A 42733-nucleotide genomic window follows, 5' to 3' on the forward strand; every position below is an offset into this window, starting at 1 on the left:
TTTTTTTTTTTTTTTTTTTTTTCGCCGATGGCTAGGGCGATTTCCCGCTGGGCCTGAGCGAAACGGGTCAGCGAATCCATCAGCAACAGGACGTTCTTGCCCTTGTCGCGGAAATACTCGGCGATGCGCGTGCAGTACATCGCGGCGCGCAAACGCATCAGTGGCGCATCGTCCGCTGGCGAGGCGACGACCACGGAGCGCTTGAGGCCTTCTTCACCGAGGATGTGCTCGATGAATTCTTTAACTTCCCGACCCCGCTCACCGATCAGGCCAACGACGATGATGTCGGCCTCGGTAAAGCGGGTCATCATGCCCAGCAGCACGGATTTACCGACGCCGGTACCGGCGAACAGACCGAGACGCTGGCCGCGACCGACCGTCAACAAACCGTTGATGCAACGGATGCCGACGTCCAGCGGCACGCTGATCGGGTCACGGTTGAGCGGGTTGATCGTCGGGCCGTCCATCGGCACCCAGTCTTCGGCTTTCATGCCGCCCTTGCCGTCCAGCGCACGACCGGCGCCATCGAGCACACGACCGAGCATGCTCATGCCCATCGGCAACCGACCGGCATCAGCCAGCGGCACCACGCGGGCGCCGGGGGCGATACCGGCAACGCTGCCGACGGGCATCAAGAAGACTTTATTGCCGGAGAAACCCATGACTTCCGCTTCCACCTGGGAGGGGTGGTAGCTGTCGTCATTGATCACCATGCAGCGGGTGCCCATGGCAGCGCGCAGGCCTTCGGCTTCGAGCGTCAGGCCGACCATGCGCAGCAGGCGGCCTTCAAGGATCGGCGCACCGGCAATCTCGGTGGCCTCGGCATAGGTGCTCAGGCGCTTGGCGAAGCTGGTGCGTTCAAGGCGCATCGGGGGTGTCCGCGAGCGGCTCGTCAGCGTCGACGACCGGCTTGGCGTCTTCGGGAATATCCAGGCTCAGGTCCGCTGCGGCCGGGTGCAAGGCCTGCTCGTGCAACTGATCGAACAGCTTGGCCATGACCTGACTGACGCGCGACTCGATGCTGGCATCGATGCGACTGTGCTCGGTTTCTACTCGGCAACCGCCGGGCAACAGTGTGTCGTCCTCGACGATGCGCCAGGTTTCTTCATGGCGCTCACGCAGGGCTTTGACCTGAGCGAAATCCTGCGGATTGACGTACAGGCGCACGTTTTCCACGCCCAGCGGCAACAGCTTGAGCGCATCGCGCATGACCTGCTCGATCTGCGTCGAATCGATCGCCAGTTCGCGCTTGATCACCTGTTTGGCGATGTGTTGCACGAGGTCGACCAGCGACTTTTCGATCTGCGTGTCTTGCTCGGCAATCGGTTCGAACAGGTGCCCCATCAGTTGCTCAAGGCTGGCGACTTTCGCTGCCAGGGCCACTTCGGCTTCCTGACGGACCTTCAGCGTGGTGCTGTGAAAACCTTCTTTTTCACCAATGGCGAAGCCCTCGTTGTAAGCCTCCTGACGGATGCTTTCGAGTTCTTCCAGGGTCAGTGGCTGGACTTCGTCCAGCGGCACTTCTTCCATTTCCGGCGGCTCGGGTTCCGGCTCAGGCTCAGGCTCAGGTTTCGGCGGATCGAAGCTGGGCATCGCCCAGGATTCAAATCCGCGAACATCGCGGGCACGGATCAGATCCGTCACATCGTCGTCGTGCTTGTCCATGGGCTTAGATCATTTCCTCGCCACCCTTGCCGCCGAGTACGATTTCGCCGGCTTCGGCCATACGACGGGCAATGGTGAGGATTTCTTTCTGCGCGGTTTCGACGTCGCTGACGCGCACCGGGCCTTTGGCCTCGAGGTCGTCGCGCAGCAGTTCGGCGGCACGCTTGGACATGTTCTTGAAGATCTTCTCTTTGACGCCTTCGTCCGAACCCTTGAGGGCCAGCACCAGCACGTCGGAAGACACTTCGCGCAACAGCGCCTGAATGCCACGGTCGTCGACATCGGCGAGGTTGTTGAACACGAACATGAGGTCTTCGATCTGACCGGACAGGTCTTCGTCGACTTCGCGGATCGAGTCCATGAGCTGGCCTTCGATCGAGCTGTCGAGGAAGTTCATGATGTCCGCCGCACGCTTGATGCCACCCAGGGTGGTGCGCGAGGCATTCGAGTTGCCGGAGAACTGCTTCTCGAGAATCTGGTTGAGTTCTTTCAGTGCTGCCGGTTGCACGGTGTTCAACGACGAGACGCGCAGGATGATGTCCAGACGCACTTTGTGGTCGAAGTTGCCGAGCACTTCACCGGCCTGATCCGGATCAAGGTACGCCACCACGATCGCCTGGATCTGCGGGTGTTCGTAACGGATCACGTCGGCAACGGCGCGCGGCTCCATCCATTTCAGGCTGTCGAGGCCACTGGTGTTGCCACCGAGCAGGATGCGGTCGATCAGGCCGTTGGCCTTGTCTTCACCCAGGGCCTGGGTGAGCATTTTGCGCACGTAGTCGTCGGAACCGACGCCCAGGCTGGTCTGGTCGCCGACGATGTCGACGAACTCGCTCATGACCTGTTCGACTTGCTCGCGATGGACGTTGCCCATCTGCGCCATCGCCACACCCACACGCTGAACCTCTTTCGGGCCCATGTGGCGCAACACTTGCGCAGCATCGGTCGAGCCCAGGGACAGCAGCAGAATCGCCGCTTTATCGACCCGGGACAGTTTAGCGACAGCGGCTCGGTTATCACTCATCTGCGTTAATCCACTCTTTCACGACCTGGGCCACGCGACCCGGGTCTTCTGCCACCAGACTCTTGATTGCATTCAGCTGCGCGTCGTAACCCTCGCTCGGGCTCGGCAACAGAATGCTCTGAGGACCACCGAGGCTTACGCGGTCGTTGGAAAGTTCGCCGTCCAGGCCGCCCATGCCACCGAGTTCCACGTCGCCGCCAAGACCGGCCAGCTCCTTGCCTTTGCCACCGCCGGTGATGTTGTTGAGCACCGGACGCAGCACACCAAACACCAGCACGAGGATGAACAACACACCCAGCACTTGTTTGACGATGTCCCAGAACCATGGCTGGGAGTAGAACGGAATATCGGCGATCACTTCACCGCGCTCGGCGGAGAACGGCATGTTGATCACGCTCACGCTGTCACCACGGCTGGCGTCGAAACCGACGGCGTCCTGCACCAGGCGCGTGAAGCGCGCCAATTCGTCGGCGCTCCACGGCGCACGGGTGGTTTCGCCGTTGGCCGCGTTGACCTTGACCTGATCGTCGACAACAACCGACACCGACAGACGATTCAGGCGACCCTGCTGCTGTTTGGTGTGGCTGATCGAACGGTCGAGTTCGAAGTTCTTGGTCGATTGTGAACGCTTGTCTGCTGGGTACGGCGCGAGCATTGGCTGGCCGGTGGCTGGGTCCATGATCTGCTGGCCGTTGGCGTCAACCAATGGCTGACCTGGCTGCACCATGCTCGCCGGCGCAGCTGCGCCACCGGTGGTTTGCGGCGCCGAGGCTGGCGATGGCGGCTGGTTGCTCAGGGCACCCGGCACACCTTGCGGGCCATTGCTGGCGGTGCGTTGTTCGTTGACCGACTGCTCGCTGCGCAACGCCGGTTGATCCGGGTTGAACTGCTCGGCGGTCGACTCGACGGCACTGAAATCGACATCGGCCGACACTTCAGCCTTGTAGCGATCGTTGCCCAGTACCGGCTGCAGAATGTTGTGCACGCGCTGGGTGAGCATGCTTTCCATGCGACGGCTGTAATCGAACTGCTTGCCGGCCATGGTCATTTCGGAGTTTTCCGCCTGATCAGAGAGCAGGTTGCCCTTCTGGTCGACGACGGTGATCTGCGATTTGCTCAACTCGGGAACGGAGGTTGCCACCAGGTTGATAATGGCAACGACCTGACCCGGCTCCAGCGAACGACCGCTGTACAGTTCGACCAGCACCGAAGCGCTTGGCTTGCGTTCGTCACGCACAAACACCGAACTCTTCGGAATCGCCAGATGCACGCGGGCACCCTTGACGTTGTTCAAGCTGGAGATGGTCCGCGCCAATTCGCCTTCGAGGCCGCGACGGTAACGGGTCGCTTCCATGAACTGGCTGGTGCCCAGCCCCTGTTCCTTGTCGAGGATTTCAAAACCGATGTTGCCATCGCTGGGAGTGACACCAGCGGCCGCGAGCTTGAGGCGCGCGCGAGACAGATCATCGGCCTTGACCAGCAAGGCGCCGGAGTTCGGTTCAACGGTGTACGGGATGTCGGCCGAGGCCAGGGTGTCCATGACCTGTTTGGCGTCCATGCCGGCAAGGCTGCCGTACAACGGACGGTAATCCGGCTGCTGCGACCACAGCACCACGGCAAAGCCAATCGCCACGCTCGCAGCCAGGCCGACCAACAGGCCCACCTGACGCAGCATGGTCATCTCGGAGAGGTTTTCCAGGAAGGACAGGCCGAACAGCGGCGGTTTGCCGTCTATCGGGGTGGCCTTGGCCGGAACGTTATCGGCGACTGCTTCTGCCATGACTCAATCTCGTCCTTATACCGGCATCTGCATGATGTCTTGATAAGCCTGAACCAGTTTGTTGCGCACCTGGGTCAGAGCCTGGAACGACACGCTGGCTTTCTGCGAAGAAATCATCACGTCCGTCAGATCGACGCCGCTCTTGCCGATTTCAAAGGCGTTGGCCAATTGGGTCGACGCCTGCTGGGTATCGCTGACTTTGTTGATGGCCTGACCGAGCATGTCGGAAAAGCTGCTGCCCGCCAGTTCAGGGACAGCTGCAGTCGATTTCGGCGCAGACATGGCATCCATTTGCATGGATTTCATGTCCATCATCAACCGATTAAATTCAATACCTTGGCTCATGGTCTACTCTCTTGGGCGGCCCGCAATTTTTTGACACTCACTCGGCGGGTACACAGGTATTAGCAACAAGGGTGCCAGCTCAGGCCCGACCCTTTCAGAAAAGCGTTTTGAAATACTTGCAGCGTGGATCAGGTGGCGAACAGATAGCCTTCGACGTCCATCCCGGCATCGCGCATTTGCGCCAGTTTGTAACGCAAGGTGCGTGGGCTGATGCCAAGCTTTTCCGCCGCTTCCTTGCGACGCCCGCGCTCAGTGCGCAGGGTGTCGATGATCATCTGAAACTCCCGACGACGCAGGTCATCGCCCAGTGCGCCGGCGGAATCCGCCTCGATGTCGACTTCACGAATCAGCGCGGGCGCCGGCGCTGCCACTGGCAAAGCGGCAAACGTCACCGGCCCGGCGAGACAGAAATCCTGCGGCTGAATCAACCCGCCCTGCTGCAGGATCAGCGCCCGCTGAATGGCGTTATCCAGCTCGCGCACATTGCCTGGCCACGCGTATCCGGTCAGACAGGCTTGCGCCGCTGGCGACAGTTTTGCCGCCGCATGCTTCATTTTATTGACGTGTTTGGCGAGCAAGCGCTCAGCCAGCGGCAAGATATCGGCAGTGCGCTCGCGAAGTGGACGCCAAGCGAGGGGGAAAACCGACAGACGGTAAAAAAGATCTTCACGGAAGCGCCCCGCCGCCACTTCGCCCGCCAGATCGCGGTTGGTGGTGGCGACCACACGAATATCCAGATTGATCGGTTTGCGCGCGCCGACCCGCTCGACCTCACGCTCCTGCAACACGCGCAACAGCTTGGCTTGCAGGCCCAAAGGCATCTCGGAAATTTCGTCGAGCAAAATGGTGCCGCCGTCGGCCTGTTCGAACTTGCCGGCCTGCGCCGCGATGGCACCGGTGAACGAGCCCTTCTCGTGACCAAATAATGTCGCTTCGAGCATGTTGTCGGGGATCGCCGCACAGTTGATCGCAATGAACGGCTGATTGGCCCGATGGGATTGCTGATGGATGTAGCGCGCCAGCACTTCTTTACCGGTGCCGGACTCACCGGAGATCAACACCGTGGAATCACTGCGCGCCACGCGGGCGGCCAAATCGAGCAATTGCGCACTGGCCGGCTCGACGGCGATCGGCCCCTCGGATTCGCCGACGCTGATGCAACCCAACGCATGCCGCGCAACCAGATCGAGCAATGCCTTGGGCTCGAACGGCTTGACCAGATAGTCCGCGGCCCCCTGGCGCATGGCATCGACCGCACGCTCGACGGCGCCATGCGCGGTCATCAGCAGCACCGGCAATTGCGGCTGACGGGCGCGCAGCAAGGCGAGCAATTGATGACCGTCCATACCGGGCATGTTGACGTCGCTGACCACCAGACTGAACGCCTCGCGCGCCACGGCCGTCAACGCGTCTTCAGCGCTGCCGACTGCATGGTAATCATGGCCGGCCAACAGCAGCGTATCGGCCAGCGCCTCGCGCAACGAGCGGTCATCCTCGACCAGCAAAACCTTGATGCCCATGTCTTTCACTCAGCTCCCTGTACAGCGGAAAACAGCGGCAGGATCACCTGCGCGCACGTACCGCGCCCAACACGTGAGCGCAGTTGCAATTCTCCCTGATGCGCACGGGCCACAGCCTTGACCACGGTCAGGCCGAGGCCGGTACCGGTGACCTTGGTGGTAAAAAACGGCTCACCCAGACGGGCGAGCACCACGGGATCGATACCGCTGCCACTGTCACTGACGCACAGGCGCAGGGTGTTATCGCGGGCATAGCAATGCACTTTCAGGCGCACCTCGGCGGTGCTGGCCTGGATGGCGTTTTCGATCAGATTCAACAACGCCCCGACCAAGGTGTCGCGATTGCACAGCAACTCGCCGACATGACTGTCGCACTGCCAGCGAATCGGCAGATCCTGCACATGAGTCAGTGCGGCCGCTTGCAACGACTGCATCAAGGCATGCGGGGTGAGGCGATCGGTCAGCGGCAATTCACCACGGGCGAATACCAGCATGTCGCGCACTTGATGTTCCAGTTCATGCAGGCGCTCTTTGAGGCGACCGGCAAAACGCTGCTGGGTGGCGACCGGCAATTCCTGCTCAGTCAAATGACTGGCGTAGAGCAAGGCCGCAGACAATGGCGTGCGGATCTGATGCGCCAGCGAGGCAACCATCCGCCCCAGCGACGACAGACGCTCGTGGCGTGCCAGCTGATCTTGCAGGTGACGGGTTTCCGTCAAATCGTTGAGCAGCACCAATTGCCCCGGCTCGGCATCCAGCGAGCGGGTGGCGATCGACAGGCGTCGACCATTTTTCAGAGAGATTTCGTGACCGTCGTCTTCACGCGGGGCGAAGCAGCGGGCAATCACCTGGCGCCACAATTCGCCTTCCAGCGGCAGGCCGAGCAACTCGATAGCCGCCGGATTGGCCTCGACCACAATGCCGTGGCTATCGATAACGATAACGCCACCGGGCAACAGGTCCAGAAGGTTTTGCAGGCGGTTGGCCAGGCGTTCTTTTTCCGCCAGCTCCTGCATGCGCTGGGCACTGACCACGGCCAACTCGCCCTTGAGCTCGGTGACCCGCGCTTCAAGCATGCTGTAGGAGTCGGTCAACTGGCTGGACATCTGATTGAACAGCGCGAACGCCTGCTCAAGGCCCTGTCGGCTTGCCTGTTCTACGGAGGACGATTGCCCCTCGGTACTGGAGGCAGATGACATCTGGGCGGCTTGGGGCATTGTGCTCTCTCGCTTGGCTGACCGTCAGTTAAACGGAACGTTGCGAGGGATGTAGCAATACCCGTGCCTAAAAAAAACTGCTTATAAATGAAGAAGTTGAAAAACAGGCGTCAATCATCCGCCTGTTCATCACCATCACGCCGACTCATGCCGTACTTGCGCATCTTCTCGACCAGGGTGGTACGACGGATACGCAGACGCTCGGCCGCACGCGCCACAATGCCATTGGCATCATCCAGCGCCTGCTGAATCAGGCCCTGCTCCAGCCCACCGAGGTAGTCTTTCAAGTCCAGGCCTTCCGGCGGCAACAGGGCGTTGGCGCTGAAGTCCGGCGTATGGCCATTGATCGCCACGCGCTCTTCGAGATCGCTGCGCAGGCTGTCGACCATCTGCTCGTCTTCGTCATCGACGTAGCGGAATTTCTTCGGCAACTCGACCACGCCGATCACCCCGTACGGGTGCATGATCGCCATGCGCTCGACCAGGTTGGCCAGTTCGCGGACGTTGCCCGGCCAGCCGTGACGGCACAGCGACATGATCGCCGCCGAGTTGAAACGGATCGAGCCGCGCTTTTCGTGTTCCATGCGCGAGATCAGTTCGTTCATCAGCAGCGGGATGTCTTCGACGCGCTCACGCAGCGGCGCCATCTCGATCGGGAACACGTTCAGGCGATAGTAGAGGTCTTCGCGGAAGGTGCCGATCTCGATCATGCTTTCGAGATTCTTGTGGGTCGCGGCAATGATGCGCACGTCGACGCTCTGGGTCTTGTTGCTGCCCACGCGCTCGAAGGTGCGCTCCTGCAGCACGCGCAGTAGCTTGACCTGCATCGGCAGCGGCATGTCGCCGATTTCGTCGAGGAACAGCGTACCGCCGTTGGCCAGTTCGAAACGGCCGGCACGGCTGGTGATGGCGCCGGTGAAAGCGCCCTTCTCGTGACCAAACAGTTCGCTTTCCAGCAACTCGGCCGGGATCGCCCCGCAGTTGACCGGCACGAATGGCGCGTCGCGACGCTTGGAATGGTAATGCAGGTTACGCGCAACCACTTCCTTGCCGGTACCGGACTCGCCGAGAATCAGCACGCTGGCGTCGGTGTCGGCCACTTGCTGCATCATCTGGCGCACGTGTTGGATCGCCCGGCTGGTGCCGACGAGGCTACGGAACAGATTGGGTTCGCGATGGCGGCCGCGCTCGCGGGCCTGGTCGTACATCTCGCGGTAGACCTGGGCACGGTGCAGCGAGTCGAGCAGTTTGCTGTAGCTGGGCGGCATTTCGAGGGTCGACAGCACGCGGCGACGCTGGTCATCCGGCAGATCGACGGAAGAATTATCGCCCATCAACAACACTGGAAGGAACTCATCCCAGGTTGAGAGTGTCTTTAACAAGCCCAAAAGCGCACCAGGAGCATTGACCGTCCCGATCAGTACGCAAATGACCTCACGACTAGACGACAAAGAGCCGACTGCCTGCTGCCAGTCATGGCTTCCGCAGGGTAAATTTTCTTCGCCGAGAAAATTTAGAATCACCGCCAGGTCGCGGCGGCGGACGCTATCGTCATCGATCAGCAGAATTTTGGTTTCACGCCACATGCAATAGCAACTTCCCTAGTCAACTCAATGCCCGAAAAATGGGGCAAGCGAGACGCTTGCAGGACACCATGTGCCTGTAGACGCCTGAAATCTGAAATCAGCCACTAGTTAAGTCAAAAAACCGTGCACAGTCAAATTTATGGCGCACATGTCTGGATTAACTGGGGGTTAATTAACCAAACAGATGGTAAACCTTTGCCGCATTCTGCGCTTGGGTGATCTGCGACATCTCATCGGCTATTGCCTGCCGCTCCCCGGTCGCTGCATCCAGCAACTGTTTGTAAACCCCGAGCAATTCCTCAAGGTTGTCGCGCAATGCGGCCTCGTCCACCGAAGCTTCACTCAAGACGTCTTCCATGCAGGATCGGCAAGCCATATCCAGCTCGCTGATGGCTTCCCAGTTGCGCTCGGCCAGAGCACCGGCCAGAGCCTCGCGGGTTTCTTCGATTCGCTGCAATACAAGACTCATGGTGATCTCCTTAAAACTGTGGAGCCGGCGTGCCAATGGCATCCCAGCCGTCCTTGACCGTGCGCAGCAGGTCAGCGACTTCGTCGAGGATCTTCGGGTCGGTCTTGGCGTTGGCTTCGGTCAGACGCTTCATCATGTATTCGTAAAGATTGGCCAACTCGCCAACCGATTCCGACTGATTGTCCAGATCGAGCCCTTCGAGCAAGCCGCCGATGATGCCGATGGCTTTGCCGATCAGGACGCCTTTGTTGGGGATGTCCTTGCGCTCCATGGCGCCTTTGGCCTGAGCGATACGATCAAGACCACCCTCCATCAGCATCTGTACCAGACGGTGCGGGCTGGCTTCGGAAGTCTGCGCCTGGGCGCCAATCTTCTGGTATTGGCGAAGGGCTAACATCGGATTCATGTTCTACCTCATCAAATTTCTGTGGGTCGCATATCGAGTGTATCGACGACGCGTCAAAAAACTTTAGATCCAAATGCAAAAAGCCCGGAGCGCTCACTTACGCTGCCGGGCTTTTGGCGTTTACAGCCTTAACCTTTCTGCTGAGCGGTCAACGCCTCGAACATCGACGTGATGTTGCTGGCGGTGGCTTTCAGCTTGCCGACCAAGGTGTCCATGTCGTTGTACTTTTTGGTCAGTACATCGGTCAGGGTAGCGATCCGGCGGTCCAGTGCATCCTGGTCATTGCTCAGACGCTTTTTGGTGGCATCCAGCGCTTTACTGCGCGCATCGAGGATCGAATCCTGAACCTTGCCATTGATCGTCTTGGACTCAGTGAACGGCTTGACCGCATTATTCATGCGCTCCAGCAGTCCGTTGGTACCGGTGAACAGGGTCTGCACTTCACCACCGAGTTTCTTGTCGTTCATCGCGGCGGTGAACTTGGTGCTGTCGAAGTTCAGCGCACCGGTCTTCTGATCAGTGGTGATGCCCAACTGCGACAACACGGTCAATTTATCGCCAGAACCGGTTTGCGACAGAGGTTCACGCAGCGCATTGAGAATCGAACGCGGCAATGGGTCACCGGTCAGCGGGCCAGCTACGGTGAGCTTGCCGTCGTCATCGAGCGACGATTTGGTCAGCGACGTTACAGCGTTGGCGACCGCGTTGTAGGCATCGACAAACTTCTGGATCGAGGCTTTCAGCCCGTCATTGTTCGACGCAACAGTGACCGTGGATTTGCCGACGGCCGCCAGGCTCAGGGTCAAACCGGAAATGGCCGTGTCGTTGGTGTTGGAACTGCTGGTGATCTTCAGGCCATCAACGGTGAATTCGGCGTCCTGCGCCAATTCGCCGATCGCGCCCGACGAGGCGGCGGTCGCCGGCGACGACATTTTATTGTTGCCGTTGATTTCCAGGCCAGCAATACCGCTCGCGGAAATGTCGGAGCCGGCACCGGTGGTGGTCGAGCCCAATACCAGACGCGAGCCGAAGCTGTCGGTCACGATGTTGGCACTCAAGCCCTTGGACTGATACTGGGTGTTGATCGAGTCACGCACCGACTGTAGGGTTGCGCCCGCCGCGACGGTCACCGGATAGCTTTTGCCACCCTGGGTGATGGTCAGCGTACCTGGCGGAATCGAACTGGTATTGCCGCCGGAGAATGCCGCAGAAGCGACCTTCGAAGACGTGGCGAGTTTTGTGACGTCGACAACATAGTTACCGGAAACGGCATAGTTGCTCGAAGTGGCACCCAACACTTTGGGGTCGGAGGACGTTGCCGCGAAACCGGTGAACTGCGGGTCGGTGGTGCTACCCAGATCAGTCAGGGTCTTCTGGAACGTCGCCAGCAGCGACTTCAAAGTACCAATACCGGAAATGCTCGACGTGTTGGTGGCGGTACCACGGTCGATCTGACCTTGCTTGGCCGCTTTATCAGCGTTTACCAAGGCTTTGACGATAGCACCGGTATCAAGGCCGGAGCCTAAACCCGTGCCCGGTAGAATTGGACTTGCCATGTGGAACTCCCTTCAGTGTGTCGCCGGTCTTTTGACCACTACAACGCCCAAAAGAACATAGCAACAAAATTCGTGCCAGCTGTCAGACTTTAGCGCTGAACAACAGGCTGCTTGCATCATTCAAACTGTTTGCCAGTTTCAGCACTTCTTCGTTGGGGATCTGACGGATCACCTCACCGGATTCGCTGGCAATCACTTTGACTACTACTTTGCCTGAAGGCTCATCAATCGAGAACTCCAGATTGCGTTTGACCGACTGCACAAACTTTTCGATTTCCTGAACGGCCATCTTCAGTTTTTCCTGCTCGGTCTGCTCGCTTTTACTTTCTTCCTTGACAGCAGTCACCGGGGCAACCACCGGGCGAGGCTTTTCCGCAGGCTTTTCGGCAACAGTCGTCGCCTGCTTGGCCGCAGGATAAGACAAGTTCAGCTTGGCGCTCATATCCATGTCCATCACCTCTTAGAAAAGTAAAAAGCGAGAGAGCGCGACATGCGCACTCCCCCGCCAAAACTCACCAGCTATTACTGAAGCAGTTTCAGTACAGCGGATGGCAGTTGGTTGGCTTGAGCCAGAACTGCGGTGGAAGCTTGTTGCAGAGTTTGTTGCTTGGTCAGCTGTGCAGTTTCAGCAGCGAAGTCGGTATCTTGTACGCGACCCAGTGCAGCACTGGCGTTTTCGTTGATGTTCTGCAGGTTGGAGATGGTGCTGGTCAGACGGTTCTGGGCAGCACCCAGGTCTGCACGGCTGGAGTTGATCTTGGCCAGAGCGGCGTCGATTTTGGTCAGCGCGTTGTTCATCGAAGCTTCAGCGGTAGCGGAGTCGTTACCGGTGATTTGTACGGTAGCCGAATCAACCGACAGGGTAGCTGCGTCGAAGCCGCTGTCCAGGGTCAGGGTGATCTGGTTAGTAGCGCCAGTGTTGGAACCAACCTGGAAGGTCATGGTGCCAGCAGTGCCGTCGATCAGGTTTTTGCCGTTCAGGTTGGTCGACTTGGCGATACGAGTCAGCTCGTCCGACATCGAAGCGAATTCTTTGTTCAGAGCAGCGCGGTCAGCAGTGCCGTTCGAATCGTTTCGGGATTGAACAGCCAGTTCACGCATACGCTGCAGAATGTTGGTCGATTCTTGCATCGCGCCTTCAGCGGTCTGAGCGATCGAGATACCGTCGTTGGCGTTTTTGATAGCCATGGTCTGACCGCGGATCTGCGAAGTCATACGGGTAGCGATTTGCAGGCCGGCGGCGTCGTCTTTAGCGCTGTTGATTTTCAGGCCGGAGGACAGACGGGTCATCGAAGTCGACAGAGCGTCGGAAGCACGGTTCAGGTTTTTCTGAACGTTCAACGATGTGACGTTAGTGTTTACTGTTAAAGCCATGACGAATTCCTCGTTGGTTGGGTACTGCGGCTTCCGGCCCTGGCAACCGCCGGGTATGGCCTAGAGAACCTTCGTAATAGTTATCGTCGGAATTGGAACTTGCTTTAGGGGATTTTCAAAAAAAATTGCCATCAGGTAGCCATCCCTCGTAAATCAAGGACTTGGCGGCAGTTGCGCAGCGTAAAAATGGCGCCAGGAAAACGCCGGAAAGCAGACGAGCAGAGCGTTGTGGCAACGCGCAGGAGAAAATTGCTTAAAAGGACAGACTGTCAGTGATCACCTGGACCAGTTCGTATTCGAGGTAGTCAGCCAGCGCCAACCAGTTCTGCGACGCCTGACAATGGAACATCAGCCCGAGAATCTGTAACCACTGCTGCTGGTTGTCCGGCGGCGCCTGATCAAACGCCGATTGCAATGCGCCCGCCAGCTCACTCATGGCCAGGCTCGCCTCCACATCACGCCCCAGACGAAACAACGCCGCACATTGCTGCGCCTGAACCACAAATACATCAGTCATACCGCGATCTCCGGATGAAACGTCGTCCCGGCGATCATCGCCCCGGCCCGGCTGGTGTTATAGAAACGCACCTGTGGATGCCCGGCGATGTAACGCTCCAGCTCACAGAGATAACTGCGGAAATTGAGCTGCGTCTTGATGCGCTGGCCGTGGCCATCGAGCACCCAGTGTTTGGCGGCGATCAATTGCGGCCCCAGGTCACCGTCGCCCCAACCGGCATGGGTCTTGTCGCCGGGGAAGGCAAAGTCGGCACCAAACAGGGTGATCTGCGCAGCGCCCATCTTCACCGCCAGATCCACCGCCGGGTGAATCACGCTGCCACCGACGTACAGTTCGCCGCGCGGCAGTTGCTGACGAATCGTTTGATAGATCGGACTGGCCGAGTACGCCGCATGGCGCGGGCCTTGCCAGTCCTTGAGCATCTGCGGGTCGACCATCGGCATATAGACGAGGGTTATTGCAGCGGTATTCGCTGCGGGTAGATGCCGGGCCGAAATGCGCTGATCGATGGTGACCACAATGTCCGGACGAATGCCATGGTCCAGCAAGGGCCGATAGGCCGTATCGACACAGATGAACAACGGCCGCTCGGCCTGTGCGCGAATGGCTTGCAGGCGCTCGAAGTGCAGTTCCAGACTCGGCCCCGTGGCGATTACGAACACGCCGCGCCCCGGCTGCGAACCGAACAGCGCAGCCACATCACCATCGCCTTGCAGCAATGCGTGACTGGCCTGCAAACGCTCGACGATGTCCGCCGCTTGCGGATCGAACTCGCGATTATTGAAGGTCAGGTGAGTTTCACTGATCAGCCGATCGCGGATCTTGGCGTTGTAGTCATCGGCCAACACCAGCTCTGCGGGCAACGCGAAGAACGGCAGGCAGATTTCTGCAAGGTCACCGGCGTAATGCAATTCGATGCGCGGATCATTGAGCCACGGCTGTTGATCGAGCAACTGCAACACCAGCGCAAACACCGCGCCGTTGAGCAGATGCACGTGCAATTGCTTGAGCTGCGGACGTTGCAACAGCTGCAACTGCAAATCGCCCAACCCGGTGCCATAGACATGCAACACCAGACTATCGTCGGGCAGGCTCGCGGCCTGGACTTGCGCCTCGCGAGTGCGGTCATGACGGCTGGTCAATTGAATGCCGTTGATGCTCAGCGTCGAACCCAGCCCTTCGACCAGATCAGCCTGCAACGGGGACGGATCTTCCGCCAGCAGACGGGCCGCTACCAACGGCCAGCGGCGCTGGATGATGTCGGTATTCGATTGAAAAAAATCGCTCATGGCGCCTCGTGAACGTTCAGGCAAAAAAATAGCGCTCAAGGTTACACCTTGAGCGCTTTTTTGTGCCGCGATTTACCGATGAAGAGCGGGCTCAGGGGCGATAAATGATCGCCGAGCCCCACGACAGACCCACACCGAAGCCGCTCAGGGCAACGCGCTGCCATTGCGAGTCGAGGGCGTGCTTTTCCAGCAGCAGCGGAATGCTCGACGACACCGTGTTGCCGGTCTCGACCATGTCCTTGATGAACTTCTCCGGCTCGCCTTCGAAGCGCCGCGCCACGGCATCGACAATCGCCGCGCTGCCCTGGTGAATGCAGAACGCATCGATGTCATCGGCCTTGAGGCCGGAGTCGTCGAGCAACTCGTGCAAGTGTGCCGGGACTTTCAGCAGGGCAAAATTGAACACCTGGCGACCGTTCATGAAGAACACACCATCGGTGACTTTCAGGTGCGGCGCGCCGGAACCGTCGGTGCCGAACTTGGCCTTGCCCAGCGCCCAGGCCGGGTCTTCGCCCATCCACGTTGCGGTGGCGGCATCACCGAAGAGCATGGTGGTGTTGCGGTCTTCCGGGTCAACGATCTTCGAGTACGGGTCGGCGGTGATCAGCAGGCCATTTTTCAGGCCGGCGGCTTCCATGAAACCCTTGATCGCGTAGATACCGTAGACGTAACCGGAGCAGCCCAGGGAAATGTCGAACGCCGCGACGTTGGTCGGCAGACCGAGTTTGTCCTGGACGATCGCTGCGGTGTGCGGCAGGCCCTCTTCGTCACCGTTCTGGGTGACCACGATCAGTGCGTCGATCGATTCACGTTTCAGCTCAGGGTTGTTGGCAAACAGCGCATTGGCCGCTTCCACGCACAGATCGGAGGTTTCCTGGTCAGCGTCTTTACGCGGCAGGAAGGCCGAACCGATCTTGCCAAGGATGAATTCTTCATCCTTCTCGAATTTTGCACCTTGTGCGTAATTGTCCACGCCGGCTACAGGTACGTAGCTCGCAATGCTTTTTATGCCAATCATTACGGCTTCCCAATAAAAAACAGCCCAAGACCACCGCTCGCAAGGATTTCGAGGGGCGCCGACAAACAGAAAACGGCCGCCACAACGGGCAGCCACGGGGAGCGCAAAGGGCTATCACTGGAATCGAAAACGAGCCAGGCGCCATCTCCCCGATCAATACAATACAGTGAAGATGCGCGTTATGACTCGCAGGTCACGCTATTTTGCCGAATCGGTGCAGATCGGCTTATTCGACCAACGACCAGTCCAGCGGCGTGCCGCGCTTGATCGGAGTGCGCGCGCGACGACCGATGACGGCCTCGGCATGCTTGGGCGGCAGGCCGAGACCCGGACGAATGGCGCGCAGGTTGTCCCCGCTAAAGGGTTCACCGGCGGCCATGTCGGCGGTGACGTACAACGAACGGCGATACACCAGCGACTTGCGCTCGGCTTCGGTAGGGCCGTATTGCACTTGGCCCATGGCCTGCCAGGCACGTTCGGTTTCGAGCACCAGGCTGGCCATTTCCGCCGGCTCCAGCGAGAAACTGGCATCCACGCCGCCGGCCGCACGGTCGAGGGTGAAGTGTTTTTCCACCACGGTCGCACCGAGCGCCACGGCCGCGACGGACACGCCCACACCCATGGAATGGTCAGACAGCCCCACCTCACAACCGAACAGCTCGCGCAGATGCGGGATCGTGCGCACGTTGCTGTTCAGCGGTGTTGCCGGATAAGTGCTGGTGCATTTGAGCAGGACCAGATCCTTGCAACCGGCCTCGCGGGCGGCACGCACGGTCTCATCGAGTTCGGCGATGCTGGCCATGCCCGTGGAGATGATCAGCGGTTTGCCGGTCGCCGCCACACGACGGATCAGCGGCAAATCAGTGTTTTCGAAACTGGCGATTTTGTAGGCCGGCACATCGAGGCTTTCCAGAAAATCCACTGCGCTGTCATCGAATGGCGTCGAGAAGGCGAGCATGCCCAGCGCTTTGGCCCGGGCGAAAATCGGTGCATGCCATTCCCACGGTGTATGGGCTTTTTCGTACAAGTCGTACAGCGAGGTGCCCGCCCACAGACTGCCGGGGTCCTTGATGAAGAACTCGCCTTCAGTGATGTCCAGCGTCATGGTTTCGGCGGTGTAGGTTTGCAGCTTCAAGGCGTGCGCGCCGGCCTTGGCCGCCGCCTCGACGATTTGCAGCGCCACCTCCAGCGACTGGTTATGGTTGCCGCTCATCTCGGCAATGATGAAGGGCGGCGCGTCGGCACCGATCAGGCGGTCGCCAATCTTGAAACTAGGCATGCGGGTGATCCTTCAAAACACGGGTGAACGCGCAGGCACTCTGGGTGAACCCGGCGTCACGAAAAACATTCAATGAGGGGCGATTGGCGGGCAACACCTGGGCCGTGATGGCGGTGAGCTGCGGCCAATATTCGCGGACGAACGATTCGCCGCGAGCCAGCAACGCCCTGCCCCAGCCAAGACCGAAACGCCGTTCGAGCAGATAAATCGACACTTCGGCCTCAAGCCCGCGCAGGTCATAACGCAACACGCCCACCGGGCCGTCATCAGCCTCGGCGATCAGCAGCAGACGCTGCGGGTTGCGCAAACTGGCATTCAACCAGTTGAGATGATGCGCCCAGTCGATCACGCCTTGATCATTCGACCAACGCCGCACGGCCTCGGCGTTGCGCCCGTCGAACAACAAGCGCGCGTCGTCCGCAGTCGCCAGGCGAACCTTTAATACCGCGCCGGCCAAGGCCGCCGCCACGCGCAGCGCACCTCGACCGTCGACCAGTTGCCGCGAACGCTCGGCGAGGCTTTGCCGCAGGTGAAAATTCTCGCTGACGAAACCGATGGCCTGCCGCAGTTGCTCGACGCTGACCTGCTCGCGAGCGCCCATGAACACATGCGCCCCGGCGGCCGCCATGACTTCGCCGTTGGCCTGCTGGTTGTTCGACACAGCGATACAGATCGTTGGCAGGCCCATGGCCGCGCGCTCCCAACTGGTACCGCCGCCGGCGCCGATGAACAGATCGGCCGCGGTCATGCGCTGATAAAAATCGCTGACAAAACTGTGCAGGCGCCAGTGCGGCCGCGTCTCGGCCAAAGCCTGCATCGGCGCCCACGCCGGGTTATCGGCGCCGGCGACAAAGTCGACTTCAAGCTGCGCAAAATCGGCCAGCGCGAGCATCGCATGATGGGTCTGCATCGCCGCATCAAAACCGCCGAAGTTCACCAGCACCCGACGCACCCTGGCTCCGATTTCGATCGCCGGGCAACGGAACTCCTCACGCAACATGGCGTAGCGCGGGCCGAGCAACGTGCGACAGCCGTCTGGCAGCAGTGGCGCGTAGTTTTCGCTCAAGCCCGACAGATTCTGATTGAGCAACAGATCGACGCTGTAGCGTCGGCTCGCCAGATCATCCACCGCGGCAATCCGTGGCGCCCAGCGGCGGGCGGCGGTTTGCCAGTGATGATCGAGGCCATAGTGGTCGGCAATGATCCAGTCGAAGCCGGCATGCCCCTCAAGCAAATCGTCCAGTGCATCGATGTCGGCCTGCCACGGCAGCATGGCTTCGATGGCCTGCTGCGGGTCTTCATCGACGTAACGCTCGGGCAGCGCGAACGTCTCGAAACCTTCGCCCTGCAAGGCGTCAAGCCGATGCCCGGACAAGCGTCGACAGGCAAACGCGACATGACTGCCCTGCTCGCGCAACGCCCGCGCCAGCGTCAGGCAGCGGGCAATGTGGCCGCTGCCGATGGTCGGCGAGGCGTCGGCACGGATCAGCACTCTCATGAAATTTCTCCGCCGGCCTTCAGCGCGGCGTAGAGGTATTCGGCGCGCTTCCAGTCTTCCGGCGTATCGATGTCCTGCACCAGATGCCGCGGCACAATCACCGGCAGGCTGGCCGGCGAGAAAATCACTTCACCGCGCAACCAGGCCTCACTGCGACCCCAGTAAAACTGGCCGGCATCCTGGAAGGCTTCGGGCAAATCCTGCGAACGGGTGCTGCGAAACTCCGGGTACATCGCCGTCAGTGCGCCCTGCCCGTCGAGGGTCAGCGCACGCTGCACCGGGAAACCGAAACTGCTGACAGAGAAGGCAAAAGATTTGTCCGCGTGCTGTTCCAGCAAATCCAGGCCCTGACGCAGATAACGCGCCTGCAACAGCGGCGCGGTGGCGTACACGCAGCAGGCGTAGTCAAACCCCGGCAACTGCTGCAAGGCATGGACGATCACGGCAGCAGTACCGGCGAAATCGTCGGCCAGTTCGGCCGGGCGCAGGAACGGCACGTCGGCGCCGTGTGCCTGCGCAACCTCGGCAATTTCTGCGTCGTCAGTGCTGACCACCACGCGCTCGAACAACCCCGAATCCAGCGCCAGGTGGATCGAGCGCACGATCATCGGCACGCCATCGAACGGCATCAGGTTCTTGCGCGGGATGCGCTTGCTGCCACCACGGGCGGGGATGATCGCAACGCAGCTCACGGTGTTTTATTCCTCAAGAAGCAGCCGGCGCAATTGCTCGACCACGTAGTCCTGTTGCTCATCGGTCAGCAGCGGGAACAGCGGCAGGCTGATCGCCTCGGCGTAATAACGTTCGGCCTCGGGGAAGTCTCCCTCGGCAAAACCCAGGTCGCGATAATAAGGCTGCAAGTGCAGCGGAATATAGTGCAGATTGACCCCGACGCCGGCCGCGCGCAACGCTTCGAAGACCTGGCGGTGGCTGAGGTTGAGGCGCTCGGTCTGCAAGCGCACCACGTATAAATGCCACGCCGATTCGGCTTCAGGCTGAGCACTCGGCAAGGTCAGCGGAAGGTAAGCCAGCAGACGCTCGTAACGCGCCGCCAACTCACGTCGACGGGCGATGAAACCGTCAAGTTTGCCGAGCTGCGACAAGCCCAAAGCGGCCTGCAGATCGGTGATGCGGTAATTGAAACCCAACTCGACCTGCTGGTAATACCACGGGCCGTGGCTCGGCTCGGTCATCTGCTGCGGATCGCGGGTCATGCCGTGGCTGCGCAGGCGCTGCAAGCGTTCGGCCAGTTCCCTGCGGTTGGTCAGCACCATGCCGCCCTCGGCGCTGGTGATGATTTTCACCGGGTGGAAACTGAACACGGTCATTGCCGCGAATTCGCCACAACCGACAGGGCGCCCTGCATAGGAGGCGCCGACCGCGTGGGAGGCATCTTCGATGACAGTGAAGTTGTAGCGCTCGGCCAGTTCGGCGATCCGGCGCATATCACAGCTCTGCCCGGAGAACGCTACCGCCACCAGCACTTTGGGCAACGTGCCGTCGCGCTCGGCCTGTTCCAGCTTTGCCGCCAGCGTGACAGCGTCGAGGTTCCAGGTCAGCGGATCGATATCGACAAAATCAACCTCGGCACCGCAATAACGCCCGCAGTTGGCCGAGGCCAGAAACGTGTTCGGCGTCGTCCACAAGCGATCGCCCGGGCCCAGCCCGGCCGCCAGACAGGCAATGTGCAGCGCCGCCGTGGCGTTGCACACCGCCACCGCGTAATCCGCCTGGCAGCGCTCCGCCATGGCCTGCTCGAAACGCTCGATGGTCGGCCCCTGGGTCAGCCAGTCGGAGTTGAGCACCTCGACCACGGCGTCAATATCGGCCTGATCGAGACTCTGCCGACCGTACGGGATCATTTCGCCAGCTTCGCGTGCAGGTCGGCAATCTGCCCGACCGAGAGGAAATGCGGGTTGGTGTCGGATCGGTATTCGAACTCTTCACCCACCGGCTGACCGCGCTCGCCAAGCTTGTCGACGGCGAAATCGACATCGACGCTGGTGAAACGGATCGACGGCTGGATGGTGTAGTGATCGGCAAACTCCAGGGTCATCCGCGCATCGTCCAGCGGCACCATCAGCTCGTGCAGCTTCTCGCCCGGACGAATGCCGACGTGTTTGTGCGGCAGATGTTCGGCCATGCCACGGGCCAGATCGACGATGCGGATCGACGGGATCTTCGGCACGAACACTTCACCACCGTGCATGCGCGCAAAGCTGTCGAGGACAAACTGCACACCGTGATCGAGGGTGATCCAGAAACGCGTCATGCGCTCATCGGTGATCGGCAGTTCCTCGGCACCCTCGGCAATCAGCTTGCTGAAAAACGGCACCACCGAACCTCGCGAACCGGCGACGTTGCCGTAGCGCACCACGGCAAAACGCGTCTGCTGTTCGCCGGCAATGTTGTTGGCAGCGACGAACAGTTTGTCCGACAGCAACTTGGTGGCGCCGTACAGGTTGATCGGGCTGGCGGCCTTGTCGGTCGACAGCGCCACGACTTTCTGCACGCCGTTATCGATGGCTGCGGCAATGATGTTTTCCGCACCATTGACGTTGGTGCGAATGCACTCGGTCGGGTTGTACTCCGCCGCCGGCACTTGCTTCAGGGCGGCCGCGTGCACCACGTAATCGATGCCACGCATGGCCTGACGCAAGCGGTCGGCGTCGCGCACGTCACCGAGGAAATAACGCATGCACGGCGCGTTGAACGTCTGCTGCATTTCGTATTGCTTGAGTTCATCACGCGAGAACACCACCACGCGCTTGGGCTGATATTGCTCAAGCAGGCGGCGGATGAAGTTGCGACCGAACGAGCCGGTGCCGCCGGAGATGAAAATCGATTTACCGTTGAACATGTCTTGAGTCCTGTTTCCTGATCGTCAGGCCTAGGCGAGCAATTGCGCCCAGTCGATGCCGGAGGCCTGGCCGAGGGTGAAGCCCTTGCCGGTCAGGGAAAGGTTCTGGTTATACGTTGCGTCCTGCGCGAAGCGCGTCTGCCACTTGTCACGCAGAGCCGCACGGACCTGGGTGGCTTGCGGCAACAGCCCCGAATGCAGCAGTTGCGCCTGAGGCGTCCAGACGCCCAGATAACCGGCATCGGTGATCTTCAGGCACAGGTCGACGTCGGCGAACGCATCGGCAAAATGCTCCTCATCGAGGCCGCCGACCGCATCGAACAGCGCTTTGCGAATCATCAGGCACGCACCGGACAGGGCCGAGTAGTTTTGCTCTACCTGATGGCCGAACAGATAACCCTTGGCATCTTTGCGTTCACCGACAAATACCGAGCCCAGGTGGTCATTCAGGCCGAGCACCAGACCCGCCTGGGTGGTAACGCCCCGGTTGTCCATGAACTTCGCGCCGACAAAACCGACCTCCGGACGCTGCGCCTGATTGACCAGCGCTTCGAGCCAGTTGGCGTTGACCACTTCGGCATCTGCCGCCAACAGCACCAGGTACTCACCGTTGGCCTGGGCACTAGCGAAGTTGGTCAGCGCCGATGCGCTCAGGCGCACGTCACTGCGCAATACCCGGATGCGCTTGCCCTTGCCGTCCAGACTGGCCAGCCAGGCGGCCAATTCCGTGGATTGGCTGTGATTGTCGGCGATGATAATTTCGTGCTGCTGATAACGCGTGCGCTGCAACACGCTGACCAGAACCTGCTGCAGTTGCTCGAGGTTGTCCTCGCTGCGCAGCACGATCGACACCAGCGGTCGTGACGGATGCTGATAGTCGATCTGCCAGGTTTGCGGGAGCGACGAACTGACCTGGGCGCGATAGCCGCGCGCGGCCAGATGCCGGGTCAGCACCTGGCGCTCCTGGACGTTCTCCTCCTCGGCTGCTGCGTTGCAGATCAGCAGCGGTTCGGCCAGGTGCGCCAGACCACCGAGGCCACCGTCTTCAATCAGACGCAACAGCAGATCCAATTCCAGTGCCTGCGGGTAATCCGCCGTGAAGCCACGCGCCTGCACCAGCGCCTGACGATTGATCAGCCAGTGGCGGGCCATCAGCGACGGCACACTTTGCAGCAGATCCAGGTTGACCCCGGGACGGAACACATCGACCAGCGCGCCGTTGGCCTTGCGCTGCAATTCGTCCATGGCCACCGCACGCACACCGTCGACACCCTGCAATTCAAGACTGGCGCGCAACAGCCCGCTGGCGGTGAATTGATCGCCCGCCTCGGCCAACAGCATCCAGTCGGCGCTGGACTGCTCGATGAGCTGATTGATCTGCGCAACGTAGTTACTGCTGCTGACTTTGACGAAGTGCACGGTGTCGCGCACGGTGGTGGTGGCTGGCAAATCACCCGTGGTGAACACCACCAGATTGAATGCCTTGCAATAGCCACCGACCAGGCTGTCGAAGGTGCTTTGCAGCTTGACCATGTCGGCATCCAGGTCCAGCAACAGAATGCCGAAACGTGGACCGCCACCGTGTTGGCCAAGGTGTTGCGCGATCGCCGTCAGTTGTGCCGGTTGCGGGTCCCGAGCATCGAGCCATTGCAACAGTTGACCGGATGGCATGTTTTCGAACAGTTGACGATTATCCTGCCCCGGCACGCTGTCCAGACGCTGGACCCAGCCCTGCAGTTTCGCCAACTCTTCGGGCTCATCAGCGTTTTTCAGCGACTCGACCAGGCGTTTGACTACGGTGCGGTTGAACACGTTGAGGCTCAATGCTTCCCACAGCCGGGCCCGTACGGTGCGCTCGTTGTCATTGGGGTGAACACGCAACAACTCATGCTGCTTGAGCAAAATCCCCTCGAGCAATTGCAACTGCAACTTGCCCGCCGGCATCGCGTGCAGGAGAAATTCGAACTCGGTCAACAGATCGAACACCGGTTTGTTGTAGAACGGCATTTCGACGAACTGCTCCGGACCGAACATGCGCACGGGCGGCTCTGCGGCTTCACGCCAGAATGAGCGGATGATCAACGTGCCCTTGAGCGTGCGTCCCGCGAGCAGACATTCGGCCACGGTGGCGAAACTGTTCAGCGCGATCTGCTTGATCTCGGCGACGGGCTTGTCGCTGAGCGGGGTCGGAATCGAGGCAAGGAACTCGGCAAACTGTTCACGATCGGCGACGGTTTTCGCATCCGTGAACGTCAGCACCGTCAACACATTGGTGTTGTGTTCGGAGGCGGCATAATTCAGTTCGCGTACGGCAAACGGGATCGGCAGGATGCGCGCCTTGGCACAGGACAACAGATAGAACGTGTGACCGATTTCCTGCCATTCGAAACCGGTACCTGGCGGTAACAGGCTGTACCATTTTTGCAGCAGGTCGGTGCGTGTCACGGCATAGAACGGTGGCAGGAAGTTGTCCATGAACTGCAACACGCGATCTTCGGCACTCTCGCTGTTGTAGTCCTCATGCACCTTTCTTTCCCGGCGGAAATAACTCACTTCCGTGTCGCGGGTCAGGTACATGATCCCGTAACCGTGGCACAGGCCGTAATCGGGGTTGGCGTGCAGGAACCGCACCGACTCGGTCAGTGCATCGTGCAGGAGAAAATCGTCATCAGCGGCAAATACCATGAACGGCGTAGTCACTTGCGCAACGCCCCAGGTCAACTTGTCTTGCAGGCCTTTGTAGGAGTACTGAGGCAAGTGGCGATAGTCGGCATACGGGAAATCCTCCTCGATACCCTCATCGCGCTGCGTGGACGAGTCAAGCACCAGCACCTTCGCCGGGTAGCTGCTGTAGTAGTGCAAAGTGCGGCGCAGGAACGCACTGCGGTTGTGGGTGATGATCACCACCGTGAACAGCTCGTTCAGCGGAGTCACGTTGGTTTGATTACTGCTTTGAACCTGCATTTTCTATCCCCACAACCGGCCTGTTGCCAGACGCCTGAAACTGTTTTTGATTAACGAACGCGACGCAGATAGCCGTCCGGCGCCACGGTGATCAGCAGCTTGTTCTGCAACTGCTGGTCGATCTCGAAATCCTGGTTTTCTTCCAGGTATTTCCACACCGCGGTTTTCGGGTTGTCGCCCGGCCCCCATGGACGATCCGGGAAGAAGTCAGCCGGCATGTCTTCGACCACGGTGTCCATGACCACGCAGTAGCTGTCGACTGACACCAGCGGTGCGTACAGACGCAGCTCTTCGAGGACGTGATCGTGAGTGTGGTTGGAGTCGAGCACCAGGATGACTTTCTTGCCTTTGGCCGCCGCTTGCACTTGCGCCGCGATGCCGGCGTCGATGCTCGAGCCTTCGATCATTTTGATGCGTTTGGCCATCGGGTGGCTTTCGATCGCTTCGCGGTTGTGCGGGCGAATGTCGAGGTCGATGCCCAGCACTTCGCCGTGGCCTTGCAGCTCCAGCAACGAGGCGTAGTAGATGATCGAACCGCCATGGGCGATACCGCACTCGATGACCAGGTCCGGCTTGACCTGCCAGATGATCTCCTGCATCGCCATCATGTCTTGTGGCAACTGGATGATCGGGCGGCCCATCCACGAGAAGTGATAGCTGTATTTGTGCCTGGCCGATTCGTTGAAGAACTCACGGGCAAGTGCCACAACTTTCTGGTCGTCACCCTGCCGGGCGATCTCTTCCTGGCATTCGGCTTCGAAAGCTTTCTGGATGCTGTTGTCGGTCATTTGAAAATTCTCAAGGGTCATTGAAACGAAGCGCTGTCGACGGCGTGATAGACATAACGTCCACCGGTCATCCGCTTGATCTCTTCGAGGTAATTGGAGTTCATCACAAACAGATTGGCGCCTTCCGGCAAGGCGTCCATGGCTTCCTGTGGCGAGGACACCCGCGCGCCACTGAGCGGCAGATAACGGCCTTGTTTGGCCGGGTTGATATCGACCACATGGTCGACCGCGACGCCGGCACGCTGCAGGGCCAGCGAATAGATCACGCCCTTGGACGACGCGCCCCAGATCGCCGAACCCTGTGCAGGGGCGTCCTGAATGATCTGCACGGCACGCTCCAGGCTGGCGGTAAACGTATTGGCCAGCGTCAGCCACTGCGGCGCCTCGACCGGTTCGCGGCGCAACGTCGCCAGGTCGGCGACGATGTACAGGTACTGTCCACCGAACAGATGGCCGGCTTCATGCACCGTCCCGAACATTGCGCGCAAGTCGGCAAGACGGAAGTAATTGACGTGCTCGTAGAACACATCGAACCAGGCATTGTGTTCGACGATCCAGTCAAAGCACGGCACTTCGATGTAGATCTGCCCGCCTTGGTTGGCCGCCGCCATTTGCGCCAGAAACGCTACCGGGTCCTGGATATGCTCAAGCACGTGGCGCAGCACGATTGCATCAGCCGAAAGGCCCAGCTCGCGGGTGAACGGTGCCTTGATCACATCGTTGTTGTCACCTTCGTAGGAAGGATCAATGCCGGTGATGGCGTAACCGAGGCCGCGCAGCATTTCGAGGAAGTAACCTTTGCCACAGCCGACTTCGATCAGGTTCTGATGCTTGAAATGGCGTGCCAGAATCGCTTCGACAGCACTCAGATGCTGCTGGAACTGCACCGAATGCGCCTGCTCGTTTTGATAGTCAGCGTCGTAGCTGAGCTTGCTGGCATCAAAGGCCTGATTGAAGATCAGCCCGCTCGAACTGTCCTGCACCAGGACGATGTCTGCAGCACCCGAGGCCCGCGCCTGTTCAGCGGTGGCAAAGGTGCGGTTCTGCAGCACCGGCAGTCCACTGGCCCGATAAAGCTCATGCTGCATGTTCTTCACCCTTTAATTGCGAGATCCGTTGGGCATCACCCCAAAACGCCATGGGCTCATGGGCGGAATAACCGTAGTGCCCCAGATTCAGGGCGATCGAGGATTGCCGTTGCTGAACCCGCTGCTCGACCAGCGCCCGCACGGAAACCGGTTTGCCACTGCAGCAATTGATGATCCCGGCGACGTCGCCACGGACGATCAGCGTGGCCAGCATGGACGCGGCCTGGGTGATTTCCAGGTAGTCACGCAACTGGTCACCGGCCGACATGTTGAACTGCGCGTCGCCGGCATCAATGGCCCGGTCGAGGCTGGCCAACAGACTATTGGGGTTTTGCCCTTCACCATGCAGATAAAACAATCGGGCCCACTGCAACGTGAACGCGTGCTCACGCTGCAAGGCCTGAAGAAACTGACGCAGGGTGTCCTTGGCCAAGCCATAAGGCGTGCAGGGCCTGGCGTCGGCCGTTTCGCGCAATGGACCACTTTGCAGGCCGTACTCAAAACAGGTTCCCGTCACCAGCACCTGACCGATACCCGCCGCGATCACGCGCTTGAGAAAGGCGTAGTCGCACGGCAGGTTTTGCTCGAAATGAAACAGCGCCTGATAGTTCGGCAACCCGCTCCAGGCCAGGTGAGCAATGGCGTCCATCCCTCGGGCCAGGGTTTCGACATCGAAATCCGCCGCATGAATATCTGCCGCGACGAATTCAACATCGGCAAACCACGGTAAAGCACGCGCTGCTTCAACATTACGAGAGACTGCGCGCACCTTGAGGCCTTTGGCGAGCAACGCGCTGACCAGGTGCCGGCCGACAAAACCGGTGGCGCCGGTCACCAGCACACTCATTGGTGGATTTGTCACAACGACACTCCCGCAAAGTCCTTGTCGAGCAATGGATGACTCGAATCCTTCAGTGACAAGTTTTTGACAGGTAACGGCCACGGGATCGACAACGTCGGGTCGTTGACCGACAGGCCGGCCTCGTGATCCGGCGCGTAGTCGGCGTCCGTCAGGTACAGCACCTCGGAATCGTCGGTCAACGACTGGAAACCGTGGGCGAACCCCGCCGGGATCAACAGGCTGCGCCCGTCGTCAGCCCGCAACTCTTCGGCGTGCCATTGCAAATAGGTGGGCGACTGCGGCCGCAGATCGACGACAACATCCCATACCGCACCGCGTACACAGGTGATCAGCTTGGATTCCGCATACCCGGCTTTCTGATAATGCAGCCCGCGCACACTGCCTTTTTCGACCGTACGCGAGTGATTGATCTGGCGGATAGCAAACGGGTGGCCCTGGGCGGTCAGGCGCGTCTGGCAGAACAGTCGGGCAAAGCGCCCGCGATCATCGCAAAAGACCTTTTGCTCAATCAGGTACAAGCCTTCCAGTTCCGTGGCCTGCAGTGTGAAATCGGTCATGAGCGCTCCTGGTACAGATGCAATTGCTTCAAGGTGACGCCGCGCATGTCATCGCCGTTCTGCCACGCCAGGTGCCAGTCGAGGGTCTGGGTCAGACAGTCCTGCAATGACCAGCGCGGCTGCCAACCCAGCAGCTGACGCGCGCGACTGCTGTCCAGGCGCAGCAGACCGGCCTCGTGCAATTCACTCGGTTCGATGCGCAGGCCGCGCGCTTGCGGCCAGCGGCTGGCAAGTAATTCAACCACCTCACCGACGCTGCACATGTCCGCCTCGCCCGGGCCGAAGTTCCACGCACCGGCGTACTCCGGGCCTTGTTCGTAGAGGCCGGCGGCCAACTGCAGATAACCCGCCAACGGCTCCAGTGCGTGCTGCCAGGGGCGCACTGCTTGCGGATAACGCAGGGTCACCGGTTCATCGGCCGACCAGGCCTTGAGCACATCCGGAATCAAGCGCTCGGGGGCAAAATCACCTCCGCCCAGGACGTTGCCCGCACGCGCGGTGGCCAGCGCCAGACCGTGTTCGGCGTACTTTTCGATCGGGAAAAACGAGGCGCCATACGACTGGGCCAACAGCTCGCAGCACGCCTTGCTGCTGCTGTATGGATCGTGGCCGCCGAGGGCTTCGTCTTCGCGATACGGCCACAGCCATTCCCGATTGGCGTAGACCTTGTCGGTGGTTACCAGCACGCAGGCACGCACGCAACCGACCTGACGAATCGCTTCAAGCAGATTGAGCGTGCCCATGACGTTGCTGGAGTAGGTGCCCAGCGGATCGCGATAACCCTCACGCACCAGCGGTTGTGCCGCCAGGTGCAAAACGATTTCCGGTTCGGTGTCGGCAATGATTTCCAGCAAGGCGCCGAGATCACGCAGATCGCCGCGCTGATCGTTGATGCCTTCATGGACCCGGGCCAGTTCGAACAGGCTCGGCTCGGTCGACGGATCAAGGGCGAAACCGGTGACGTCGGCCCCCAGGCTTTGCAGCCAGAGCGTCAGCCAACTGCCTTTGAAGCCAGTGTGGCCCGTCACCAGTACACGTTTGCCCTGCCAGAATTGCGGGCTCAGTCCCATTGCTTCCATGGGGCCTCCCCGCTCTGCCACAGTGCTTCGAGATGGTTCTTGTCGCGCAAGGTGTCCATCGGCTGCCAGAAGCCCGAATGCTCATACGCGCGCAGTTGCTCAAGCTCGGCCAACTGCATCAACGGTTCGGCTTCCCAGCTGGTCGAATCACCCGCAATGTAGGGCAGAACCTGCGGCGACAGAACGAAGAAACCACCATTGATCCAGCCACCGTCGCCACGGGGTTTTTCAGTGAACCCCATGACCTGATCACCGGTACGTTGCAGGGCGCCATAGCGTCCTGGTGGCTGAACAGCCGTCACCGTGGCCATTTTTCCATGAGCTTCGTGAAATTTGAGCAGTGCACCGATATCGACATCCGAGACGCCATCACCGTAGGTAAAACAAAAGGCTTTTTCGTCTTTCAGGTACGGCGCCGTGCGCAATAGACGGCCACCTGTCATGGTTTCCTCACCGGTGTCGACCAGCGTGACGCTCCACGGCTCGCTGTAGTTCTGGTGCACGTCCATGCGGTTTTCGCGCATGTTGAAGGTGACGTCGGAGGTGTGCAGGAAGTAGTTGGCGAAGAAGTCCTTGATCGCATAACCCTTGTAGCCAAGGCAGATCACGAAGTCGTGGATTCCATGGGCGGAATACTGCTTCATGATGTGCCAGAGAATTGGCTTGCCGCCGATCTCGATCATCGGTTTGGGCTTGAGGTGCGACTCTTCACTGATGCGCGTGCCGAGGCCACCCGCCAAAATAACTGCCTTCATCGTCTCCCCTCTTGTTCTTCACCGGGCTGCGCGCAGCTTTCTTGAGCTTCGCGGGCCTGCTGGCTAAACCTTTTGCCGATTCGGGCACCGCTGGAATGGCCGCGAGCGCTCGTTTTATGGCGATTTGAGGAGGACTTGCAGGAAACGCGCCAGCTGCGCAGGCTCTACGTCGGTGGCGTGCCCGGGCATAAAAAAGGGACGAATCCGACAGTGGATTCGTCCCTTGATCAATGCAGCGTTTACATTATCGAATTGAAGCTATCCAGCCGATCAGCCGATCAGCCGATCAGCCGATCAGCCGATCAGCCGAACATGGCAAACGCATCGCCGGTGGCTGGCAAGTCGTAGACCTGCCCGTCAGCCGTCTGAATGTGTTCGATGGTGTTGCCATTCGCGTACCAGTTCTGCAGCTTGACGCCACTGACAGGGATGCCGGTACTGCCATCATTGGCACTGTGCAAATAAGCGTCATCGCCGATCCGGCTGACACTCAACTGGCTGGCATTGGCGATCACGTTGAGGATGAGGGTATCGTTCAGGCTGTTTCCGCTGTCCTGGATAGTCACCAACCCTGTCGTGTTGACCACGTAAGTGTCGTCATCTTGCCCGCCATCGGCGAAACCACCGGAAGCGTTTTGCCCCGGCAGGTTGAGCACCAGTCGATCCTGATTGTCGCCGCCAAACAATTGGTAGGCATTACCGCTGCCCGTCAGCACGTCGCGGCCGACACCGCCATCAGCCATGCCGTTGACCACGCTGATGCTGTCGTCGCCAGCCTCACCGAACGCCTGGGTACCGAGGTCGTTTTCCGCGCTCTGGATAACATCGTCGCCGGCGCCACCGTAAAGCATGTCGGCCTGCGCGTCGTCGGCCACGCCTGCAAGGCTGATCGGGCCGATATTGGAGACCAGACCGCCATAGAGATGATCGGCACCCTCGCCACCATAAATCAGGTCGCTGCCGCGCCCGCCCTCCAGGTAGTTGCCCGCATCGTTGCCGGTCAGGACATCATTGAAATGACTGCCCATCACCCATTCAATGCTAGTCAGTTGATCATCCTGTGCATCTGCGCCCTGGTTGATACCGGTTTGCAGATTGACATTTACCGCTTCGGCACTGGTGATATACCAGGCGCTGTCCAGCCCTTCACCACCGTCGATCAAGTCACTGCCGCCGCCGCCCATGAATATGTCATCGGCGCTGGAACCGATGAAGCTGTCACGTTGATCGCTGCCCTCAAACAATTCGATGCTGGTGAAATGCGCAGCAGAGTAGCCATCACGATCAGGTGGCGCATCGGCACGCAAATCAATCGTCACGCCCATCATCGAATACTTGAAGCTGACCAGATCACGGCCTTCGGCGCCGTCGAACGTCGGCCATGGCGCCTGTGTCGCGTAGAAGACATCGTCAAACTGACTGCCGCGAAAGTTTTCGACATCCAGGTAGGCATCACCCTGGGCAATCCCCGTACCGTGACCTCCCCAAGTCAGATCAATAGCCACCGCCTGGTCACTGTCGCCATAGCTGACGGTATCGACCCCCTCGCCACCATTGAATGCGTCACCTCCCGCGCCGCCAAAGAACAGGTCATTGCCGCTGCCGCCGATCATCACGTTGTTTTCGGCGTTACCGTAACCGGTAAAGTCGGCTGTACCGGTGTACGTCAGGTTTTCGATAAACGGATCAAGGGTCATCGTTGTCAGGCTCGTGAACAGCGAATCGGTACCGCCGTCCTGCGCCTCGACAAGGGTCACACCGGCAATCCCGACGGTGTAGACATCATCGCCCATTCCGCCGTCGAAAATGACCCCGGCCGTGTTGCTGGTGAAATGATCCGCCGAATAGCTACCGACGATTTTTTCCACATTCAGCAGTACATCACCCTCGGCATTGCCACCCACACCGGGCAGGAAAATTCCGTCGCGGTATTCGACATTTACACCCTCTGCGGAACTCGAATAATCGACGATGTCGTAGCCTTCGGCGCCGTCAAACACTGTGGGCGTATCACCTGAAATAAACACATCGTCAAAGTCCGAACCGCGAAACCCTTCGATGTCGGTGTAACGGTCAGACGTTGCAATGCCCGACACCCCGCCACCCAGTGACAGGTTCAAAATGATGCCTTCATCACTGTCGGCGTAGCTGACCATATCAAAGCCTGCGCCACCGAAGAACTCATCGGCACCCGCACCACCGTGCAACACATCATTGCCGGCGCCGCCGATGATCACGTTGTCGGATTCATTGCCGTAGGCAGTGAAATCACCCGAGCCGGTAAACACCAGTTTTTCAACGTATGCATCAAGCTTGATCGTATTGAGGGAGGTCTGCATCTCATCGTAGCCACCGCCCTCAACCTCAATGGCGGTCACCCCTTCACTGCCGATGATGTACAGGTCATCGTCCAGATAGCCATCAAAGGTAATACCCGCAGAGTTGCCGACGAACGTGTCGCGCCCATAGGTGCCAACGACCTTTTCGATATTGACCAGCGTGTCGCCATCAGCATCACCACCGCTCACAGCCAACATGCCGTTGTTGAACTCGACGTGCACAGACTCTACGCCATCACCGTAGTAATACACGGTGTCGAACCCCTCTCCTCCATCGAGCAGATCCGCGCCCTTGCTGCCAATCAGAAAATCATCCGACTCCATCCCATAGAGTTGATCATCTTCGTCGGTACCCAGAAGATAATCCGTTTCACTCGTTCCATTGATCACAGCCATGTGTGTCTTCCCTGCGTTGTGGTTGAAACCTGTCCCTGATGCGATCCCTCACGCATTCGAATGGACGAACATCTGTCATCTATCGACCGAAAATATCGAAGGCTGAGGTACAGGCAAAAAAAACGCAGACAACCGTGAAGTTGCCTGCGTTTTTTCGTAACCACCGACCTCGGATCAGTCCGGCAGCCAGCCCCACAGCCAGTGATTGAGGTTGTCACCGCGCAACATGAAATCGCGGTGCACCGCCTCTTTCAGTTCATCACCCATGCGGTAACTGGCTTCCGGGTCGGCCAGGTGCATGCGGATCGCCTGCAACCACTCGGCCGTGCTGTTGCTGTAGACCTTGGTACACGGCAAATGGCCGCGATAGGCCTCGGTGTCGGTGCAGATCACCGGGTAGCCGCAGGCACCGTATTCGAGCAGGCGCAGGTTGCTCTTGCAGTCGTTGAAGATGTGGAACTCCAACGGCGCCAGGGCCAGATCGAGATTCAGGCTCGCCAGTTTGAACGGGTAGCTTTGCAGGCTGATGGTCGAGTGGAATTCATGCACATAGGGGCGCAATCCCTCCGGGCACATACCGAAGAACACCCACTCGACTTCATTGGCAAGCTCGCGCACGACGTCGGCAATGATTTCCAGATCGCCGGTATGACTGGTGCCACCGCCCCAGCCGACGCGGGGTTTTTTCGAGGTGCGACGCTGACTGGTCAAGGTCGCCCACGGATCGGGCGGGAGCATATTCGGCACGATGCGAATCTCGCTGTGCATGCTCGACAACGCATCGGCCAGTGGCTGTGTGGTGACGACCACGCGATCGCAGAGGCCGATGCCCTCGCGCAACATCTGTTCGGTATTGACCGGTTTATTACGCGCGTGGGTGTTCTTTTTCGGCGCGCTGACGATGTAGTCGTCGAGTTCGAAAATACGTAATGCGCCGGAGTATTTCTTCATGCGCAGAATGTCCCCGGCAGCGCCCTCGCTGTAGCGGCCCTGGAGGATGATGGTGTCCGGTGAAAGGCGTTCGATCTCGACGGTCGAGGGTGACTCGTATGCCACCCGGGCAATCACTCGGCCGGCAGCTTCAAGTTCACTCAAAGGGGCCGTGACCCGATAAAAACCCACGGCCGAACTGTTCACGGGCAACCCGAGCACCAGCGGCAAATCACGGCTGCAGAACGGATTCCAGTTATCGCGCAACGACGGCTCCAGGCTGAAGCTCGACACCCCCAGGCTCAACGCCGGACTGTAGGCCGGGTCCTTGGCGATCTTCGGCAGCCAGCGACGATAGAAGGTTTCCTGCTCCTGCTCGCGCAGCGCCGCCGTGGCCGCCCCAGCTGCAGGTGTTGCGTGCGGCGCGAGAACCACGCTGGCGTAAGGCGTCCAGACCAGCAGATAGCCCGCCTGACCGGCACGCAGACACAGGTCGACATCGCTCAGGCCGAGACTGAAAGTCTGCTCGTCAAACTGCTGCAACTCTTCGAAGACTTGCTTGCGCAGCATCAGGCAGTGACTGCTGAGCGCGCTCCAGTTCTGCGTGACATGCAGACGTTGCATGTAGCCGCGCGAAGCTGCGTCCTCGCCATAAAAAGGCGAGCCCACCGGCCCCGCCAACCCGAGAATCATCCCCGCGCTGACAATTGAACCCTCGGGGCCGAGAATTCGCGCGCCGACGGCGGCGACTTCCGGACGTCGCGCATGGTTGAGCAACTCGTCGAGCCAGTCGCCTTCGCAAATCACACTGTGTGCGCTGAGCAACAACAGGTATTCACCCGAGGCTTGCTCGGCGGCGAAGTTACGGATGGCCGCGTCGTTCGCATCGCCGGCATAACGCACCACCCGCAACATCGCTGCCCCCAGCTGAGCCATGGCATCGAGCCATTCGCCCATGGCTGTGTCGCCGGCACCGGTGTCAACGATCAGGATCTCGTAATGGCCGTAGGCGGTACGCTCGATCACGCTTTCGACGCAACGCTGCAAGGCGAACAACGCATCGCCCGCCTGCACGATGATCGAGACTTTGGGCTGCCCTTCGAGAAAATAATCGACGCGATTGATCAACGGCAAGGCGTCGTGGCGGATGGCATGCGCCACGCCGATACGGTCGAGATGCGCGGAAACCATCGCCGCGTTGCGCTCGATCACCGCAGGCAACGACAGCCAGTCGGCGTACGTCAGGCTCGACTCCAGTTGAATCTCGGCAATGTGCTCGATCGCTTGGGGCCCGGCGGCTTCCACCAGGCGCCAGAGCAGATCGTGCGGCGCCAACTCACCTTGCACCGGGTCAAAACCGCCGTGCTCGATAAAGCCCTGGCACGCGAACGCGAGCGTGCGCCCGACATACGGATAGGCACGCATGAGATCGAGATTGAAGTCGGGCTTGAACACCGGATCAATCGACTCACCGCCGATCAATGCGCCTTCATCGCTGTAGGCGCACTGCATGTGTTGCGAGGCGCTGATGCGCTCGGCCAGAATCAGCAGGGAAGATTCGCTGAGCCGATCGCCCGCGTGCAGCAGATAAAACCAGTCGGCACCTTCCAGTTGCGGCACCACGGCATTCAGCTGGCGCGCCCAATCCTGCTGGAACGGTAACTGGACAACCCGCTCACGGGCCGGGCATATCGCATCGGACAAAAGCAACACCGCTTGCGCTGAATAGAGCTGGGCGTCGAGGCTCGCCAGGGTGACCTCAAGCGCCCCGGCATCGGCACCGCTGTCGACGATGATCGGCACGATTTTCGCGCGTGAGGCCCAGCGGTCGATGCGTTGCGGCAGGAGCTTCTGCTCGATGTCGGAAAAGCGTCGGATCGCCAGCCACTCGCGATAGAAATCCGCGTAGCTCTCACTGGTACCGCCGACGCGGCCGTTCACCACAGTGTTGCGATTACCCAGAATGCGCGCCACGCACAGTTCTTCCCAGGCATGCAGAGGGCCGTTGATTTTGCTCAGTTCGATGTAACGCACCCAGCCCGACGCAGGCGCCGCCTCACCCGTGCGGGCGGCCAGCATTTGCGTCAGCCACGTCCACTCGACGGTTGCAGCGCGAAGCATTTCAGGGGTTTTACTGAAGCGCTCGGGGTACAGCCGCTCAGTGCTCAACACCGTACTCAAGGCCGCCATGTTGCCGCGACGCAGCAGGCACACGAACAAGGCGAAATCGAGCATCGCGACAAACCCGGCACCTTCTTGAATCAGCGACGGCAACAGCTCCAGCACATCGGCGCGACGCATAAGTGTCGAGCTGAAATTACCGATGAAATTCTTCGGTGTGCTGGCAAAAATCGCCAGCATGTCTTCACCTTTCAGTACGGCGTCCTGGGGCGAAAAACGGCAGTTGTCGACCCGTGGCGGCAGGATGAAATTGCCCGCATCACTGAACATGCGCAATGCGCACACCAGGTTGACGTCAGCGTGCTCTACCAGCACTTGGGCCTGCAGCGCAATGCTCGGGGCGAACAGCCGATCGTCATCGCACAACACTTTGACGAACTCGCCCTGCGCCTCTTCGATGCAACGCAAGACATTCTTCTGCAAGCCCAGACGCTGCGGATTACGCAGGTAACGGACCGGGCACGCCGGCTCGACAAACGATTCGACGATGTCGCGAATACGCCCATCCGCGGAGTCATCGCAGACAACAATCTCAAGATGTTCGTAAGTCTGCGCGAGGGCGCTCATCAACGCCTGTTCAAAAAAGCGCGGATTGCAAGCGGGGATGACGATGCTGACGAGGGGGTGTTGATTCACGGCGGGTAACTCTCGAGCGGCGGGTCCCTGCCCTGTTCAGGCAGAGACCCCGTAACCGCTTAGGAAAAGACGGTTGGCAACTCGACAGGCACGACTCAGATCTTGTTGAACAAGCCCAGTTGCGCAATCTTGCTGAAGGCCAGTTGCGAAGCTTGCAACATGGTCTGTTGCAGGGTCAGGCGAGTCATTACTTCGGCCGGATCCGAGTCACGGATCGACGATTGCGTTTGCGCGTTGGCCAGCACCAGCGACTGGTTGGTATCGCTCTGGGTGACCAGCGAGGCGCCGCGACCACCGACCGAGCTGATCGCGCTGGACAATTGATCGGTGCCGCTGGCCAGGTTGGCCTGACCGGAAGCCAGACCTGCCTGCAATTTCTGCGTGGCGATCGGATCACCATTGGTTGGCGTGTTCAGCACGCTTTTCAACTGGCTCACGGTGTCCAGAATGTTCTGGGTTTCGTGGGTGTTGACGGCCACGCTGAACTGGTCGTCCGCCGCCGGGGTGCCCGTCAGATTGAAGCTCACGCCCGATGCGGTAGCAACACCTGCAACCACGGTACCGCTGGATACTGGCTTGCTGTCGGCCGTCAATGGCGCGGCATACAGATCAAACGCGGTGGCGCTGGTGAATTTCATCACCGCCGAACCGGTCGGGAAACTGGCGTGATACGCCGCCGGGTCACTGATGCTGCTGCCAGTCACCTGAGCCGAAGACGGGTTGCCCGGGCTGCGGGTAGCGGTGAAGCTGTCCGGCTTGGCTGCCAGCGTGAACGTGTGGCCCGGCAACACTGTGCCAGGCACGTCACCCGTCTGCAGATTGATGTTCAGGTTCAGATCGACGCCGCGGAAGCTGACGGTCTGACCGGCCTTGTTGGTTGGATCAAACGTACCACCCTGGCTGGCTTCGGCGGTCACATCGTTACCCGCCGAGTCGGTGATCTTCAACTGCGTACCGCTGACGAACGACACGTTGTACGGCTCGCCGCTGCGGAACTTGCTGTTATACGTCACGCTCGAGGACACCTGGCCATTGGACAGGGTCACGCGACCATCATCGACGGCCGGTGCGGTCATGGACACTTGGCTGCGGCTGGTGTTGACGGCTTGCTGGAACGCTTCCCAACCGGTGACGTTGGTGGCCATTTTCATGGTGTCGCCAATCGCCAGATCGAGGGTCACCTGGTCACCGTTGTAGCTGTAGGTGCCGTCGTCGTTGCGGGAGAACGGAACGGTGTCGCCCTTGGAACCGGCGAAAATGTACTTGCCGTTTTCATCTTTGCTGTTCATCAGGCTGAGCAGTTGCTCTTCGATCTGACCCAGCTCCGAAGCAGTCGCCTGACGGTCGGCGTCGGTGTAACCGGCGTTACCGGCACCGACAGCCAATTCACGGGCGCGCTGCAGGACGTTGGTAATGCTGGTCATGACCGATTCGGCTGTACCCAGAGTGCCCTTGATGGTGGTGGCATTGGTTTCGTACTGATCCAGCATCGAAGCCTGTTGACCCAATTGCAGCAGACGCGAGGCACCCACCGGATCATCTGCCGCCGTGTTGACGCGCACGAGGCTGCTTGCCTCTTCGCTGCTCTTGACCACGTTGGCAAAGTTTTTCTGATAGTTGGCTGCCGAGGACTCGTAAAACTGGCCGGTAGAAATGCGCATGGTTTACGACTCCTTAAAGACTGTTGATCAGTGTGCTGAAGATTTCCTGCGCAGCCTTGATGATCTGCGAGGACGCGGTGTAGTACTGCTGAAACTTGACCAGGTTGCCGGTTTCTTCGTCGAGGTCGACGCCGGACAGCGAATCGCGAGCGCCTTTGGCGTTGGCGAGGATCGCTTCAGTGGCGGCGCTGTCGAGTTTGCCCTGGGCGGCCTTGGCGCCCACGCCTTCGACCAGCTTGCCGTAGGCGTCGGTCAGGGAAATACCTTTGCTGGCCGAACCGGTGTCGACGGTTTGCTTCGTCTGCAAATCAGCCAGTGCGGTGCCGTTGCGGTTGTCCAGCGTGCCGGGCTGGCTGAGCGACACGTTGATCGCCGAACCCGAGCTTGGAGAGCCGGCAATGGTCATGTCGAAGCTGACGGAGTACTGAGTCGCAGGCGCTGGCGGAATCGCCGCACCGGTCGAGTCCTTGAGCGGAATGCTCAGGCTCAAGGTATTGCTTTGTCCTGGCTTGATGGTGCCGCTGCTGAGCACGCCACCCTTGGCATCCAGCAACTGATAACCCTGGCTGGTGCCATCGGCCGACGGATCACCAAACACCACTTTGACCGGCGTCGAATACTTCATGCCGTTCTGCATCGCGGTGGTGGTCGTCGCATCGTAGATGTCGAACTGGGTCGTCAGGGTCGGTTGACCGCTGGCCGGAATCGACAGCGTGCCGCTACCGCCCGGCGCAATGGCGGCGCCCAACGGAGCGGCGATGGCCAGACGTTTGGAGTCGGTCATCTCGGTCTTGATGTTGGTGGCGGCATTGCGGGTCGGGGTGATCTTGAACGTGTCGCCCGCCGCTGCCGTGCCGCCAGTGAGTTTCAACGAGAAGCCGTCGATGACCGGTGGTGGGTTGGTGGTGGTGCTGAACGCGCCCATCGCGGTGCCTTCCGGCAGACGCTGCACGGTGTAGTCCGTGGCGCTGGTGAAAGTCACTTTGTAATCGTTGATGGTCAGCTTGCCGGTGTCTTCGATGCTGACATCGAATTTGCCTGAACCGGCGCTGTTGCCGATCGTGGCGGTGCTGCGCGAAGACATGTTGGCAGCGGTGTTGATGCTGTTGAACAGGTTGCCGCCGAAGTCACCGTTCTTGTCGATGCCTTGCGCCTGAATCGTGTTCATCTGATCGGCAACGACCAGCGCGACGCGACCGAGTTCGTTCATTGCCGGGTCGAGCACGGTGCTGCGATAACGCAGCAGGCCGCCAATTTCGCCACCGGTGATGCCCGAGGTGATGTCGATGGTGCTGGAGCCGTTATTGAGCTGCAGGGCCATGCGCGATGGATCGGTTTTGCTTGGCGTGACTTCCAGCTTGCTGACCGTGCTGCCCATCACCAGCGGCTGACCGTTACCCAAGTAGATGTCCATGTTGCCGTCACGTTCGACGACCTGTGCGCCGGTGAAGGTCGACAGCTGACGAATCGTCTCGTTACGCGCATCGAGCAGCTCGTTGGGCTGCCCGCCGGCGTTGGAGATTTCGGAAATCTTCTGGTTCAGTTGGCCGATGGTCGCAGCGAGCTTGTTGACCTGGTCGGCCATGCTCGACAGGTTGCCGTTGATGTCCTGGTTCTGCGCATTCAACTGGCTGGACACCGAGTTGAAACGCGCGCTCAAGGCCTGCGCATCGCTGAGCAGCAGTTGGCGCGAAGCATCATCACCCGGCTTGGCGTTGACGTTCTGCACCGAGGCGAAGAACTTGGTCAGCGCGCCATTGAGGCCGGTGCCGCTGTCGGACAACAACTTGTCCAGTGGGGTGGCTTGCCCCAGATACGCCGCTGCATCGCTGTTGAGCGAGGTGGTGGTCTGCAATTGCGCATCGATGTAGCTGTTGTACACCCGGCGCACGTCGGCGAGGGTGGTACCGGTGCCGATCCAGAGGTTGCCGTTCTGAATCGAGCTTTTTGAATTCTGCACGGTTTGCTGGCGCGAGTAGCCGGCCGTATCGACGTTGGCAATGTTGTTGCCGGTCACCATCAACGAAGATTGGCTAGCGGATAAACCCGACATCCCGATGTTGAGCAAACTCATGGTTCAAACCTTACTTTATGTTTTATAGAGGCGTTGTCGTAACGCCCGCCGCAGCGTAGTTCTGAGTTACGTTCATCTGCTTGGCAATCTGCGAAATCTTTGTCGCGTAGTTCGGGTCGGTGGCGTAACCGGCCTTTTGCAACTCACGTACAAACTGTTCTGGGTTATCGGCCGACTTCAGCACTTCTTGATAGCGATTATTGCTCTGCAGCAAAGTCACCAGATCGTGGAAGCTGTCCTTGTACGAGGCGTAGGAACGGAACTCGGCCGTCTCCTTGACCATCGCACCGTTGCGGAACTCGCTGGTGATCGCACGGGCCGAATCGCCCTTCCAGTTGCTGCTCGCCTTGATGCCGAACAGGTTGTGGCTGCTGCTGCCATCCTGTGCGCGCATGACCGATTTGCCCCAGCCGGTTTCCAGTGCGGCTTGCGCCACCAGATAACGCGGATCGACGCCGATGCGGTCGGCAGCTTCTTTGGCCATCGGCAGCATGGTGTTGACGAATTCGTCGGCGGAACTGAAGGCTTTTTTCGCCGGTGCCAACGGAATCTGCGCCATGGCGCGACCGTAAACCTGCATCTGGCCGCCGGAGGCTTTTTCGTTTTCCGCACGGGCCAGCCAGTCGCCGTTGTACAGCGCGCCGGAGCCGGTCGTCGCCGCCGCCGTCGTCGTTGCGCGTTGCGGCAATTGCGTCGTGGCATTGGTCGTGGCCGACGGCACCAGGCCGGCGAGCAAACGGTCGGCCAGTTTCGGCGGCAAGGCCAGACGGCGCTGATTGATCATTTCCATGTCATTGCGATGCGCCAACTGCGTGTTCGGCGCACTCACCGAGCGCGACGCCCACAACGGACGCTCACCATTGAGGCGCGACAACGGCCCGTTGGTGGCGACGGTGCCGGCAGCAATCGGCGTTGCCACGGCCGCGGCCTTGGCCAGCGCGGCTTCCTGCTTGGCGGCGGACGCGGCAGCCGCCTCACCCGGCGCCAGCGGTTTGTTCTTCGACATCTGGCGCATCAGCACGTCAGCCAGACCAATACCACCGCCCTCGCGGGACAGCGACACCGCCAATTGCTGGTCGTACATTTCCTGATACTGCTTGGCTGCCGGCGTGTTCAGCGGGTTGTCCTGGCCCAGTGCCTCAGTGGCCGAACGCATCGACTTGAGCATTTCGCCGAGGAACAGCGATTCGAATTCCTGCGCCACCTTGCGCATGTTCGCATCGCTGTCCTTGTCGCCGACCTTGAGCTGGTTCAGACGATTGAGGTCAGAGTAAGACCCCGAATCGCTGCTACTGACCAGACCGCTTTTGCGCATATCCATAAAGGTCGGCCTCAGATCACGATCAGGTCGGCTTGCAACGCGCCGGCCTGCTTCAATGCTTCAAGGATCGCCATCAAGTCACCCGGCGCCGCGCCGACCTGGTTCACCGCACGCACGATCTCGTCGAGGGTGGTGCCCGGGCCGAATTTGAACATCGGTTTGGCTTCCTGCTCGGCGTTGACCCGCGAACGCGGTACGACAGCGGTCTGGCCGTTGGACAGCGGACCTGGCTGGCTGACAATCGGGTCTTCGGTGATGGTCACGGTCAGGCTGCCGTGGGTCACGGCGGCTGGCGAGACTTTCACGTTCTGGCCAATGACGATGGTGCCGGTGCGCGAGTTGATGATGACTTTCGCCACAGCCTGGCCCGGATCGACTTCGAGGTTTTCCAGGATCGACAGATAGTCGACGCGCTGGCTCGGATCGAGCGGTGCAGTCACGCGTACCGAGCCGCCGTCGATGGCTTGGGCCACGCCAGGGCCGAGCATGTCGTTGATCTTGTCGACGATGCGCTTGGCAGTGGTGAAGTCGGAACGGTTGAGGTTCAGCGTCAGGCTGTTGCCCTGATTGAAACCACTCGGTACCGAACGCTCCACCGAAGCACCGCCAGGGATGCGACCGGCCGACGGAACGTTGACGGTGATCTTCGAACCGTCACGGCCTTCAGCATCAAAACCGCCGACCACCAGGTTGCCCTGAGCGACCGCATAGACGTTGCCATCGATACCCTTGAGCGGGGTCAGCAACAGGGTGCCGCCACGCAGGCTCTTGGAGTTACCGATCGAGGACACGGTGATGTCGACTTGCTGACCCGGTTTGGCGAACGCCGGCAAGTCGGCACTGATCGACACCGCCGCGACGTTTTTCAGCTGCACGTTGCCCGATCCCGGCGGTACCTTGATACCGAACTGCGAGAGCATGTTGTTGAAGGTCTGCAGGGTGAACGGGGTTTGCGTCGTCTGGTCGCCGGTGCCGTTAAGCCCGACCACCAGGCCGTAACCGATCAACTGGTTGGAACGCACGCCGGAAATGCTGGCGATATCTTTCAGCCGCTCGGCGTGGGCACCAAAGGCTGCGGACATCAAGGTCGCAGCCAGCATCAGGTGTTTGAAATTCAACGTAGCCACCTAGAAAGGGAACAGCGGGCTGAGGAAGAAACGGTCGAACCAGCCTGGCTGACTCGTATCGGCAAACGCGCCGGTACCCGAGTAGGTGATGCGAGCATCGGCGACCCGGGTCGACGACACGGTGTTGTCCGTGGCGATGTCATCGGCGCGCACCAGGCCGGCGATGCGGACCAGCTCGTCACCCGTGTTCAGCGTCAGCCACTTCTCGCCGCGCACGGCGATGATGCCGTTGGGCAGCACGTCGGCGACGGTCACAGTGATCGAACCGGTCAGGCTGTTGCTCTGCCCGGACTTGGCATCACCCTTGGTCGAGCGGTCGGCACTGTAGCCGGCGTTCAGACTCAAGTCGTTGCCGCCAATCGGGTTGTTGGTGGTCAGGCTGGAACCGAACAACGAGGTCAGGCCGATCTTGTTGTCACTGTTCTTGTCCATCTGCGAGTTGGCGTTCTTGCTCGCCTGCGTGCGCTCGTTCAGGGTGATGGTGATGATGTCACCGACCCGGAACGCCTTGCGGTCGCTGTACAGGTTCTGCTCGAAGCCGGCCTGATAGATCGAGCCGTTATTGGCGGGGG

General features: G+C 60.0%; 34 protein-coding genes and 1 pseudogene. All 35 read right to left on the bottom strand.

Going from position 1 to position 42733, the window contains the following annotated elements:
- A pseudogene (gene fliI, locus PMI37_RS00685) lies at positions 1-869 on the bottom strand (flagellum-specific ATP synthase FliI); the annotation flags it as partial.
- On the bottom strand, positions 859-1665 hold the full coding sequence (fliH, locus tag PMI37_RS00690) for a flagellar assembly protein FliH (RefSeq protein WP_008077053.1): 807 nt from the start codon (positions 1663-1665) through the stop codon (positions 859-861). The pseudogene fliI and the gene fliH, both read right to left, overlap by 11 nt.
- Before the next feature lie 4 nt (positions 1666-1669).
- Positions 1670-2689, bottom strand: coding sequence for a flagellar motor switch protein FliG (fliG, locus tag PMI37_RS00695; protein WP_007958288.1), 1020 nt, complete (start codon positions 2687-2689; stop codon positions 1670-1672).
- The gene (fliF, locus tag PMI37_RS00700) at positions 2682-4469 is read right to left on the bottom strand and encodes a flagellar basal-body MS-ring/collar protein FliF (protein WP_008077054.1); all 1788 of its coding nucleotides are present in this window, start codon (positions 4467-4469) and stop codon (positions 2682-2684) included. The genes fliG and fliF overlap by 8 nt, the downstream gene beginning before the upstream one ends.
- 15 nt (positions 4470-4484) lie before the next feature.
- The gene (gene fliE / locus PMI37_RS00705) at positions 4485-4814 is read right to left on the bottom strand and encodes a flagellar hook-basal body complex protein FliE (protein WP_008077055.1); all 330 of its coding nucleotides are present in this window, start codon (positions 4812-4814) and stop codon (positions 4485-4487) included.
- A 128-nt stretch (positions 4815-4942) separates the two neighbouring features.
- Entirely contained in the window at positions 4943-6334 is a 1392-nt protein-coding gene (fleR, locus tag PMI37_RS00710; protein ID WP_008077056.1) for a sigma-54-dependent response regulator transcription factor FleR, read from the bottom strand.
- A 5-nt stretch (positions 6335-6339) separates the two neighbouring features.
- Positions 6340-7533 (bottom strand): sensor histidine kinase, encoded by a 1194-nt coding sequence (locus PMI37_RS00715; RefSeq protein WP_162130772.1) that lies wholly within the window; start codon positions 7531-7533, stop codon positions 6340-6342.
- 128 nt (positions 7534-7661) lie between these two features.
- Positions 7662-9137, bottom strand: coding sequence for a sigma-54 dependent transcriptional regulator (locus PMI37_RS00720; RefSeq protein WP_008077058.1), 1476 nt, complete (start codon positions 9135-9137; stop codon positions 7662-7664).
- Positions 9138-9309: 172 nt separating this feature from the next.
- Entirely contained in the window at positions 9310-9606 is a 297-nt protein-coding gene (gene fliT, locus PMI37_RS00725; protein ID WP_008077059.1) for a flagellar protein FliT, read from the bottom strand.
- 10 nt (positions 9607-9616) lie between these two features.
- Positions 9617-10012 (bottom strand): flagellar export chaperone FliS, encoded by a 396-nt coding sequence (gene fliS, locus PMI37_RS00730; protein WP_008077060.1) that lies wholly within the window; start codon positions 10010-10012, stop codon positions 9617-9619.
- 128 nt (positions 10013-10140) lie between these two features.
- On the bottom strand, positions 10141-11568 hold the full coding sequence (gene fliD / locus PMI37_RS00735) for a flagellar filament capping protein FliD (protein ID WP_008077061.1): 1428 nt from the start codon (positions 11566-11568) through the stop codon (positions 10141-10143).
- Positions 11569-11650: 82 nt separating this feature from the next.
- Entirely contained in the window at positions 11651-12016 is a 366-nt protein-coding gene (locus tag PMI37_RS00740; RefSeq protein ID WP_008077062.1) for a flagellar protein FlaG, read from the bottom strand.
- A 74-nt stretch (positions 12017-12090) separates the two neighbouring features.
- Entirely contained in the window at positions 12091-12942 is an 852-nt protein-coding gene (locus PMI37_RS00745; protein ID WP_008077063.1) for a flagellin domain-containing protein, read from the bottom strand.
- Between the two features lie 253 nt (positions 12943-13195).
- The gene (locus tag PMI37_RS00750; RefSeq protein ID WP_008077064.1) at positions 13196-13459 is read right to left on the bottom strand and encodes a hypothetical protein; all 264 of its coding nucleotides are present in this window, start codon (positions 13457-13459) and stop codon (positions 13196-13198) included.
- Entirely contained in the window at positions 13456-14748 is a 1293-nt protein-coding gene (locus PMI37_RS00755; protein WP_008077065.1) for a motility associated factor glycosyltransferase family protein, read from the bottom strand. Before PMI37_RS00755 ends, PMI37_RS00750 begins: the two co-directional genes overlap by 4 nt.
- A 91-nt stretch (positions 14749-14839) precedes the next feature.
- Positions 14840-15766: a ketoacyl-ACP synthase III gene (locus PMI37_RS00760; RefSeq protein WP_008077067.1), complete on the bottom strand. Its 927-nt coding sequence runs from the start codon at positions 15764-15766 to the stop codon at positions 14840-14842.
- A gap of 226 nt (positions 15767-15992) precedes the next feature.
- Entirely contained in the window at positions 15993-17045 is a 1053-nt protein-coding gene (gene pseI, locus PMI37_RS00765) for a pseudaminic acid synthase (protein ID WP_008077069.1), read from the bottom strand.
- Entirely contained in the window at positions 17038-18543 is a 1506-nt protein-coding gene (gene pseG, locus PMI37_RS00770) for a UDP-2,4-diacetamido-2,4,6-trideoxy-beta-L-altropyranose hydrolase (protein ID WP_008077071.1), read from the bottom strand. Before pseG ends, pseI begins: the two co-directional genes overlap by 8 nt.
- Complete coding sequence (pseF, locus tag PMI37_RS00775) at positions 18540-19235, bottom strand: pseudaminic acid cytidylyltransferase (protein WP_008077073.1); 696 nt, start codon at positions 19233-19235, stop codon at positions 18540-18542. The genes pseG and pseF overlap by 4 nt, the downstream gene beginning before the upstream one ends.
- A gap of 6 nt (positions 19236-19241) precedes the next feature.
- A complete protein-coding gene (pseC, locus tag PMI37_RS00780) occupies positions 19242-20405 on the bottom strand; it encodes a UDP-4-amino-4,6-dideoxy-N-acetyl-beta-L-altrosamine transaminase (RefSeq protein ID WP_008077075.1) in 1164 nt (387 codons plus the stop codon).
- The gene (pseB, locus tag PMI37_RS00785) at positions 20402-21403 is read right to left on the bottom strand and encodes a UDP-N-acetylglucosamine 4,6-dehydratase (inverting) (protein WP_008077077.1); all 1002 of its coding nucleotides are present in this window, start codon (positions 21401-21403) and stop codon (positions 20402-20404) included. The genes pseC and pseB overlap by 4 nt, the downstream gene beginning before the upstream one ends.
- A gap of 30 nt (positions 21404-21433) precedes the next feature.
- Positions 21434-24367, bottom strand: a complete 2934-nt coding sequence (locus tag PMI37_RS00790; RefSeq protein WP_008077078.1) for a TIGR00180 family glycosyltransferase — start codon at positions 24365-24367, stop codon at positions 21434-21436.
- Between the two features lie 50 nt (positions 24368-24417).
- Complete coding sequence (locus PMI37_RS00795; RefSeq protein ID WP_045122901.1) at positions 24418-25155, bottom strand: cephalosporin hydroxylase family protein; 738 nt, start codon at positions 25153-25155, stop codon at positions 24418-24420.
- A 17-nt stretch (positions 25156-25172) separates the two neighbouring features.
- Positions 25173-26243: a class I SAM-dependent methyltransferase gene (locus PMI37_RS00800; RefSeq protein WP_008077080.1), complete on the bottom strand. Its 1071-nt coding sequence runs from the start codon at positions 26241-26243 to the stop codon at positions 25173-25175.
- The gene (locus tag PMI37_RS00805; RefSeq protein ID WP_045122902.1) at positions 26233-27090 is read right to left on the bottom strand and encodes an NAD-dependent epimerase/dehydratase family protein; all 858 of its coding nucleotides are present in this window, start codon (positions 27088-27090) and stop codon (positions 26233-26235) included. The genes PMI37_RS00800 and PMI37_RS00805 overlap by 11 nt, the downstream gene beginning before the upstream one ends.
- An 11-nt stretch (positions 27091-27101) precedes the next feature.
- Positions 27102-27662: a dTDP-4-dehydrorhamnose 3,5-epimerase gene (gene rfbC, locus PMI37_RS00810; protein ID WP_008077082.1), complete on the bottom strand. Its 561-nt coding sequence runs from the start codon at positions 27660-27662 to the stop codon at positions 27102-27104.
- A complete protein-coding gene (gene rfbG, locus PMI37_RS00815) occupies positions 27659-28741 on the bottom strand; it encodes a CDP-glucose 4,6-dehydratase (protein ID WP_008077083.1) in 1083 nt (360 codons plus the stop codon). Before rfbG ends, rfbC begins: the two co-directional genes overlap by 4 nt.
- Positions 28723-29496 carry a glucose-1-phosphate cytidylyltransferase gene (gene rfbF / locus PMI37_RS00820; RefSeq protein ID WP_008077084.1) on the bottom strand — a complete coding sequence of 258 codons (774 nt, stop codon included), beginning with the start codon at positions 29494-29496 and terminating at the stop codon, positions 28723-28725. The genes rfbG and rfbF overlap by 19 nt, the downstream gene beginning before the upstream one ends.
- Before the next feature lie 302 nt (positions 29497-29798).
- Positions 29799-32231, bottom strand: coding sequence for a calcium-binding protein (locus PMI37_RS00825; protein WP_008077085.1), 2433 nt, complete (start codon positions 32229-32231; stop codon positions 29799-29801).
- 174 nt (positions 32232-32405) lie between these two features.
- On the bottom strand, positions 32406-35978 hold the full coding sequence (locus PMI37_RS00830) for a glycosyltransferase (RefSeq protein ID WP_045122903.1): 3573 nt from the start codon (positions 35976-35978) through the stop codon (positions 32406-32408).
- Between the two features lie 95 nt (positions 35979-36073).
- On the bottom strand, positions 36074-37639 hold the full coding sequence (locus PMI37_RS00835) for a flagellar hook-associated protein 3 (RefSeq protein WP_008077087.1): 1566 nt from the start codon (positions 37637-37639) through the stop codon (positions 36074-36076).
- 13 nt (positions 37640-37652) lie between these two features.
- Positions 37653-39713: a flagellar hook-associated protein FlgK gene (gene flgK, locus PMI37_RS00840; protein ID WP_008077088.1), complete on the bottom strand. Its 2061-nt coding sequence runs from the start codon at positions 39711-39713 to the stop codon at positions 37653-37655.
- A gap of 22 nt (positions 39714-39735) precedes the next feature.
- A complete protein-coding gene (gene flgJ, locus PMI37_RS00845) occupies positions 39736-41034 on the bottom strand; it encodes a flagellar assembly peptidoglycan hydrolase FlgJ (protein WP_008077090.1) in 1299 nt (432 codons plus the stop codon).
- A gap of 11 nt (positions 41035-41045) precedes the next feature.
- Complete coding sequence (locus PMI37_RS00850; protein ID WP_081500479.1) at positions 41046-42134, bottom strand: flagellar basal body P-ring protein FlgI; 1089 nt, start codon at positions 42132-42134, stop codon at positions 41046-41048.
- A 27-nt stretch (positions 42135-42161) separates the two neighbouring features.
- On the bottom strand, positions 42162-42733 hold a 572-nt coding region (gene flgH, locus PMI37_RS00855; protein WP_008077093.1), incomplete at its 5' end, for a flagellar basal body L-ring protein FlgH.

Source organism: Pseudomonas sp. GM80 (genome assembly GCF_000282515.1).
Classification (GTDB): domain Bacteria; phylum Pseudomonadota; class Gammaproteobacteria; order Pseudomonadales; family Pseudomonadaceae; genus Aquipseudomonas.

Bases quoted from the DNA above. Each gene is read 5' to 3' on its own strand.
- fleR (WP_008077056.1), bottom strand. From the start codon at position 6,334: ATGGGCATCAAGGTTTTGCTGGTCGAGGATGACCGCTCGTTGCGCGAG.
- PMI37_RS00790 (WP_008077078.1), bottom strand. From the start codon at position 24,367: ATGCAGGTTCAAAGCAGTAATCAAACCAACGTGACTCCGCTGAACGAG.
- PMI37_RS00805 (WP_045122902.1), bottom strand. From the start codon at position 27,090: ATGAGTGTGCTGGTGACCGGCGCCACCGGTTTTGTCGGCCGGCACCTG.
- pseI (WP_008077069.1), bottom strand. From the start codon at position 17,045: ATGCCTAGTTTCAAGATTGGCGACCGCCTGATCGGTGCCGACGCGCCG.
- PMI37_RS00795 (WP_045122901.1), bottom strand. From the start codon at position 25,155: ATGACCGACAACAGCATCCAGAAAGCTTTCGAAGCCGAATGCCAGGAA.
- flgJ (WP_008077090.1), bottom strand. From the start codon at position 41,034: ATGGATATGCGCAAAAGCGGTCTGGTCAGTAGCAGCGATTCGGGGTCT.
- PMI37_RS00825 (WP_008077085.1), bottom strand. From the start codon at position 32,231: ATGGCTGTGATCAATGGAACGAGTGAAACGGATTATCTTCTGGGTACC.
- rfbC (WP_008077082.1), bottom strand. From the start codon at position 27,662: ATGACCGATTTCACACTGCAGGCCACGGAACTGGAAGGCTTGTACCTG.
- PMI37_RS00715 (WP_162130772.1), bottom strand. From the start codon at position 7,533: ATGTCATCTGCCTCCAGTACCGAGGGGCAATCGTCCTCCGTAGAACAG.
- PMI37_RS00740 (WP_008077062.1), bottom strand. From the start codon at position 12,016: ATGGATATGAGCGCCAAGCTGAACTTGTCTTATCCTGCGGCCAAGCAG.
- PMI37_RS00745 (WP_008077063.1), bottom strand. From the start codon at position 12,942: ATGGCTTTAACAGTAAACACTAACGTCACATCGTTGAACGTTCAGAAA.
- PMI37_RS00720 (WP_008077058.1), bottom strand. From the start codon at position 9,137: ATGTGGCGTGAAACCAAAATTCTGCTGATCGATGACGATAGCGTCCGC.
- fliS (WP_008077060.1), bottom strand. From the start codon at position 10,012: ATGAATCCGATGTTAGCCCTTCGCCAATACCAGAAGATTGGCGCCCAG.
- pseB (WP_008077077.1), bottom strand. From the start codon at position 21,403: ATGTTCAACGGTAAATCGATTTTCATCTCCGGCGGCACCGGCTCGTTC.
- pseC (WP_008077075.1), bottom strand. From the start codon at position 20,405: ATGATCCCGTACGGTCGGCAGAGTCTCGATCAGGCCGATATTGACGCC.
- PMI37_RS00835 (WP_008077087.1), bottom strand. From the start codon at position 37,639: ATGCGCATTTCTACCGGCCAGTTTTACGAGTCCTCGGCAGCCAACTAT.
- PMI37_RS00760 (WP_008077067.1), bottom strand. From the start codon at position 15,766: ATGATTGGCATAAAAAGCATTGCGAGCTACGTACCTGTAGCCGGCGTG.
- PMI37_RS00850 (WP_081500479.1), bottom strand. From the start codon at position 42,134: ATGCTGGCTGCGACCTTGATGTCCGCAGCCTTTGGTGCCCACGCCGAG.
- fliT (WP_008077059.1), bottom strand. From the start codon at position 9,606: ATGAGTCTTGTATTGCAGCGAATCGAAGAAACCCGCGAGGCTCTGGCC.
- PMI37_RS00750 (WP_008077064.1), bottom strand. From the start codon at position 13,459: ATGACTGATGTATTTGTGGTTCAGGCGCAGCAATGTGCGGCGTTGTTT.
- rfbG (WP_008077083.1), bottom strand. From the start codon at position 28,741: ATGGAAGCAATGGGACTGAGCCCGCAATTCTGGCAGGGCAAACGTGTA.
- pseG (WP_008077071.1), bottom strand. From the start codon at position 18,543: ATGAGAGTGCTGATCCGTGCCGACGCCTCGCCGACCATCGGCAGCGGC.
- fliG (WP_007958288.1), bottom strand. From the start codon at position 2,689: ATGAGTGATAACCGAGCCGCTGTCGCTAAACTGTCCCGGGTCGATAAA.
- flgK (WP_008077088.1), bottom strand. From the start codon at position 39,713: ATGAGTTTGCTCAACATCGGGATGTCGGGTTTATCCGCTAGCCAATCT.
- PMI37_RS00755 (WP_008077065.1), bottom strand. From the start codon at position 14,748: ATGAGCGATTTTTTTCAATCGAATACCGACATCATCCAGCGCCGCTGG.
- fliD (WP_008077061.1), bottom strand. From the start codon at position 11,568: ATGGCAAGTCCAATTCTACCGGGCACGGGTTTAGGCTCCGGCCTTGAT.
- PMI37_RS00800 (WP_008077080.1), bottom strand. From the start codon at position 26,243: ATGCAGCATGAGCTTTATCGGGCCAGTGGACTGCCGGTGCTGCAGAAC.
- fliH (WP_008077053.1), bottom strand. From the start codon at position 1,665: ATGGACAAGCACGACGACGATGTGACGGATCTGATCCGTGCCCGCGAT.
- rfbF (WP_008077084.1), bottom strand. From the start codon at position 29,496: ATGAAGGCAGTTATTTTGGCGGGTGGCCTCGGCACGCGCATCAGTGAA.
- fliE (WP_008077055.1), bottom strand. From the start codon at position 4,814: ATGAGCCAAGGTATTGAATTTAATCGGTTGATGATGGACATGAAATCC.
- fliF (WP_008077054.1), bottom strand. From the start codon at position 4,469: ATGGCAGAAGCAGTCGCCGATAACGTTCCGGCCAAGGCCACCCCGATA.